We start from the raw sequence: 55423 nt of genomic DNA on the forward strand, positions 1-55423 counted from the left end.
CGTAATGGCGGTCATCGGGCCGTCCACGCCGCTGTTGCGCCATGTGTGAGCCAGTCGCAGACGGACTGCCCGCTCACGCCGAGTTGCCCGGCGGTGAGCTTGCGCTTGATCCTGTGTCCGCGCAACGACAGGGCCGCCGCTCGCGTGCGCGTGTCCCGATGCATGTGATTGATCGACAACTGCTGCAACGTCATTTCCTCGGCTTCGCTCAGTTCTACGACACACTTCATCCGCTACCCCGGCACGACGAAGGCGCCAGCAGGTTTGCGAAATCCAGTCGGATCTACCAGGAAACACTATCCTCCATGCCGTACATTTCGTAAAATCGATTGTTTTGATGGAACGCATCCACGCTATGAATAAGTTGGGGTCATGCGTTTCAAGGGCCTCGATCTAAATCTGCTCGTCGTGCTCGATGCTCTGATGACCGAGCGTAATCTCACCGCGGCGGCACGCAGCAAGGCCCAACTCAACGTCGTTCGCTACGCCGATGACTTTATTGTGACCGGTATGTCGAAAGAAGTGCTCGAATTCGAGATGCTTCCGGCGGTCAGGCAGTTTATGGCCGCTCAAGGTCTGGAGCGCTCGGAAGAGAAGTCCCGGATCACGAACATTGCAGACGGTTTCGATTTCCTTGGCCAGAACGTGCGCAAGTACGATGGCTACTGGCCCGGCGCCTGCCCGCTTTGCCCGCTCGAGGAACGATGTCACCCCGCGACTACCGACGCATTCGACGATGGGAACATGAGCATATAGTTGAGGCCATGCAGCGTCGGCTAGAGCGCAAGCCTGACGCAATGACCATCCGCAGAAGCACATGTCGAACATGTCTTCGGCACGCTGAAGCACTGGATTGGGGGTCACACACTTCCTGACCCGAACGCTCGGACGGGTCAGCACCGAAATGAGTCTACAGGTGTTGGCCTACAACCTGAAGCGCGTCGTGAAGATACTTGGGGTTGCCAAAACAATAGAGGTAGTGAGGATGGCTGGCACCTAGAGCCCGGAGGGGCTTTTTTTTTGCACTTGAAACGTTACGCTAACGCAGCCATGACTTACCAAACCAGATTAATCGGACCGATAGGCTCGGATGTGACGATCTGAAATCGGTTTCCATACGTCCTCGGCCAGTTCAGGACAGACATTTTGTCGCCCGACACGGAAGCGCTTCTTGTGCCAAATATCCCACTGCGCCGGGCGGGCACGCCCGAAGCGGTCGCAAAGATAGATCTTCGTCCTATGCTCGGATGCGGCGAGTTATCTCACGGGCACCGAGGCAGCAATCAATGATGGACGACACCTGTAATCGGCTGCACCTGGAGTAGACAAATCGCAGTTGATTTGAGCGACATCAATGGAACTCGCGTTCCTAACGGAATCCACGCAGCGAAATCGCAAAAGCAGAAAATAAGTACATCAAGGCACTACAGTTTCACCGTCCTTCCATGAAAGGGCATTATCTTTTGAGGTCAGCCCGTGAAATTGGGCGCTAGATCGAGGATGATATGCAACACAATGCCCGCAAATCCGAACAAGGTGACGGGGAGCACGGTCCCCACAACGAGGACGTCGTCATGCTGCATATCGCTTCCGTACGCGAAAGGCCTAGCTCAAAGTCCGAGACGGACCACGCGGTCCCTATTGTGCAGTGGTACGAGAGCGCGCTTACCGGCATCTTGGAGATATCGAAGGTACTTAGCGCCTCCTGCCGGCTCGAAGTCATGTTGGCCAACGTCGTCGATCTCCTGCAATCGTTTGTGCAGATGCGGCTCGGTATCGTCTCTCTCTTCGACGATGATGGCGTACCGGACATTACCGTTGGCGCCGGCTGGAGCGAAGGCAGCGATGAGCGCTACCGGATGCGCCTGCCGCAGAAGGCAATTGACCAGATCATGTCGACGGACAGGCCGCTCGTCGCCGAGAACGTAGTGGGGCATTCGGGCTTCAGTGCCGCCGACATGGGCGTGCTCGGTGCTTCCGACAACACGCGAGTGTCGTTCATCGGCGTTCCTATTCGCATCGACGCGAAGGTCGTGGGCACGCTGACCATCGACCGCATCCTGGACAATGGGTCTAACTTCCGGCTCGATTGCGACGTGCGGCTGCTTACTATGATCGCCAACCTGGTGGGGCAGACGGTGAAGCTGCATCGCTTATTCAAGAGCGACCGCGAGCGGCTGATGGCGGGGAGGGACGGGCTGCAAAATCAATTGTCCGAGCTCAAGTACCCTGCGCAGGAGCGTAAGAAGTTTCATGTCGAGGGGATCATTGGCGACAGTCCGGCGCTGCGCGGCCTGCTTGAGAAGATCGCGGTGGTAGCCAAATCGAACAGCACAGTTCTGTTGCGCGGCGAATCCGGTACCGGGAAGGAGCTGGTCGCCAAGGCCCTTCACGAGCTGTCGCCGCGAGCCAAGCGGGCCTTCATCAAGCTCAATTGCGCGGCGCTTCCTGAGACGGTGCTGGAATCCGAATTGTTCGGTCATGAGAAGGGTGCCTTTACCAGCGCCTTCAATTCGCGCAAGGGGCGCTTCGAGCTCGCCGACAAGGGGACGCTGTTTCTGGACGAGATCGGCGAGATTTCGGCCTCGTTCCAGGCAAAGCTGCTGCGCGTCCTGCAGGAGCAAGAATTCGAGCGCGTCGGCAGCAACCAGACCATCAAGGTCGATGTTCGCGTGGTTGCCGCCACGAATAAGAACCTAGAAGATGCGGTGGCAAGGAACGAGTTCCGCGCCGACCTTTATTATCGCCTCAGCGTGGTTCCCTTGCTGCTGCCGCCGTTGCGTGAAAGGCGCAGTGATATTCCGCTCCTCGCCGTTGAGTTTCTCAAGAATTTCAACAGCGAGAACAGCCGTACGCTGACCTTCGATGCGAACGCGATTGAAGTGTTGATGAACTGCGGTTTTCCCGGCAATGTCCGCGAGCTCGAGAATTGCGTGCAGCGGAGCGCGACCCTGGCGCCGGGACCAGCGATCGTGAGAAACGACTTTGCCTGCTGCCACGGCCAGTGCCTGTCCGCGATGCTGTGGAAGAGCAGATCGGACGAGATGGTGCTGCAGCCCGGGCCGATCGTACCAGTGCAAGTGAAGCCGGGTACGCCCCCGGCTGAGGCTGCTACGCCGGGCGCAGTTGCGGTCCCGCCTGTCGACAGCGAGCGGGCTCCGATAGTGCCTGGCCGTGCAGCTCTCGGAAGTGGTGCGAAGATGACCAACCGCGAGCGTCTCATCGCCGCCATGGAAAGATCCGGCTGGGTGCAGGCAAAAGCGGCGCGGCTGCTTGGACTGACGCCTCGCCAGATTGGCTACGCGCTGAGGAAATACGGTGTCGAGATCAAGCGTTTCTGAAAGCACTGTCGGACTTGCGGCGTGTCGGGGCCGCGACATCGCGACTGATGTGAATAGCTCAGACAAGTCAAGCCAGGGTTTGGCGCGGACCTTGGCATGATCACGATCGGAAGCGACCCAGTCGGCGCCAATTCGGTAATCGTCGAGAACAGCCCGGCCGACCTCAGGGGCGGTCGGTATCTCGAGTAAGGTGGTGCGAACGCGGCGCTGTCATCGCCGGTGCGTCGGCCATGTCGCGCTCGACCATCAGCCCACACCGGATGCGGTCAGCGACGCAAGCGGTGGTGTTCGATCCCGTTGAATTTCTGGAGGCGCGCCCGGGGTCATATCAGCGAGGCGACTCTGTCGCACGCCAACAAGATCGTGCGCCGTATGGGCGCTGTGGGCAGATGACCGGGAGTTCCGGGCAGAAGACACATCTGCCGCTGCGGTTGCGTAGTCAGCCCGGCTAATAGCAGGACAAAACGCTGACAACACGAGAAGAGTCGACCGATTGCTTAGGTAATCATGACGTGATGGCACGACAGGTTAGAGCGTGGTCGGCAAAGCCCGGGAATGTCCGAGCACCGTCGAGTGTGCGAAAGCGACGGGGAACCGATCAAGCGAAACCCGTCAGGCACAGCGGCACAGCCACATTGAAAGTCCGAATCTATGGTTGCAATCTACCTACCCATCATCGCCGATTGAAAACTTGGCAAACTGAGGGTGTCCATGGTGTGCTACGAATGCAAGCGCAGCGATTGCGTGAGCAATGCTTTATTGAAGATGAGGGCGGGCCCCTCGAAGTCGGCTTGCAGGAGCTGGCTTCAAATCACCTCAAGCTGCGCGGGTAAAGAGTCCGCGTGGTGAGCGTTGAGGAAAAGGCGGAGAGAAATTCTGTCAGATGAGTGCTGGTGAGACGAACGCAGAGCGTAGTGCCGGAAATCGGCCCGCTGCGTTCGACGTGGCGGGAGCTGGAAACGTGACCACGGTTGCCGGATTGCGGGCCATCGCGAAAGCGGTGGAATCACCACCGGCGCCTATCGGTGCGCGCGCCAGTTCTCGACCCTACCTGGGAGGGCCTGTGGGTTCGATTCCCACGGGCTACCCACCTACTGACATTCGTTGAGTCGAAGTTGGGATCGAGCGCGGCTGGCCGCAATGGCCAACATTAAGACATTCAGTAAAAGCGAGTAACAACCCAAGTTCGTTCCTCACGCATCAACACCCGTCTGCCTCGCCCGGCTTGATTCCGCCAAGGTATCGTGTGAGAGTTCGCGCAGAATTCCTCACTATCTCCGCCCAAGCGGAGTCCAGTCTCTCGCGGGGCATGGTCAGCGTAATGACACCGGCGAGTTGCCCGGACGGGCCGAACACCGGCGCGGCGATACCTGCCAATTGCGGATCGCGGTCTCCTGCTAGCGCGATGACCTGCTGGCGGCGGATCTGCTGACCGAGTGCCTTATCGCCCTCGTGGCAGTAGGCTCGCAACACCCGGCCTCCTGTGCCACGATCCAGCGGCAGTAGCTCGCCCGCGCGGATGTGATCTCGCACAGGCTGTGGCGAGTCGACGCGATACAGGCATAGCCGTTGCGCACCTTGACGTACGTGAAACGCGGCGCTTTCACCGGTCGCGGCCACCAGTTCCTGCAGCACGGGTATCACCAGCGACTCGCTGGAGGACGATTGCGCATAGATGGCATGCAGCCTTGCGACGCCGGACCCCAGCACGTAGCAGCCATCGGCGCGGCGCACCACGAGATGCGCATGTTCCAGCGACGCGAGCAGGCGCAGCACGGTGCTCTTGTACAGGCGCGTGCGTTCCGCGAGCGCGCTCAATGACAGCACGTGCGTGCCGTTGCCGAAGGCGGCCAGCAGGGTCAGCGCACGGTCGACTGCTGCCACGCCGCCGGCTGCCAGATTGTCGTCGGCCAACGATGCAATGGCGGGCTGTTTGGACATCGTGCTTCTCCTCAGACGGACCGTTGCAGCAACGCTTCCACTACGCCGAAGCCGAGGTGGCCAGCCGGATCGAGCTGTCGTAGTTGTGTGATCAACTGTGTGGCGGTTTCGCGTTCGCCGCGCCGCAGGCCGATGAAGGCGAGCGCCTTTAGCGTGAACAGCCAGAAGCGGGCGGGATCGGGCGCGTGGAAGTTCGCGTCTCCGGCTTGTACCATCTGCCAATCCTCATTCAACCCGGCGGCATGCGCAGCTGCTTTTAGTCCCAGATGGGCCGCGTGCTCTGCCTCATCGAGTTCGCGGCGTCCGGCATGGAATTTGTTGAGCAGATAGTAGGCGGCAAGGCTTCGCGGAGAGGTCAGCGTGACGCTCCACAGGACTGCGTCGATCTGCTCGGCCGGCGCGCCATGCAGGCCTTCGATGAGGCGCCGCACCGGTTCGCGGCCTTCGAGTTGACGCGTGAAGATTTTCTCCACGTCGGCCATCGTCACGCTGCTGTAGAGCACCACGTCGGGATAGATGAGCACGTTCGTGCGCTGATCGCACGGGCCGAGACAGCCCGAATACGTGATCGCGACGGTATCGGGCGCCTGGCGTTTCTGCTGTTCCGCCCAGAAGGCCTTCAGCAGCGCGGTCGAGCCCTTGCCCCCGGCGCCCCGCGGATGCGGCGGCGGCCGGTTCTCGGTGCAAGCAAACACATGTCGTTCTGGTCTGGCCATGACGATGTTCGTCAACCGAACTTGAACAGGATGCCGTGACCACCACGCGGGTAGTCCCACTCGATATTCTGGTGGTCGCTACAGAGGATGCGGCAACTGCCGCATTCGAGGCAGCCGTCGGTGATCAGCGTCACCGCGCCGTTGCCTTCGGCCTTGTAGCACGAGGCCGGGCAGACAAAGGTGCAACTCTTCTCGCTGCATTCGCTCCGGCAGACGTCGGCATCCTTGATGTGGACGTGCGGCCGTCCTGCATCGACGCGGTAACGGTTCTGGAACAGCTTTTCCTCTACGTTGACGGGTAGGGTGCTCATCGGAAGGCCCTCAGGAGTTTGTAGGCGTCACCCACGATGCCGGAAAGCGAACGGGCTTTGCGGAAGCTCGAAAAAATCTCGCGCTTCTTGCTTTTCTTGTCCTTACCGTCGACCGTGATCATCGTGCGCGCGGCGCGTGCCATGAGGTCGGGGTAGGTCGTGAAGAACTGCGGATTCTGGTGCAGCACGGCCGGCATGTCGCGGTACTTGTGCAGATCTTTCATCACGAAGCTCTGATCGAGCGCGGCCTTGTAGGCCTTGAGCGTGCCGGCGCGGTAGCCGTGGCCCGCGGCTTTCGCGTGGATCACCGTTTCGGCGGCGAGGCGTCCTGTGGTCATGGCAAGATTCGATCCTTCTCGGTGCGCGGCGTTCACGAAACCGCCTGAATCGCCAACGATCATCCAGCCGTGGCCGTAGACCTGCGGGATTGCGTGAAAACCGCCTTCGGGAATCAGATGCGCGCAATACTCCTTCATCTCGCCGCCCGCAATCAGCGGTGCGATCGACGGGTGCCGCTTCATCTTTTCGAGGAGCACATAGGGGCTCGTGCGGTTGGGGTTTTTCTTGAAGTCGCTCAGCATACAGCCCACGCCTATGGTGAGCGATTCCTTGTTGGTATAGAGGAAGCCAGTGCCCATCATGCCGTCGGTGATCCTGCCGACCATCTCGATCACGACGCCGTCGTCCTCGCCGACGTTGAAGCGCTGGCCGATCGTCTCCTCCGGCATGAAGAGAATCTCCTTGACGGCGAGCGCAACGTCGCCGGCCCCGATCTCTCCATGAAAGCCCGCCTTGCGCGCGAGCGTCGAATTCACGCCGTCGGCGAGCACTACCACGTCGGCATAGACATCGCCGTGCTCGCGGTCGCACTGCACGCCGACCACCCGGTCGCCGTCCATGATCAGTTCCTTCACCGTGGTCTCGCAGAGCAGCAGTGCGCCGGCTTCGCGCACTTTCGATGAAAACCACTTGTCGAACTGCGCGCGGATGATCGTGTAGCGGTTATAGGGCGGCTTGTTGTAATCCTCGCTGCGCACATGTGTACCGACAAACGACGTATCGTCGAGCATCCACATCCGCTGCTCGATGATGTGGCGCTCCAGCGGCGCATCGTCGCGGAAGTCCGGGATGATCTCTTCGAGCGCCTTCGCGTACAGGATCGCACCCTGAACGTTTTTGCTGCCCGGATATTCGCCGCGCTCGATCTGCAGCACTTCCAGACCTGCCTTGGCCATCGTGTAAGCGGCAGCGTTGCCGGACGGACCGGCGCCGACCACAATCACATCGAACTGTGAAGGTTTTCTCATCGTGATTCTCCTCAGGCAACCTGCTTGCGGCGCCGGGTCAAATGCTCAACAAAAGCCTGCTTCAGCGCGGGCAGTACTTGCAACGCATTGCCGACAATCCCGTAGTGTGCGAAATCGAAGATGGGTGCGTTCGGGTCGGTGTTGATCGCCACGATCACGTCTGCGCTTTCCATGCCCACGCGGTGCTGGATCGCCCCGGATATGCCCGCGGCGATGTAGAGTTTGGGCCGCACCGTCTTGCCGGTCTGTCCCACCTGGCGCTCCCCCTCGACCCAGCCGGCCTGCACGCATGGCCGGGTCGCACCCACTTCGCCGCCGAGCACGTTCGCCAGTTCGAACGCCAGCTGGAAGTTTTCCGGGCTCTTCAACCCCTTGCCGCCGCTCACGATCACATCGGCATAGGGCAGGTTGATCCGGTTGCTGCTCGCATCCGGGATAAAGTCGAGCAGCCTCGTGACGATGTCCGTCTCGACCATCCCCAGCGTTCCATGGACGATATTGCCGGTGCGTTCGGCGTCGCGCAGCGGCATCGGCATCACGCGCGGGCGCACCGTCGCCATCTGCGGACGGTACGCGAGCGTCATGATCGTGCACAACAGCGAGCCGCCGAAGGTGGGGCGCGTCGCCGCCAGCGCACGCGACGCGGGATCGATGTTGAGTTCGGTGCAATCGGCGGTCAGCCCGGTCAGCAGGGTCGTCGCTACGGAGCCGGCGAGGTCGCGGCCCATCGACGTCGCGCCCAGCAGCAGGATCTCGGGCTGATGCCGGTTGACGAGGTCGGTCAGCCCTTTCGTGAACGGCTCGTTGCGATAGCCTTGCAAGACCGGGTCGTGGACGATGTACGCATCGTCCGCGCCGTAAGTGAAGGCTTCTGCGGCGAACTGTTCGAGCGGTTCATTCGCGCCGCCGAGCACCGCGATGCCCACTCGGCTGCCGAGCGTGTCGGCCAATTTGCGCGCTTCACCGAGCAGTTCCCACGAGACGCTGTGCACGTGTCCACGATCGTGCTCGATAAAGACCCAGACGCCTTTGTAGGCCTTCAGGTGTTTCGGCAGTTCGAGGTTGCGTCCTGCGCGGCCGGCGGGTTTCTTCGCGGGGGCGGCGGGTGCGTTCATGAACCCTCCTTCATCAGCAGGTCAGCTTCCAGGGTAGGATGGCGCGTGAAGATCTTTTGCAGCAGGTTCACCGACACGTCGCAAAGACTCGATGCGTCGAGGTCGAGCATCTCCGCTTTCTCGCTGCGCGGCGTCGGTCCAAAGACTTTGCTGACCACTGTCGGCGAGCCCTTCAGGCCGATCTTGCTGAGATCTTCGATGCAGGCCTGTTCGCAGTTCCATTTGTGCACCGGATAGCCGGCCGCATGAATCATCGCGGGCAGCGTCGCAAAGCGCAGTTCGTTGGTGTTCTCCAGCATTGTGATCAGGCACGGCAGCGCCGTCCTGAGCACGTGCACGCCTCCCTCGGCGCGGCGCTCGACGGTGATCGTGCGCGCATCGAGAGCGGTCTCGACGATGCGCGACACGTAGGTCAGCAGTTGCAGCCCGAGGCGTTTGGCGATACCGGGGCCGACTTGCGCGGTGTCGCCGTCGATCGTCTGCTTGCCAGTGAACACGATGTCCACCGCCTGCTCCTTCGCGATCTGCTGGATACCCGCTGCCAGCGCGTACGACGTAGCGAGCGTATCCGCGCCAGCGAATGCACGGTCGGTGAGCAGCACGGCGTCGTCCGCGCCGAAGCTGATGCACTTGCGCAGCGCTTCCTCGGCCTGCGGCGGGCCCATGCAAAGCAACGTGACCTTGCCGCCGAAGCGGTCCTTCAGTCGCAGCGCCTCTTCGAGTGAAAACAGGTCATACGGGTTGACGATCGCCGGAACACCCTGGCGCATGATCGTGTTGGTGACCGGATGAACGCGGATCTGCGTCGAGTCCGGGACCTGCTTGATGCAGACGACAATGTGCATGGTCTTAACGATGTGCATGGTCTTGCTCCACCTGTCAGGCAAGGGTGCGCGCGGGCAGCGACGCGCGCAGACTGTCGAGTGAAACGTGCTGCCGCCCATTTGTGTTCCGGAACACCTTGAACACTTTTTCCTGCGCCGGCGTGGAGGTGACGAAGTCGCCGTAAGCCTTCAGCAGCAGCGCGTGATACGACGCGAACAGGGCGGGTTCGTCGCCTTCCGGCAGCGCGTCCTGTTGCTGGATGTACTGAAAGAAGCGCTTGAGGATGTGCAGTCGACTCACGTTGACGACCTTCTGGTCGAACGGGATGCCGAAGAACTGCAGGAAGTCCTCGGCTGAGGACAGCGCCTTGAGTTGCTGGACAAAGCTTTCCATCGCGTCTACTCCTTGCAAGCGGATGAGGATAGGTGTGGGCAGAACGTCGGCTCGGCGAAGTACTTGTCGCAGGCGCCGCTGGTGGCGCACGGTGTCGTCGTGCCCGACTGTCCGGGTTTCGCGACGCACTCCGTGAAGCCGACCACAGCGCCGCTCATGACAATTCTCCGACGGTGTAGCGCAACTCGATCAGGAAGCGATACAGGTCGGCGGCGCTGGGCGCTTGCTTGTGCTGGGTGGCATGGTGGCGGATACGGGTCAGCAGCAGCACGAGCAGCTTTTCACTGACGGGCAGGCCGAGCGCGTCATAAGCCTGGCGCACGCTTTGCGAACCCGAATGCTTGCCGAGCACGACCGAGCGTTCGCGACCGAGTTCGGCGGGATCGAAGCTCTCGTAGGTCGATGCATTCTTCGCGAGCCCGTCTGTGTGGATGCCGGACTCGTGCGTGAATACGCTGGCGCCGACAATGCTTTTGTTCAGCGCGACCTGGCGTCCTGAAGCCCGTTCGACAAGCCGAGAGATGCTCAATAGCGCGGTCGTGTCGATGCCGGTGTTGCGACCCATGATATGGCGCACGCCCATCACGATCTCCTCCAGCGCGGCATTTCCGGCGCGTTCGCCGAGACCATTGACGGTGGTGTTGGAGTGGGTTGCGCCGGCGCGCAGTGCGGCAAGGGTGTTCGCGGTCGCGAGCCCGAGGTCGTTGTGCGCGTGGATTTCGATTTCCAGATCGACCGCGTCGTGCAATCGCGCAATCGCTTCATAGGTCGAAAAAGGATCGAGGACGCCGAGCGTGTCCGCAAAGCGGATGCGTTGCGCACCGCACTGTTGCGCGTGCCGCGCCACGTCGTCGAGGAACGAGGGGTCCGCGCGCGAAGCATCCTCCGCGCCCAGCGAAACCTTGCGGCCGCTTTTGACGGCGGCGCTGATTACGCGATTCACCTGCGCGAGCACCCATGAGCGCGGCTGGCGCAACTTGTGTTGAAGGTGGATATCGGAGACGGGAATCGACAGGTGAATGATGTCGGGATTGCAGCACAAGGCCGACGCCAGGTCCGCGTCGGTGAGACGGCCCCAGACCATCAGATCGGCGTCGAGATTCAGCGCGACGATGGTCCGGATGCAATCGATTTCCTCGGCACCCATTGCGGGGATACCGATTTCCAGTTCGGGTACCCCGGCGCTTGACAGCGCCTCGGCAATCGCGCATTTTTCGGCAACCGTGAATGCGACGCCAGCGGTCTGTTCGCCGTCGCGCAGTGTGGTGTCGTTGATGATCGGATTCGACACGGGAAGTTGTCCTTTAGGCATTTGATCATACGGTTTGCAAGTACTGCGCCATGCACGGTTAGTGCGAATAGCCGCTTGCCGCAGGGCTTTCCGGTGTTCGCTGGCGCTGTGATGAAGCGGTTCCAACGAAGACCTGTCGCGAATGTCCTGTTTCGAACAGCCAGGTGTAGCGATGAACACGGCGCTGCAGAAAGCGATGCGCGATGCGATGGGCGTGGTCAGCCAGGACGTGCGGACGCGGTCGGCGCGATTATGCAAACGCTGTAGGGATTGGTTATCCATAGGAACGGAGATGCGGGAAGATAAACACATGCGGCGGCTATCAGCGCGGCTATGACCGCTATGGCGCTTGAAGAGGCCGCACGGCGCAAAGGACGCATGCCCTCAACGCTCACGCGCGAGCTCGCGCGTATGTGGCGGCAGTTCGATCGTCAGGTCGGCGTCGCGCAGCTTCACGCAGCACGCGAGACGCGATTGCACGTCAAGGCCCCACGCATTGTCGAACTGGTTGTTCTCCTCGTCGTCGGGAGGCGCCAGTCAGTGAGATCTTCATGATTGCCTCACACGGAAAACGAACTGCCGCAGCCACAGGTGCTCTGCGCATTGGGGTTGTGAATGACGAAGCGCGAACCTTCCAGGCTGTCCTCGTAGTCGACGCGCGCGCCGGGCAGGTATTGCTGGCTCATCGAATCGACCAGCAGCGTGACGCCGTCCGTGACGGTCTGCATGTCGTCGTCCGCCACCTGGTCGTCGAACGCGAAGCGGTACTGCAAGCCCGAACAGCCGCCGCCGGACACGTACAGCCGCAGCTTCAGGTTGGGATTGCCTTCTTCCTCGATCAGCGAGGCCACTTTCGCAGCGGCCTGAGGCGTGAATTCGAGTAGGCCGGGCATGACGCCGGGTGTGGCGGAAGCCGGTTGGGTGAGCGTCTCCATGGAGGTTCCTCTCAGGCTTGAATGGACTCACTTCGGGTTAGACGAGCAGGTCGGTTGCTCGGCGAGTAACAGGTCGTCGGCTGCTGCGCGTCGAATCGTCTGGCGCGAGCGAAAGTCAGACACTGCCGCCTTGATCGCGTCCTCGGCGCGAGAATCGAGCAGTGGATCTCGACCGGCGGCAATGGCAGTTCCTCGACGATCTGATGCGTGCACAACGTCCCGGAGCGCATGCCACGCGTCGTGGACGCCGCCGTGCATTTGGCACGCGATCCGCATGCGCGGCCCGAGCCCCACGAGGTCCAGACAATCTCGTGCGGGTCCCCGTTGACGAGCGCGCTGACCTGCTCGCGGGCGAGTTCCATCGCTTCTTCGCCGACCCAGCCGTAGGCATGCGAACGGCTGGCGGAATTGCCGTACATCTCGGTCAGGTAAGGCAGCATGCGTCTGATCACGCGCGGATTGACCGGCGTGGTGGCGGCATGATCCAGATGCACCGGGTTGGCGCCGCGCGGATGGAGGCTGGTACTGACGCGTTGGAAATCCGACATTGCAGGCTCCTGAAAGCGGGGGTAGTGCGACCTTCAGGGCAACTTCCATGCCAGTGGATTTTCACGCTCTAGTGGCCTCTTTCAGCTGGGCCGCTGTTGTTTCGCTGTTGTTTTTGTGTCGATGCGCCCGACGAGTGAGGATTGCCGCCGTTCTTTTTGTCGGATTTGTCGTTAACATCGAAAGCGCGCAGCGCACGAAGGGGAAGTCAACGGTGAACATTCAGGCAAGCGTTGGACTGCGTCTACGAGGTGAGCAAGACGCTGGTTTCGTCGCTCGATGTGGCGAAAGCCTTCCGCGAGTCCCCGAATTATCTTGTGCAGACGATGGAGTGGCGGCGCGCCTTTGTGGTGCTGGCCGAACCGGACGGGCAACTGCGCGGCCTGAGCGCTACGGGACTCTCGCGTGACGAGCAGCAGCGGACGACCACACGTTCGCGAAATCGCAAGCCGGGGAAGCCAGAGGGTGAACGCGAACGATTGATCTGGTTTGTGCGGGTCCCTCTCGCTGGTTCAGAACATGCTGTCCGGGTCGTGTGAGATTTGTCGCAACACCGACACGACGCAACGAAATTGTAGGGATACGTCGCGCGCCGGGATCAAACAGAACTGCGAAATATATCCTAACCCATTGATTCCTGGCGTTCTTGTCGAGTGGCATGGATCTGGCTCTATGGCTTGCGCGCGGCCGCCGTTGGTTGCGAGGAGATATCCATGCAAGCGAGTTCAAATGCGAGCGACTTGCCCGCAGCGGCCTATATCAGCATTGGGCAGATTAAACCGCTCGGTGTGAAGATCGAAGACCCGTCCACCGGTGGCGGCTGCGGCACGCACGGTGGCGAGGGTAAGGCCAGCTGCGGCGTGTCGGGTAGTCTCGACGACATGCCGCCGGACATCTGGGAGAAGGTCAAGAATCACCCATGCTACTCGGAAGAAGCCCATCATCACTATGCGCGCATGCATGTGGCGGTGGCGCCGGCTTGCAACGTCCAGTGCAACTACTGCAACCGCAAATACGACTGCTCGAACGAGTCGCGTCCCGGCGTGGTCTCTCAGAAGCTAACGCCGCAACAGGCAGTGAAGAAGGTCGTGGCGGTCGCAAGCGAGATTCCACAGATGACGGTGCTTGGCATTGCCGGTCCTGGTGATTCGCTGGCGAGCCCGAAGAAGACCTTCGAGACGCTCCGGATGCTGCAGGAACAGGCGCCGGACATCAAGCTGTGCCTGTCGACCAATGGCTTGGCGTTGCCCGACCTCGTGGACGAAATCTGCAAGTACAACATCGACCACGTGACAATCACCATCAACATGGTCGACCCGGCGGTGGGCGAGAAAATCTATCCGTGGATTTTCTGGAAGCACAAGCGCGTGACCGGTTACGAAGCAGCCCGAATCCTTCATGACCGGCAAATGAAGGGTCTCGAGATGCTCACCGCACGCGGCGTGCTGACCAAGATCAACTCGGTGCTGATTCCCGGCATCAACGAGGACCACCTGGTCGAGGTCAACCGCGACGTCAAGAAACGCGGCGCGTTCCTGCATAACATCATGCCGCTGATCTCGGAGCCCGAGCACGGCACTCACTTTGGCCTGAGCGGCCAGCGCGGACCGACTGCGCAGGAACTCAAGGCCGTGCAGGACGCCTGCATGGGCGGCGCCAACCTGATGCGTCATTGCCGCCAGTGCCGCGCGGATGCGGTTGGCCTGCTGGGCGAGGACCGCAGCGAGGATTTCACCCTTGACAAGATCGAGCAGATGGAAGTGGTCTACGACCTCGACCGCCGCCGTGAATACCAGCAGCGCGTCGAAGCCGAGCGTCAGGCGCAGCACGACGCGAAGCAGGAAGCGCTGGCTGTCTCTCGCGAGATCGACGTCGCCGACGACATGAAGGTGCTGGTCGCGGTCGCAACGAAGGGCGGCGGCCGGGTCAACGAGCACTTCGGCCACGTCACGGAGTTTCAGATCTTCGAGGTCTCGGCAGCCCAAGCGCTGTTCGTCGGCCATCGCCGGGTGGACCTGTATTGCCGGGGCGGTTACGGCGACGACGAGCAACTACCGTCGGTCGTGCGCGCGCTTCGCGACTGCCACGCGGTGCTGGTCGCGAAGATCGGCGCCTGCCCGAAAGACGAACTGGCGCAAGCGGGCATCGAGCCGGTCGATCAGTACGTCGGCGAATTTATCGAAAAAGCGGTGCTTGCTTGGTTCAACGACTACCGCAGTCGCATCGCCAGCGGCGCCATTGTGCACCTAAACCGCGGCGATGCTTCGATCCGCCAGGGCGCTTACACCTCGTCAGCCTCAGCGGCGTGACACACCCTTCCAGACAGGACAACAGGAGAGCCGCCATGCCTCTGAAGATTATTGCGTCCACCTGTACGGGATGCTCGGCCTGCGAACCGGAATGCCCCAATGTCGCGATCAGCGACAAAGGCGGCGTGTTCGCGATCGACCCCAAGAAATGCACCGAATGCGAAGGCCACTTCGACGACCCGCAGTGCGTCGCCGTGTGTCCCGTGGACGGCTGCATCGTTCAGGTTTGAGTCTGGCTCGTGGCCGGCCCGGCCATTCATCCATCAGGAGACTACGCATCATGCTGTCCAACGTAACTGTTACGAGCGCCGCCGAGAAGTTCATGCGTCGTATCGTGCGCTTTTCGGGCCTGCCGGCTGGGGCCGGCTTTCGTCTGGTGGCGAGCGCCGGCGGCTGTTCCGGCTATACCGCGAAATTCACCGCCGAGCCGGCGCTGCAACCAGGCGAACAGGAACTCGACATCAACGGCCTGCGCGTATTCCTGCCGGCTGAGAGCCGGCTGATGCTCGAAGGCATAACGATCGATTTCGCCGACACGCCAACCCAGTCCGGCCTGATCTTCTTCAATCCGAACCAGGCCGCTTGTGGTTGCAGCAGCAGTGCGGAATCGGCGCCGCCGGGCGTGGCGACCATCGATGTCAGCGCGATTGGCCGCGGGCGGCCGCCGCTGCCGCGTCAGATCTCTTGAAGAGGAGCGATGGCGATGGAGTCCGGCGACCGTGCCCTCGACGACGTAATGACCGCGTTTGCGCAGAGAGCGATTGGCGGCGGCTTGCCGTCGGGCGTCAATGCATTGATCGCCGAGGCGGGTCGGTTGCGCGAGCGCCCCGACGAGGCGCTCGCGCTGTTGCAACGCGCCCGCGCCGCCGCGCCGCGCCATCCGGTGCCGTTGATCGCGCTGTACCGCTTTTACTTCTACGGCCATCAATTGGCGCAGGCGCGTGCGATCGGCGAAGACGCGCTGGCGGTCGCCCGCACCGCGCTGGGCTCAGATCTCGGCGACGAACCGCTTGCGGCCGCGATCGTGACCACGCGTTATGACGCGGCCGCGCGTTTTTATCTGTTCACGCTGAAGGGCCTCGCGTACCTCAACATGCATCTCGGCGACTTTGAAGAAGCGCGCATGCGACTGCGCGAATTGCGCCGGCTCGATCCCGAAGACCGGGTGGGGGGCGCGCTGCTTTCGCAGGTCTTGGATCGTCATGAGACCGGCGTCGGGTCCGACGATGCAATGGATGCGCCGAGCGCTTATCCGACGCGCGGCTGGACGGGGACGCAACCATGAGCGTACAGAACGTGCGCGTACCAGGCGGCGACATTGCACCGCGCCACTGGCAGGGCGGCCCGCTCGACTGCGCCGGCTGCGGGTACGTGCGGTTGCGCGAGTTGCCGGCGGAGCACGGTTGCGGGCCAGCGAGTCACGCCGGTGTGTTTTGTCTGCCCGCATTGCTCGGCGACCCCGACGAGATGGGCCGGCTGCAGCTCGCATTGCGATTGCCGCAGGCGCAACTGGCGCGCCTGATCCACGATCCGCATCGCGAGGTGCGGATTCGCGTGGCGCAGCGCCTGTCGCCTGCTGCATTGATCGGCATGCGGGGCGATGCCGACGCCAGCGAGGTCGAGGTACGCCGCAGCGTTGCCGAGCGTCTGCCCGCCACGCTGCTATCGCGCCTCGCGTTCGATCCCGATTGGCGAGTGCGCTGGCAAGTCGCGCGGCGCGCCGCTGGCGAAATCGTGGCGTCGCTCATGGATGACGCGGACGAAGAGGTGCGCGCGCTCGCGCGGCGGCGCCGGCGGTCGGGCGAGGTCGCGAACCTGATGACCACCGGACAGACGCAACGATCAGCAGGAGTGAAGCATGGCTGACATCAACCGCGATGACGACCTGATCGAGGTCGCGTTTCCCCCGCGCTTCAACTACGGCGAGCGCGTGATCGCACGCGCGGTGATCCGCAACGACGGCACCTACAACGGCAAGGACATCGGCGAAGTGCTGGTGAACAAGGGCGAGATCGGCTACGTCACCAGCATCGACACCTTCCTTCAGCAGTTCTATATCTACGCGGTGTATTTCGTCGAGAGCGGCCACCGTGTCGGCATGCGCGCGAAAGAGCTATGCACGCTCGACAACCTGCCGGACGACGTGGTGCAAGGCTTGGGCGAGCGGGCCGAAGCGCTGCACAAGATCGGCACGCGGGTCCAGCCGGAAACGTCGCAACCGCAGGAGCCGTCAGCATGAGTATCGAACCGGTTCAGCCTGCTTATCAGTGGGGCATGCGCGTGATCGCGCTGGATGACCTGTGCAACGACGGCAGCTTTCCGGAGCGCGGCCAGGACGATTGTCTGGCCGAGGCGGGTACGGTCGGCGAAATCGTCAACGTCGGCCAGGTGATTGAGAGCGGCGAGCCGGTCTATCTGGTGGAGTTCGGCAACTGTGTCGTCGGATGCACGGAGAATGAAATTGCGCCCGCACCCGCCGGCCTGCTACCCGAAGAAGGAGCCATGTCATGACGGTTCAGGCGAGCGCGCCAGAAGCGGCGGCGCCGCGCGAGGGTTTTGCGCGCGGGCCGCCCGTTCGACCTGACCCAGCGCCAGATCGAGCAAGCGTTGCGCGAGCGTACCCGCTACCGCTATGTGGTGCCGCGCGTGCTGCGCGATGGGCCGGGGTTCCGTATCGAGAGCCCGTGCTGCTCCCGCAATGTCGACGCGAATGGCGGGCTGATCGACATAGCTTGGCTCACGCGCGATGAAGACGGTATGTGGCACCCGAGCGCGCGCGATCATGCGTCGCACCGATGGATGCCCCAGCATGAGAGCACCGATCTGGCCGAGCTGCTGGACACGCTGTGCATCGATCGCGAATGCGTGTTCTGGCCGTGAAGCAAACTAACGGAGCCGGGCGACGATCTATCCCGACCACAACGCGACCATGCAGCCAGCCTCTGCCGTGGCAGGCGATGCTGTCCATCCTGACGGATGTGTGGGGCAACGCGTCGTCGCAGCATGCCGTCGGGCAGCAGGCGAAGGGCACGCTCGCTGCGGCCCGTGCGACGCTCGCGCGAGCGCTCGGTTGCAAGCCCGCAGAGTTGATCTTCGCCAGCGGCGCCACCGAAGCCAATCACCTGGCCGTGTGCGGGCTGCACGCGGCGGCGCCGGAGGGCCGGCACCGTGGCGTATTCAGCGCGATCGAACATGCAGCGCACCTGAAGCTGGCGCGTTCGCTGGCTGCACGCTGCTGGAGGAAGCAGCGCATCCCGCTTGAACCTGGTTTGAACCTGTCATCAATCTCCGGAGTCCGCAACCATGAAAGTCATGATCCGCAAGGACAGTAAGGGCGCGCTGAGCGCCTATGTGCCAAAGAAGGACCTGGAGGAGCCCATTGTCGCGATGGCGCAGCCCGGGATGTGGGGCGGTCTCGTCACGCTCGCAAACGGCTGGCAACTCGAATTGCCCGCGATGGCCGACGATACGCCACTGCCCATCACGGTCGAAGCGCGACGCATTGCTGGCGTGGAGGAGTGAGATGAGCCTGAACGCCGAGCAATTGGACTTCGCGGCGGACCTGCTCCGCACGGCACAGACGCTACGCGACGCCGCCACGCAATGGCACGAACGTTATCCCGAGGTGCGCACAATGCATGTCAGCGCAACGGTGATGCGCGACGAGACAGCAGCGCTCCGGTTCGGTGCGCGCAGTGTCTATTTCGCGATGTCGGCCGGGCATTGCAGGTTCATCACGCAGCGGCCTGAAGAGGCCGATGCGTTGATCCTGACCGAGGACGAGGCGCATGGAAATCGATGAGATCGCGCTGAGCGAACCGGCTTGCGCGGCGCGCGAGATCGATCTCGTCAACGCGGTGCTGCAATCCTCGCGTTGGAGCGACGGGCCGATGCTTGATTCGTTCGAGCGCGCGTTTGCGGGCTGGGTTGGCCGGGAGCATGCGGTCGCGGTCGCGAGCGGCACGCTCGCCACCTGGATTGCGTTGCGCGCGACGGGGATCGGCCCGGGAGACGAGGTGGTCTGCGCGTCGCACACCTGGCATCAGGTGGCGCAGGCGATCACGCTGGCGGGAGCCATGCCGGTGTTCGCCGACATCGACTACTGGAGCGGTTGTCTGAGCGCCGAAAAAGCCGCGCAGAAGATCGGCCCTCGCACGCGCGCGATCCTCGCCGGCAATACCAACGGTCACCCGGCCGCGTGGGCGCTGCTGCGCGAACTGGCCGACGCGCAGCGCTTGCGGCTGATCGAAGACAGTACCGAGGCGTTGGGCTCGCGCTACCGGGGCCGCAACGTCGGCAGTTTCGGCGACGTATCAGTGTTCGACTTCTCCAGCCCGTCCGCGCTGTGCACAGGAGCGGGCGGCATGCTCGTCACCGACGATGACGAACTCGTCCATGAACTGCGCTATCTGCGCGAGCGGCGCGTCACGGACCGCGCGTCCGTCTCGGTCGGCTCGCGGGTGCCGCTGCAGGCGGGCATCAGTGATCTGACCGCCGCGCTCGGTCTCGCGCAACTGGCCGAACTCGACACGCGCCTCGCGCAGCGAAAGCAGGTCGAGACCTGGTATCACGAAGAGATGCAAAGCTTCGAAGGGATCAAGCCGGCCTACGTGGCCGAGGACGTCGAAGAAGTGCACTCGATGCTCTATGTTGTGCATTTGGGCAAGCGTTTTACGCAGAGAGCGCGCGCCCAGATGATCGACGACATGAAATCTTGCGGCATTGAGACGGTGGCCTACAGCCATCCGCTGCATCAGCAGTTCCACTACATGAACGCGGGCGATGCGATCGGCCGCAAGAGCGGCCTGTTGCCCGACACTGAGCGCATCGGCGATCGCGCGCTGGCGCTGCCGCTGCACACACTACTCGACACCGACCAGGTCAAGTACATCGTCAAGACGCTGAAAGACACCGCGACCAACGTGGGCGCCGGCGCTGCCATTTATCTGTGAGGCGCACTCCATGACCGTTTCAGTCCAGACGATCGCCGAACGCCTGTGTGCGGGCGGCGTCATTCCGTACCTGGGACCGGCGCTGCTCGCGCTGTGCCCCGATACGGCCGCCCCTGCCACGCCGCTCGCGCTCGCCGAAATCATCACGGCCAAGGTCAGCGTGCAGCACAAGATCCGCACCCGGCTGACCCGGGCGGCGCAGTTCATCGAAAACTTCAAGCATCGCAAGTCGCTGGTGAGCGTCATGAATGAGGCCTTCGCCATGACGTCGACGCCGTCAGCACTGCATTGCGCGCTGGCGGCGATCGGCGCCGGGCTGGTTGTCGACAACTGGTACGACGACACCTCGCCTGCGCGCTGGCAGGCGCGGCCGCAGGACGGCTGGGCGCAGTTGCAGGGGCTGTCGCAGGCCGAGCATTTCGGCCATTGGTTCGCGGCCTATAGCGCAGACGGCGCGTTGCTGGATGCCGTGCCGGCCTCGGGCGCGCTGCTCTACAAGCCGATTGGCGGCCGTGCGCCGGCCTCTAACTACCTGGTCTCTGACAGCGACTTCGTCGAAGTCATGACCGAGATCGATATCCAGACGCCTATTCCGCCCGCCGTGCAGGCGTGGCGCAGCGGTCGAAGTTTTTTGTTTCTGGGCTTTGAGCGACGAGATGACCGCGGTCGAATCGCTGGTGGTCGACGTGGCCATCGTCGGCGCGGGGCTACGCGGCCTCGCGCTGGCGCGCGTACTGCATGCGCAGGACGTTTCCGTCGTGGTCATCGAAGCGCGCGAGCGCGAGGGCGGCCGTGCTGACGCAATGTTGCGAAGCCACGCGTCGAGATCCGGGCAGATGCCCTTCGCGCGTTCCAGCAGGCTGTCGGCGGTGGCCTGATCCAGCGTGCCGGCCATGAAGACGGTGAGACTGAGTGCCATCCCGTAGGCGCCCTCGAGGTTCATCTACATCTATATCGACAGCGCGATTCCCCATTGGGCTCAGCGCAGCAGCTTGCGGCGCTCGGCCGGCGAATAGTTGCTGAGGTGCCCTTCGCGCGCCGCCTGACGCCGCGCGCGGGAGATGATCGCGCGGCTCTTGCCGGGCGAGGCCGGCGCGCTGACCTGCTTGTCCAGCGCGGTGCCGCCGCATTGCGGGCAGGCGGGCGTGTTGCCGGCGCGCACCAGCGTTTCGAATGCGTGGCCGCAGGCCGCGCAGCGGTAGTCGTACAGAGGCATAGTGACCAGATCTCCGTTTCAGGTGGATGGGGCGCAGCGGATCGCCCGTTGGTGCGAGCTGTGGTCTGTCATTGCGCGCTCGCTAGAACTTCATCCCGACGCCTATTCCCAGTACCAGTGGGTCGATGTCCAGCCGGCCCAACGAACTATCGCCGACCGAGGCGTCCGTGTGCATTCAGATCTTCTTGATATCCGCGTTGAGAAAGACGGTCTTCGTGATCTGCACGTCGACGCCAGCCTGCACCGCCGGACCGAAGCTGCTGCGTGACACCTGGATGCCTTCGGAGCCCGCGCTCAGGCCGTCGTTGTAGAAGTACGTGTAGTTGACTCCCGCGCCGACATACGGTCGGATCATGCCAGCATGGTTGAAGTGATATTGCAGTCGCAGCGTCGGTGGCAGCACGTTCACGCCACCAGATCGCCGAGGCGAGACGTCACGTGGTGCCGCGAGGTGGCGAGAATCAGCTCGATGCCGATCGCGTCGCGGATCATATAGGTCAGGTCCAACTCCGGCACGAGTGCGTTATTGACACCCACGCCGAGCGACGACAAGGTGCCGCTGGTGTGTACTTCGCGCTCGATCGAGATGGCACGCAGACGCACGAGCACGTCACCGGCGTGGATCCTATCCGCCGTCACCTGGCCTGCCATCGTGCTTCCGTTCGCGCTGACGTCATCCGCGTATGCCAGCACTTCGAATAAACCGGTAGAGCACAGGCTTGCCACGATCATGACGGCCTTGATCATGTGCTTCATCGCTTTCCCCTTGTTGATGTATGCGGGGAATTGTCGACGCGCAAATCAGGGCTGCCCTTGCGCAGGGTCAACCGGTCCCGATCCCGAAGTCAGGATGCGACACCGGGTCACGCGTAGGAATGTCGATAGCGGGAGCCTTGAGGCCGGACTATTGGCCTTCAACCGCATTGACTGGTACCCAAGATGTTTCTCGCACCCGGAGACACCGATTTCGCAGCCATTGCCGGACTGGCTGCAGCCGCCGAACGGCACGCAGATCATTCTGCTACTTCTGCGCATGCAACAAGGTCATTACGCACGACCATGGCTGCAGCGCCAGATATCTGAGCTACCTCGTTCGTGAGATGGATCTGGCCGCGTCACATCTAGGATCTGACCGGCGAACCGTGCAGCTGCATCTGGGAGGTGGAACGCCGACCTTCTTCCCTGTTGCCGAACTCGAAGAGCTTTCCAGCAACTGCAGAACCGCTTCGCGTTCTCGATCGACGCAGAACTTGCCATCGAAATTGATCCACGAACCGTCAGCGCCAGAACGCTTTCACCACTCGCGCGCCTCGGCTTCAACCGAGCGAGCTTCGACGTACAGGACTTTGCTACCGACGTTCAGCAAGCTGTCAATCGCATCCAGCCGCTCGATGTGGTGGAACGCGCACTCAGCGGCGCACGCGATGCGGGATTTCTCTCAATCAACGTCGACCTGATCTACGGTTTGCCGCAGCAGACTGTCGCCTGATTTAGCCCGCGCACTGCGTCAGTGCACCGCACCCCGCCGTTTTGCTCATCCTTGATCGACATCAATCACAAAGCTGGCCGGTTGTCGGACCATGACGCTGCGAGTGTGATGCCGCATGCGTCAAGCCAGCTTCAGGTCAAAAGTGCCACAATCCGGACTTAACCACTATGACAGACAGAAAAGCCTTAAGGAAACGGCCGATAGCCATCGTCACGACATTGAGCGCCTGTCTATCGGGATGTGATCTGACTGTGCTTGATCCAAAAGGGAGCGTCGGCGCGGCCGAGAAGTCGCTGATCGCCACTGCCACGTGGGCGATGCTGATCGTCGTGATCCCGGTGATCCTGCTGACGCTGTTCTTCGCGTGGCGCTACCGTGCGTCGAACCGTCACGCGGTCTATGCACCCAAATGGGCGCACTCGACGGCGATCGAGATCGTCGTCTGGACGATCCCCGCCCTGATCATCCTGTACCTCGGTATCCTGACCTGGCGGACCACATATGAGCTCGACCCGTACCGGCCGCTGCAGTCGAGCGTGAAGCCGATCGACGTCGAGGTGGTCGCGCTCGACTGGAAGTGGCTCTTCATCTACCCGGACCTCGGCATTGCGTCGGTGAACCAGCTCGCCGTGCCAGTCGATACGCCGGTGAATTTCCGGATCACGTCCGATTCGGTGATGAACTCATTCTTCATCCCGCAACTCGGCACCCAGGTGTATGCAATGGTCGGCATGCAGACCCGTCTGCACCTGGTCGCGGATGCACCGGGAAATTTCGAAGGCATGTCCGCCAACTTCAGCGGCAAGGGATTCGCCGACATGAAGTTCCGCACGCTCGCGACGAGCGCCACCGACTTCGACGCATGGGTGCGGAAGGTCAAGGCTTCGCCGGACCGCCTGAGCATGGACGAATACGCCGAAGTCGCGAAGCCGAGCGAGAAGCAGTCGGTACGCTACTTCTCATCGATCGACCAGTACCTGTTCCGCAACATCGTTGCCCGATACAACAACGGCAACGTCACGGCCTTCCGCGACGCCTCCTGTCGCACGCAGACCACGGAGTAAGCCATGTTTGGAAAACTCACGCCCGGCGCGATTCCATTCGATCAGCCGGTCATCATGGGCGCGGCCGCGTTCATGGCGCTCATCGTGCTGGCGGTCATCGTCACGCTCACGAAGCTCGGCCGCTGGAAGTGGCTCTGGACCGAGTGGCTGACAAGCGTCGATCACAAGAAGATCGGCATCATGTACATCATCGTCGCGGTGCTGATGCTCGTGCGCGGTTTTGTCGACGCCATAATGATGCGGCTTCAGCTCGCGATCGCGTTTCATGGCCCCGGTTACCTGCCGCCGCACCACTACGACCAGATATTCACCGCGCACGGTGTCATCATGATCTTCTTCATGGCGATGGCGCTGATGGTCGGCCTCTTCAATCTTGTCGTGCCGCTGCAGATCGGCGCGCGCGACGTCGCCTTCCCGTTCCTGAATTCGCTGAGCTTCTGGATGACAACGATCAGCGCGATCCTGATCAATCTGTCGCTTGTGATCGGCGAGTTCGCGCAGGTCGGCTGGCTCGCGTATCCACCGCTCTCGGAGCTGCAGTTCAGTCCCGGCGTCGGAGTCGACTACTACATCTGGAGTCTGCAGCTCTCCGGCGTCGGTACGCTGATTACCGCGATCAACTTCTTCGTGACGATCGTCAAGCTGCGCGCGCCCGGCATGACGCTGATGAAGATGCCGGTGTTCACGTGGACCGCGCTGTGCTCGAACGTGCTGATCATGGCAACGTTCCCGATCCTAACCGTGACGCTCGCACTGCTCGGCCTCGACCGCTACGCAGGCATGCACTTTTTCACAAACGAGCTCGGCGGCAACGCGATGGTGTACCTGAACCTGATCTGGGCGTGGGGCCACCCGGAGGTGTACATCCTCGTGCTGCCCGCGTTCGGCATCTACTCGGAAGTGATCGCGACCTTCGCGAAGAAACCGTTGTTTGGCTACAGAACGATGGTCTACGCGTCGTGCGCGATCACGGTGCTCGCATTCCTCGTGTGGGCGCACCACTTCTTCACGATGGGTTCCGGCGCGGACGTCAACGCGTTCTTCGGCATTATGACGATGGTCATCGCGATCCCCACGGGCGTGAAAATCTTCAACTGGCTGTTCACGATGTACCGCGGTCGCATCGAGTTCACCGCACCCGTGCTGTGGACGATCGGCTTCATGGTCACGTTCACGATCGGCGGCATGACGGGCGTGATGATGGCGATCCCGGGTGTGGACTTCGTGTTGCACAACAGCCTGTTCCTGATCGCGCACTTTCACAACGCGATCATAGGCGGCGTCGTGTTCGGCTATCTCGCAGGCTTCCATTACTGGTTCCCGAAGGCGTTCGGCTTCAAGCTTAACGAGAAGCTCGGCAAGCGGGCGTTCTGGTGCTGGTTCGTCGGCTTCTACGTGTCGTTCGTGCCGCTCTACGTGCTCGGCTTCATGGGCATGACCCGGCGCCTGAATCACTACGACAACCCGACCTGGCATCCCTGGCTGTTCGTCGCCGCATGCGGCGTGGTGCTGATCGCACTCGGTGTCGTGCACCAGATCGCCCAAGTCGTCGTGAGCGTGATCCATCGCAACGAGCCGGGATACGGCGACCTGACGGGCGACCCATGGAACGGCCGCACGCTCGAATGGGCCACCTCGTCACCGCCCGCTGTCTACAACTTCGCGCGCATACCGGTCGTCGACCAGCTCGACGCGTTCGCGCACATGAAGGAAAGCGGCGCAGCAAATGCCGCACTGGCGCATTACGAGGACATCCACCTACCGTCGAATACCGCGGACGGCTTCCTGATCGGCGCATTCAGCCTCGTGCTCGGCTTCGCCGGCGTCTGGCACATCACGTGGCTCGCCGTGCTGGCCTTCCTCGCGATCGTCGCCGCGCTGATCGCGCGTAGCTTCCGCGACGACCATGGCTACGTGATTCCGGCCTCGCGCGTGCGCGAAATCGAAGCACGACGCGGCAGCGCACCCACCCCGGCCGCCCTTGAACTACCCGAATCCGCGGAGACCTGATCCATGTCGCAATCTGCATCACTCGTCCATCACGGCAGGTCGAGCGCTGAGCACGGCCCAACGCCCACCGTGTTCGGCTTCTGGCTGTACCTGATGACCGACTGCATGCTGTTCGCGTCGCTGTTCGCCGTGTTCGCCGCAATGGCGCACGAGTTCGCGGGTGGCGCGTCAGGACGGGACCTGTTCGACATCCCGGGTGTCGCACTTCAAACCGGCGTGCTGCTGCTGAGCAGCACCACCTACGGCTTCGCGATGCTCGGCGCGCAGCGCCAGGGGCGTGGTGCCGTGATCGGCTGGCTCCTCGTGACGTTCGTGCTTGGCGCGCTGTTCCTCGCGTTAGAGCTGCGCGAGTTCTCGCACCTGGTCGCCGACGGTGCCGGGCCCAGTCGTAGCGCCTTCCTGTCGTCGTTCTTCACGCTGGTTGGCACCCACGGCCTGCACGTAACAGCCGGCCTCGTCTGGATGGCCGTGCTCGCCGTGCATGTCGTCCGCTCGCCTGAACTGTCCGGTCGCGACCTCACGAGTCTGACATGCCTGAGCCTCTTCTGGCACTTCCTCGACATCGTGTGGATCTGCGTGTTTTCGTTTGTCTATCTCGGGAGCATGCTCTAAATGGTCCATTCACACTCGACGTCCACGACCGCCTCGCGTGGTGACGTCGCCGGTTATATCACCGGTTTCGTGCTTGCCGTGGCGCTGACGGCTGGCTCATTCTCGATCGTCACGCAACGGTTGCTGCCGTCCGGCTCCGCGATTATGGCGCTCGCGTTGCTGGCGTTCGTGCAGATCATCGTGCATCTGGTGACGTTCCTGCATCTCGACCTGTCGCGCGGCCAGCGCTGGAACGGGCTGGCGTTATGCTACACCGCGCTCGCCGCGCTGTTCCTGATCTTCGGCACGATCTGGGTAATGCACAATGTCAGCATGAACATGATGTCGCGCTGACTCGCCACCATCGCGAAACGGTCTGGTCACATCATCGCGGACACGGCATGTAGCCGTTGGCCGCGTGCGTGGTGTTGTGCTGCACCGCTCTACCGGTCTTCTTCATGAACAGTCCGAATCACCCCGTTCCCGCCAATGACCATTGCCCCATCGCAAGGTCATCCGCTCGTGGCTGACACCGTTCGCCGAACGCCGCACCGCCTACGCGCTTCTGCTGCTCGTATTCGACTACGTTTTGCTATTGTGTGCGCTCGCCGCGAGCGTGTTCGCGCACGGGTTCGTGCTGAAGACCGTATTCGGATGCATGGCGGGCTTCGTCATCGGACGGCTCTTCGTCATCGGTCACGACGCATGTCATGAGAGCCTGACCCGGCACCGCACGCTCAACCGCTGGCTGGGCCGGATCGCCTTCCTGCCGTCGCTCACGCCGTACAGCCTGTGGCAAGTGGGTCACAACGTGGTGCATCACGGCTACACGAACCTGAAAGGCGTCGATTTTGTGTGGGCACCGCTGACGATCCAGGAATATCGCGCCTTGAGTGGGCCACGGCGCGCACTGGAACGTATCTATCGCAGCGGCTGGACGCCCGGTCTCCACTACATGATCGAAATTTGGTGGACGAAGATGTTTTTCCCGTCGCGGGCCGCAATGCCGACGCGGCGCCCCGTGTTTTTCCGTGACTGCACGCTGGTATCGGTGTTCGCACTGCTGTGGATCGGCGCGCTCGCGTGGATCGCTCGCGCGACGCAGCGGGGGGTGTTCCCGTCAATCGCATGCGGGTTCGGGGTGCCGTTCCTGTTCTGGTTCGCGATGGTGGGTTTCGTCGTGTACGCGCACCACACGCATCCGCAAATCCGCTGGTACGACGATCGCGTGAAATGGGGGCGTTCGGATCCGTTCGTATCCACGACGGTGCACTTGACCTTTCGCTGGCGTTTTGGCGCGCTGTTTCATCACATCATGGAGCACACCGCGCATCACGTCGACATGAGTCTGCCTCTATACGGGCTCGTCGGTGCTCAGCGAACCCTCGAAGCGATGCTTCCGGAACGGATCGTCGTGCAGCGATTTTCGTGGCATTGGTACTTCGACACCGCACGAGGCTGCAAACTATACGATTTTTCGACTGATCAGTGGACCGACTTCGCTGGTCGCGCGACGCACGTCCCTCTTAGTAATTGAATCGGTCGTAAGAAAAATGTCACACCGTACGGCAAAATTCGCCCTATTAGCCTTCTGGCTTTGCAGGGAATCAGTGCAAGCCGTAACGCATAAAAAAAAGCCTGCAGGCCAGCACTACCATAAGCCGGGAAGACGATTAATACGAACACTGCGGTTCGCTCGGGGGCCTTCATCTAATCCCGCAACTCGGGGTTCCGTGCTTTCGCTCGGCGTTCGTTACGTGCGGCCACTTCAGGTCGCGTTCAATGCAATTTGAATTCAATCACGAGGGTAAAAATGCCGGATATCAGCGGAAATGCGACAGCAATTGGCGAGGCAAACACTCAGCAAATGTGTGCTGCCCTGACCGTTCAAACCTATGTAAATAGCGTTCTCGAACAGCCCCAGGTGGATTTTTCTGGCATCGACGGTCTGTCGCAATACGAGACACAAATCAACGACGGGCTCACCACCGCGAAAGACCATGCGATCTATTATCTGGACACGCTGCAGCCCAGCCTGATCGAAAACATGGCAAACATCGACAACTACTACCAGCTCAACAAAGCACTACCGGCGACCCTGCCGGCAGGCTCGACTGTTGCTGAGTGGACAGTCGCCCTCACGGCGGTGCAGCAGGAGTCGGTGAAATACCAAGGCGCCGCGAACCAGATTGTCACCAACCTCCAGACGCTTGGCGCGAATCTAACGACGGACTCAGCGGACTTCACAACCACCGTTACCAATATGAATAGTGCGGTTGGCGGAGCAGACGGGATTCTCGCCATCATCATAGGGGAACTCAGCAAAGCTCAGGCAGAAATCGACGGCGCAATCGCCGGAATCGTTCTGAGCGGGCTGACTGTCGTAGGCGGCGTATTTGTCATCTGCGTAGGGGCGAGCGCTGAGTTTGTCACCGCTGGCGCGTCTACCGGTGCAGGCGTCGGCGGCGTTGGCATTGTCTTGGCGGGAGTCCTCGGTGAAGCCGGCGCGGCAGCCGGGCTCGTCGCAGCGAATAAGGCGAAGGCGTCGCTGCTCACCGAACAAGCGGACCTGAAGGAAGAGGTAAAGCTCGCTACGGCGATTAGTGGCGGCTACACATCACTTTCCACGCAGGTCAATGGTGCCATTACTGCAGCATCGGCGATGGCAAACGCGTGGGAAAGCATCACATCTGATCTGGGCGACATCATCGCCGATTTGAACAAGGGGATTTCGAGTGCGGACGAGATCCGCACCCTGTTCATAAACGCGGCAAACGGCGAAATCGGGACGCTCCTGGCGGACATCCAGACGGTCAAGGGCCAAATGGCTGGCGTAACCGTGCAATCGGCCGCCGCGCATCAGACCGTAAGCGATCTCATCGCGAAGGTCGCCAATCTGCCCGCCTCAGCAGGAGTGGCGTAACGCGATCCGCTAGCCCGTGCGGCCTCCGTCGGGATTGATTCCAACGGAGGCGGCCCCGTCATACCACAACGAAGGAAAGAGACAACATGGGTCCTTTTTCACAGACTTTGGCCGCCCTGAACAGTAGTGTCTCCAAATTGCGGTCCATCCAAGGATTGCCCGGCGACGGGGTGCCAATTCAGAACTCCGTCTGCAATTCTCTTATCGGCATTCTGAAGGACGCCGCTCCTTTTCAGACGGCCCTGCTCGGCTATACCGGTTCGGCAATCACCGCGCTGAATGGTGCGCTCGCTGACCTTAAAAAAGGTGCAAGTCCGGGCTCGATAGCCAAAACTGTCTCGGGCGTCGCTGCCACCATCAGTACGTACCAACGAAGCGCGACATCACTACTGACCCAATCGAACGCTGCCGCGGCTCTCATGTCGTCGTCGTTTACGCAGCTAGCCCACGTCGAAGGCTCTATCCAGAGTCAGATGACGACTTTGCAGGCACAGGAAGGCGCGGCACGGGGCCAATTGGCTGCCGCACAAAAGCGTTACTACTATCTCCTTGCACTGGGGCCATTCGGTCTACCGGGCCTTACGGCTGCGCTTGGTCTTTATCTCAAATGGAAAAGCGATGCTGCGGCGATTCAGAATCGCATCAACTCGCTATCGAGTCAGATCGGCGTGCTGCAGGGTTTGGTCACGGCGTGCAAGACATTGGCCACCGCCGAGGCCTCCAGCCTTAGCGACCTGACAAATCTGAAGACCGCGATCGATGACACTGCCGCAGACTTCACCGTGATTATTAACGATCTCAATCAGGACCCGTCTCCCTCCGTCGTTGAGCTTCGTTTAACCACTTGTATCGCTATGCTCGGCGTTCTACAGGCCGACGCTTCCTGATAGTTCGAAGCTTTCGCGCTGCTCAATCGGTGGCGGAAGCCACCGATGAGTGGTAACCAGCGTGCCATACTGAACGCATCTCAAGACGTGCCACCGGGGCTTGGGGTGAACATACCGTGTTTACGCCGACCGAAAATTCGGCCACGTGTAGGGATCGCGCCGACTGAAAATTGAGCCGGGCAATCAACCTATCCTGCTAGTTTTTCTGGCAGGGTGTTTGGGGATGATCCCGATGACGATGATTGGCAAGGTGCGGCGGATGTTCCGCCGCCAGAACAAGTCGGTACGCGAGATAGCACGTCTCACAAGCCTGTCGCGCAACACGATTAGTAAATATCTGAACATGGATGTTCAGGAGGAGCCGAAGTATCAGCGGCGCTCCCAGCCGACCCGGTTGACGCCGTTTCATGAGGCGCTGGTGCAGGCGCTCAGTGTCGACGCGCGGCGGTCGAAGAAGGAGCGGCGCACCGCCTGGATGCTGTTTCAGGAGATCAAGGCGGGCGGCTACGACGGCTGTTACTCGCGGGTGACCGATTTCATCCGGGGCTGGCAGCAAGGCGAAGGCAAGGCGGTTTCGAAGTCGGCGTTTGTGCCGTTGCGATTCGAGCTGGGCGAGGCATTCCAGTTTGACTGGTCCGAGGAAGGACTGGTTGTCGGCGGCATTTACCGCAAGCTGCCGGTGTCGCACATGAAGCTATGTGCGTCGCGGGCGTTCTGGCTGGTTGCCTATCCGAGCCAGGGGCACGAGATCGAGATGCTGTTCGATGCCCATACGCGCTCGTTCGCGGCCTTCGGCGGGGTGGACCGCTGGGGCATCTACGACACTATGGAAACGGCCGTAGACAAGGTTCACAAAGGCAAGGGTCGCACAGCAAATCCGCGTTTCGCAGTGATGTGCTCGCACTACCTGTTCGATCCGGACTTCTGCAACGTCGCCAGTGGCTGGGAGAAAGGCGTCGTCGAGAAGAACGTGCAGGACAGCCGTCTGCGCATCTGGATTGAGGCGCGTGCGCAACGCTTCGGCAGTTTCGCTGATCTGAATGCATGGCTGGCGAACCGGTGCCGGTCGTTGTGGGATCAGGTGCAGCATCCGGACTATCGTACCTGAGCGTCGCCGACGTGTTCGAGCAGGAGCGCGTCCATCTGATGCCGATGCCGACACTGTTTGACGGTTACTGTAAGACTCGCTAACAAAGCCTGTCATCCGAAAGCAAGCAGCAGTTGCAGCCCGAGGTCGGCTGCCATGTCGAGTGCGCTGCGGCCATCCGGTGCGCACAGTTCTGCGTTCGCCCCATGCGCAAGCAGCATCTGCAGGACGTCGAGGCGAGCGCTCGCGGCTGCCTGCATCAGGCATGTGATGTCGTCGTCGTTCACATGGTCGATTGGCGCGCCGGCGTCGATCAGTTGCAGGATGGTCGCGGGGCCGCCGTGCAGGCACGCGAACCAGAGCGCATGGTTGCCGTCGTCATCGAGCGCGTCGACGCGTGTGCCGAGTGCGAGCAACGCTTCGACCACCGCGTCCTCGCCATGCTGCGCGGCGCGCATCAACGGCGTTTCGCCGTTCACGCAGCGCGAATGCGGAGCAGGGAAGCCGTGGTACGTCAGCCAGGTGGAAAGTGCGGCGGGCACGATCGTTTCGAGTTGTGCATCGGCGTTCTGGACAACGCGCGAGGCTAGGCGTTCGCGGACGACGAAAGCAGTGTCGGTATGCATGATTATGGTCGCCTTCGGGTGCAAGGGAACATCGGTTGGCGCAGCCGCACGGGCGGCAGCCGTTGGGATCCGCGCTTCAGACGGGCCGGTTCTCGTTGGGGTTGCGCACCGGCCCCATCAATTCAAGTCCTTCGCTGTAGGTGATCGTGTCGAAGGTCACCTCGAATTTGATGGCCGCGTCCGCTACCGCATCCACTTTGCCGCCTGAGTCCTTCTTCTTCAATTCATTCTTTTCGAGGTACAGCAGTTCGAGCATCTCGTTGTAGACGGTGGACTCGAGAATCGGCAGCACATAGAACATCGCGCCCTTGTATGGCACCTGATATCGCTTGCTCAGGTCGATGTTGTCGCAAAAAAGAAAGTACTTGCCACTCGCCGAGAGCGTGTCGCTGAGCACCTCGGCCACGTCCTTCAGATGCTCGAAGCTCAGCAGATACCCGGCGAAGAAAGGCAAGTGCTTATGGCCGATCGTCGCGCATGCCATCACCTGATCGCAGGTCAGCTCCGGCGGCCGCGCTTCGTCGGCGAGCTTCGGGGCAAAGCGCAGCGCGAGTTCGCCGCGGAAGCCGACCCGGCCGAACTTGTTCGTCAGCCCCTTGAGTACCGGGTTGAGCAGACGGCCTTCATGTTCGAGACGGGCGAACGCGGTGTCGTCGATCTCCTTGTGGGCGAGCGTTTCGGTCATCACAGATCCTTGGGTTGAACAGTTGAAGAGGGATTCACGTCTGCGTGTTGCGCATCCGGTCGGCGATTTTGAAAAAAGCCTGCATCAGTTCGTCGCGCAGCGCCGGATCGACACCTGTCTCGTCGAACGCGGCGCGCATGCAAGCTAGCCACGCATCCCGTTCGGCGGTGCCGATCGCGAATGCGGCATGACGCGTGCGCAGCCGTGGTTGGCCATGCTGTGCCGAGTATCGCTTGTCGGCACCGAGCCATTCGCACAGATACAGCACCAGCACGGCCTTCGTCGAAGACAGGTCCGGGTGATGCATCGCGCGAATGCGCTGCGCGTCGGCCCGCGTATCCATGTGCCGATAGAACGCGTCGACCAGGCGGTTGACGTCGGTCTCGCCGCCTAGACGGTCGAAGTGCGTCTCGCGCGGCACGGGTCGCGAAGGTTGGGTGGCTGGTGTGTCCATGGTGCCATCAACGCAATAACCGAACCAGGCGGCAACCCGGCGATTGTCCGGCTGCACGCAGGCCAATGCGACAGAAATCGCACGACAAACGCGCCGAATGGTTTCATTGGCGACGAAGTTCGCGTGGTTTGTCGCGAAATCGACAAGACACAGGAGGAGTCCGCAAAAGTCCCGAACCAACCGCCGCAGCGCGGCGGGGCGGACGCGACGCAGTACCGCTGGTGACGTGGCACAGAAGCTGCATTTGGAGTCCAGCGCGGACACAGGTCCGGCCGATGCGTGACTCGATATAAGAAGACCCATACAGGCACGACAGGCTGACATGGTCGCGGTTACGCAACCCTGGTTTCAACCCTTCTTCCTGAATGGAGAAATGCAATGTCTAAACTTCGGCAAATCGCGTTCTATGGCAAAGGCGGCATCGGCAAGTCGACCACCTCGCAGAACACCTTGGCAGCCCTGACTGAACTCGGGCAGAAGATCCTGATCGTCGGCTGCGATCCCAAGGCGGACTCTACCCGCCTGATCCTGCATGCAAAGGCGCAGGACACCATCCTGTCGCTAGCGGCCGAAGCCGGCTCGGTGGAGGACCTCGAACTCGAGGACGTGATGAAGATCGGTTACCGCAACATCCGTTGCGTGGAGTCCGGCGGCCCGGAACCGGGCGTCGGCTGCGCGGGCCGTGGCGTCATCACGTCGATCAACTTCCTCGAAGAAAACGGCGCCTATGACGGCGTGGACTACGTGTCGTACGACGTGCTCGGCGACGTGGTGTGCGGCGGTTTCGCAATGCCGATTCGTGAGAACAAGGCGCAGGAAATCTACATTGTGATGTCCGGCGAAATGATGGCCATGTATGCGGCCAACAACATTTCAAAGGGCATTCTGAAGTACGCGAACAGCGGCGGTGTGCGGATCGGCGGGCTCGTGTGTAACGAGCGTCAGACCGACAAGGAACTCGAACTCGCCGAAGCGCTGGCGAAGATGCTCGGCTCGAAGCTGATCCACTTCGTGCCGCGCGATAACATCGTGCAGCACGCCGAGCTGCGCCGCATGACGGTGATCGAGTTCGCGCCCGAATCCAAACAGGCGGAAGAGTATCGGCAGCTCGCCACCAAGGTGCACAACAACGCGGGCAACGGCACGATCCCGACGCCGATCACGATGGATCAACTGGAAGACCTGTTAATGGAGCACGGAATCATGACGTCCATCGATGAATCGCAAGTAGGCAAGCCTGCAGCGGAACTGACCGCCTAAGCGAGCGCCGCTGCGCGCGGCACGGTGTTCTTCTTCACGCGATGAACCGGGCCGTGCCGGCTACCCGCTGCCAGGCTTGATACCCACCCTATGGAGCATTCCCATGAGCGTCACAGTTGAAGAGCGCAAGGCCGCGAACAAGGCCTTGATCGATGAAGTGCTGACGGCCTATCCGGAGAAAATGGCCAAACGGCGCGCCAAGCATCTGGGCACCTTCGAGGACGGCAAGCCCGACTGTGGCGTGAAATCAAACATCAAGTCATTGCCGGGCGTGATGACGATTCGCGGTTGCGCGTACGCCGGCTCGAAGGGCGTGGTCTGGGGGCCCATCAAGGACATGATCCACATCAGTCATGGTCCGGTCGGTTGCGGCCAGTACTCGTGGGGCGCGCGTCGCAACTACTACATCGGCACTACCGGTATCGACACCTTCGTGACGATGCAGTTCACGTCGGACTTCCAGGAAAAGGACATCGTCTTCGGCGGCGACAAGAAGCTCGACAAGGTCATAGACGAGATTCAGGAACTGTTTCCGCTGAACAAGGGCATCTCGATCCAGAGTGAATGCCCGATCGGCCTGATCGGCGACGACATCGAGGCCGTCTCGAAGAAGAAGAGTGCCCAGTATGAAGGGCACACCATTTTGCCGGTGCGCTGCGAAGGCTTTCGCGGCGTCAGCCAGTCGTTGGGCCACCATCTGGCTAACGATGCGATTCGAGACTGGATATTCGACAAGGCCGATCCGGACAAGCGGCCCGAATTTGTTTCGACGCCTTATGATGTTGCGATCATCGGCGATTACAACATCGGCGGCGATGCCTGGTCGAGCCGGATTCTGCTCGAAGAGATCGGCCTGCGCGTGATCGCGCAATGGTCGGGCGACGGCTCGATCGCCGAGCTCGAGAATACGCCCAAGGCCAAGCTCAATTTGCTGCATTGCTACCGCTCGATGAACTATATCAGCCGGCACATGGAAGAGAAGTACTTCATTCCGTGGACGGAATACAACTTCTTCGGCCCGTCGATGATCGAGAAGAGCCTGCGCGAGATCGCCAGCCACTTCGACGACACCATCAAAGCCAACGCGGAGACGGTGATCGCCAAGTATCGTCCACTGGTCGATGCGGTGAACGCGAAGTTCAGAGCGCGCCTGCAGGATAAGACCGTGATGCTGTTCGTTGGCGGCCTGCGTCCGCGCCACGTGATCGGCGCCTACGAAGACCTCGGCATGAACGTGGTCGGCACCGGCTACGAATTCGGCCACAACGACGACTATCAGCGCACCACGCACTACGTGAAGGACGGCACACTGATTTACGACGACGTGACCGGCTACGAGTTTGAGAGGTTCGTCGAACAGGTCCAGCCCGATCTGGTCGGTTCCGGCATCAAGGAAAAGTACGTGTTCCAGAAGATGGGCGTGCCGTTTCGCCAGATGCACAGCTGGGACTATTCCGGTCCATATCACGGCTACGACGGCTACGCCATTTTCGCGCGCGACATGGACATGGCCATTTCCAGCCCGGTGTGGGGGCTCGCCAAGGCGCCCTGGAAGAAAAACCCCTAAGCGCCGGCCACCGTACCGGCCACCGTACCGGTCACCGGACTGATCACCGGCCAGCAGGCCATTGAATTGAATGTCAGGAGCATCCCGTGCCCCAATCCGCAGACCACATTCTCGATCAGGAACTCCTGTTCCGTGAGCCCGAATACCAGAAAATCTTCCGCGCGAAAAAGGAAAACTTCGAGTTCAACCATTCAGACGGGCAGGTCAAGCAGATCGTCGAGTGGACCAAGAGCGAAGACTACCGGCAAAAGAACTTTGCACGCGACTCGCTCACCATCAACCCGGCCAAGGCCTGCCAGCCGCTCGGCGCTGTGTACGTGGCCATCGGCTTTCACAGGACGCTCAGTTTTGTGCATGGCTCGCAGGGCTGTGTAGCGTTTTACCGCTCGCACTTCTCGCGTCACTTCAAGGAGCCGACCTCGTGTGTCAGCTCGTCGATGACCGAGGACGCGGCGGTGTTCGGCGGCATGAACAACATGATCGACGGCCTTGCAAATGCGTACAACCTGTACAAGCCCGACATGATCGCGGTCTCCACGACCTGCATGGCGGAAGTGATCGGCGACGACCTCGACGCGCTCATCAAGAACAGCAAGCAGAAGGGCAGCGTGCCGGAAGACTACGACGTGCCGTTCGCGCACACGCCGGCCTTCGTCGGCAGCCACGTGACCGGCTACGACAACGCGCTCCTCGGCATCCTCAGGCACTTCTGGGACGGGAAGGCCGGCACAGCGACGCCGCTTGAGCGTGTGCCCGACGACAGCGTCAACTTCATCGGCGGCTTCGACGGCTATGTGGTCGGCAACATGAAGGAAATTCGCCGCATCTTCGATCTGTTCGGCGTGACGGTGAACATCATCTGCGACCCATCCGAAACGTGGAATACGCCGACCGACGGCGAGTTCCGGATGTACGAAGGCGGCACGACCAAGGAGGTAGTCGAGCGCGCGTTGAACGCGAAGGCGACCTTCGTGTTCCAGGAATACTGCTGCGAAAAGACCAGCAAGTTCATTGGCGAGCATGGCCAGGAAGTGGTGGTGCTGAACTCGCCGGTTGGCGTCGCGGGCACCGATCAGTTCCTGATGGAAATCTCGCGCGTGACCGGCAAGCCGATTCCGGCGCAACTGGAGAAGGAGCGAGGCCAGCTCGTCGATGCGATGGCCGACAGCCAGGCTCACCTGCACGGCAAGCGCTTTGCACTCTACGGCGACCCGGACCAGATGCTGGGCTACACGCAGTTCCTGCTGGAACTCGGCGCCGAGCCGGCTCACGTGCTGGCGACCAACGGCAACGAAACCTGGGCTGCGAAGGTGCAGGCGCTGTTCGACGCGTCGCCCTACGGCGCCGGCTGCAAGATGTATCCGAAACGCGATCTGTGGCACATGCGTTCACTGCTGTTTACCGAGCCGGTGGATTTCCTGATCGGCAACACCTACGGCAAATATCTCGAGCGGGATACCAAAACGCCGCTGATACGCATGGTGTTCCCGATCTTCGATCGCCACCATTACCATCGCTTCCCGACCTGGGGCTATGAAGGTGCGTTGCGGGTGCTGGTCACGCTGCTGGACGAGTTCTTCGAAGCGCTCGACGCCAACACGATCGACGTGGCGAAGACCGACTACAGCTACGACATCATTCGCTGACGAGGAGAGCGCGGCCATGGCAGACACAGCAGATGCATCGGGCGCGGCAGATGCAGTTCTGGTCAAGATGACGCAGGGCGGCCGTAACGTCGAGGTCATCAACGGCTAGGTTTGCCTGGCCGGTGTGGGCGAGGCCGACCACCTCGTCCCGCTGCTCGAACACCCGAACCGGCAGGTGATCGCCCAGGTGCTGCCGGGAGGCTGCGCATGTGGGCGCCGGTTGCCGTTGACGCACGAGGAGATTGCGATTGCACAGGGTGCGATGTCGGCGGCTCGACGCGAGCCCGGCGGGCATCGCGCCGCGGTTACCTCGTGCGGTGTGGGCGAAGATTGCGGCGGAGGGTGTCGAGTAGCGGGGCACCGCTGAAAACGAAATTGCTGCGCTGTGTGTAGCTAGCTGTAGCGACTCGTTGTTGCGCGTTCGCACCGGTACTTGGCGCCGCCATCTAATCAAAGAGTCCGTTCATGAACCAGTTCACCGATATTGATCACAAGAACCTTGACCCGGTAAGGCAGCAATTTGCATGGGAAGCGCTAGCTGCGCATTTTGATGATCGGTCCCCGGAAGATCTCACCTCCTCGCAGCGGCAGTTTCCCCATCACACGCGCCCCGAGCTTCAACAGACGCTGTCCCGCCTGCTGACGCCGTTCGCTCCGCGCCTTCTCGGCCTCAATCAGGTTCATGAGCGGTTTCCGTTGACAATTTCCTCGCTGTTTGTGCAGAGTACCGGCCCGATGTCTACCACGGTGTCCCTTGCTCCTGTGAAATACCGGAATGTCGATGTCGGAGAAGAAACACCGGTCGCGGTACTTGACAACGGCTTGTGGCTGATCACCGATGGCGAGCTGAGAGCCGCTGTGCTGTTCGAGCAGCACATGGAAGGAATGAACACGTCTATCGCGAGCGTGGAGATTGTCAGTCTGCCCAACGCGCGCGGGCTGGCCTTCGGCAGCGAGGTGTATGCGGGGCTGGAGCAGGCAATTCGCGAGTCCCGTCTGTACCGAGGCAAGGTTCTTTCCCTCGAGGTAACCGAGGATTATTCAGGCCAGCCCCGCAGCATCGTCGTGCACCGTCTGCCTGCCGTGGAGCGTCAGGACGTCATCCTGTCACCGCAAACGATGGAGCTGCTGGATCGCAATATTTTTGAATTCGCACGCACCAGAGAGGGATTAAAGATATTACGCCAGTCGTTGCAAAAGGGTGTCCTGCTGTACGGGCCGCCCGGAACGGGCAAAACCCATACGATCAAGTACCTCGCCAGCAATCTGCCAGCGCATACCACCCTTCTGATCAGCGCCAATCAAGTGGGGCAACTCGACAACTATATGCTGCTGGCCCGGTTGCTACAGCCAAGCATGGTGGTCATCGAGGACGTCGATCTCATCGGGAGACATCGCACCGAGATGCGCAGCCCCAAGGAAGAGAGTCTGCTCAACCGCTTGCTCAACGAAATGGACGGACTTCACCAGGACGCCGAGATCCTGTTCGCGCTTACCACCAACCGGCCGGAGGAAATCGAGGAGGCGCTCGCGGCCCGTCCAGGCCGGGTTGATCAGGCCATTGAAATACCGGCACCTGATGCGGATTGCCGGGCGCGCCTGCTCCGGCTCTACGGTTCGAGGATGAGCATCCCGACAGGCGTCGCAGCGCTTGCAGTGGAGCGGACTGAAGGCGTCGGCGCTGCATTCATCAAGGAACTGGTGCGCCGGTTGGCCCAGCAAAGTATTGCGCGTAAGGCCCAGGGCGAAGTGAGCATGGAGGATGCTGAAAACGCGTTGCAGGACATGCTGGTGCGCAGCGGATACCTGAGTCAGGCGCTCCTTGGCGGCGCACCCGCACGGGAAAAACCGCAAGTACGAATCGTGGGTGACCAGTGCTTCTGAGCGTTGCAGGGAGCGAGGGGTCCGGTCCGGAAGAATGATCGGAAGGGGCCGGCGGCCCATATGCCGCCTCTGACTCACCATTTCATCTGCTGGCTACCTGAGTGCCCGTCGAGCATTCTCACTGATTGTGGATCCTGGCCGATGTTATCGAGCCGTTCTCAATTAACGTGACCCCGTTCTCACTTAATGTGGACCTGGACGCGCCGATATTCTCAGCCAATGTAATCCCGAAAAGGCGCTGTTATCGGGCCTTGGAGATTTATGTTATCGAGCCGCTACAGCTCGCCTGCGTGACGAACCTCAGCGAGGGAGCGGGGCATGATTTATGTAGTCGAGCAGTCTGACTCAGTGCCGCTGCGTGCGTGGTTCGCCTACGACGACTTTGAGCGCGAGGTGGCGGCGTCCGACCCGTTGAGCCTCGCGGAGATCAATGACGAGGTAACGCCGCGCGAACTGCTCGCGCTGGTCGACGACGACTGAGCCGCCCAGCGGGGCAGGCGGCGCGAATGGCGCATACACACTGGAAGATCGTTCGGGATATGGGCGCAGGCGCGCTCGGTGCATTGCTCGAACGCGTACCGGCCGAGATCAGGCCTGAGCGCTTCGAGCGCTTGCTGGAAGTCTGTCTCTGCGACTTTGCGGCGTATCCCGGTCATGGTAGACGGACTACGCGAAAGCTCCACGGATGCGCCGCGCGCTGACTGCTTACCTGGCGGTTCGCGAACCCTTGAGGCCGGATGCGTTGCTGGAGGCGCGCGCGAATGCGATCGCACGGGTCCTGCTCAATAGGGAACGGCAAGGCAGGCAGTGAACGTGTGTTGTCATTTTCTGTGTCGCGAACCGTCTGTCGCAAACCGTTCAAACTCGCCATGACGATGCGCGCGAGCGACTGCTTCAGCGCCAATTGGCACGTTTTCAAGGCGTTTCCCGGTGGTATGGAACTTGCCACTAGAGAAACGTCCATCCATCAGGAGCACGTCATGTCTGCTTCGCTCAATGCCCAAATCGCCGAAGTTTTCGACGAGCCGGGTTGCGACAAGAACCAAGGTAAGAGCGAGAAGGAACGCAAAAGGGGCTGCACGAAGCAGCTTTCGCCGGGTTCGGCCGCAGGCGGGTGCGCGTTCGACGGCGCGAAGATCGCTTTGCAGCCGGTGGTGGACGTCGCACACCTCGTGCACGGGCCGATTGCCTGCGAAGGTAACTCCTGGGACAACCGGCACGCCGCTTCGTCCGGTTCGCAACTCTATCGCACCGGCTTCACCACCGATATCAACGAACTCGACGTGGTGTACGGCGGCGAGAAGCGCCTGTTCAGGAGCGTGCGCGAAATCATCGAGAAATACGATCCGCCCGCAGTGTTCGTCTACCAGACCTGCGTCACTGCGCTGATCGGCGACGACATCGAGGCAGTCTGCAAGCGCGCCACCGAACAATTTGGCAAGCCGGTGATTCCGGTCATTTCCCCCGGTTTCGCCGGGCCGAAGAATCTGGGCAACAAGCTTGGCGGCGAGGCGATCCTCAACCATGTGATCGGCACGCGCGAGCCCGAGTACACGACGCCGTACGACATCAACGTGATTGGCGAATACAACCTGTCGGGCGAACTCTGGCAGACCAAGCCGCTGCTCGACGCGCTAGGCATCCGTATCCTCTCGTGCATCTCCGGCGACGGGCGCTACAACGAGATAGCAAGTTCGCATCGCGCCAAGGTCAACATGATGGTCTGCTCGAAGTCGATGATCAACATCGCGACAAAGATGCAGCGGCGCTACGGCATCCCTTACTTCGAGGGCTCGTTCTATGGGATCGGCGATATGAGCGACACGCTGCGCCATATCGCCAGCCTGCTCGTGCAGCAGGGCGCGCCGGACGATCTGCTCGAGCGGACCGAGCGCCTGATCGCCGCCGAGGAAGCGCGCGCGTGGGAGCGCATCGCGCACTACAAGGCGCGCCTTACCGGCAAGCGGGTGTTGCTCATCACCGGTGGCGTGAAGTCTTGGTCGGTGGTTTCCGCGCTGCAGGAAGCAGGGCTTGAAATCGTCGGGACCAGCGTCAAGAAGAGCACTAAGGAAGACAAGGACAAGATCAGGGAGATCATGCGCGACGACGCCCACATGATCGACGGCATGACTCCGCGGGAGATGTACGCGATGCTCAGGGACGCGCGGGCCGACATCATGCTGTCGGGTGGCCGCTCACAGTTCGTCGCACTGAAGGCCCGCATACCGTGGCTCGACATCAATCAGGAACGCCACCACCCTTATGGCGGCTACGAGGGGATCGTCGAGCTGGTGCATGAGATCGACCGCGCGATCTACAACCCGGTGTGGCAACAGGTGCGGATCCCTGCTCCGTGGGGCGACGACGGGGGAGCGCTCGGTGTGATCCAGGCGCAAGCCGCACGCCCGCTGTCGAGCGCCGCGGGGTGGGGGCGATGAGCCTCGAACCCGGTGTACCGAACTGACGCCCCCGAACTCGAGAACATGCCATGGCCGATGTCGTCGAATCTATGAAAGCCTGTGCGGTCAATCCGCTCAAGATGAGCCAGCCGCTGGGCGCGAGCCTCGCGTTCCTTGGGCTCGATGCCTGCATGCCCGTGATGCACGGCTCGCAGGGCTGCACGTCGTTCGGCCTCGTGCTGCTGGTGCGCCATTTCAGGGAGGCGATCCCGCTGCAGACGACAGCCATGGACGAAGTCACCGCGGTGCTCGGCGGCTACGAGAACATCGAGGCCGCGCTGCTCAACATCCGCAAGCGCGCTGCGCCGAAGGTCATCGCGATCTGTTCAACAGGTCTCACCGAGACCGAGGGCGACGACGTGGACGGCTATCTCGTTACCGTGCGCAAGCGCAAGCCCGAACTCAACGACACTGAGATCGTCTATGTGTCGACCCCCGACTATGTCGGCGCATTCGAAGACGGCTACCGGCATGCGATTACCGGCATCGTCAACGCGCTGGTCAAGGCGTTGCCAACGGTGGCCAATCAGGTGACGTTGCTGCCCGGCAGCCATCTGTCGCCTGGCGATATCGACGAACTGCGCGAGGTCATCGAAGCGTTCGGCTTCGATGTCATCGTGCTGCCCGACATTTCCGGCTCGCTCGACGGCCATATCGCGCCGGACTGGCGCGGCACCACACTGGGCGGTACCACGCTCGCGGAGATCCGGGCCGCGGGTGCATCGGCATTTACGATCGGCGTGGGCGAGCAGACGCGCGACGGCGCCGAGGCATTGCATGCTATCGCCGGCACACCGTTCGAAGTGTTCGGGCGGCTCACCGGACTGGAACCCAACGATCGTCTGCTGCAATTGCTCGCGCAGCGCTCCGGACGACCCGTTCCCGCGAAATACCGGCGTCAGCGCAGCCAATTGCTCGATGCAATGCTAGACGGCCATTTCTACACCGGAGGCATCAAGGTCGCGATCGGCGCAGAGCCCGATCTGCTGTTCGCGGTCGGCAGCATGCTGCACGAGATGGGCGCGCAGTTGCGCTGCTGCATCAGCACGACGCGATCGCCCGCGCACGCGTTGCTGCCCGCTGATCAGGTCGTGATCGGCGATCTCGAAGACATGGAGCGCGCTGCGGCGGACTGCGACCTGCTGATCACCCATTCGCACGGCAGGCAGATGGCCGAGCACCTGCAAAAGCCGCTCTTCCGGATCGGTTTTCCGGTCTTCGACCGGGTTGGAAACGCACATCGACGCTACGTCGGCTACCGCGGCACGATGAACCTGATCTTTGAGATCGCCAACCTGATGATCGAGCAGATTCCGCATCACGATCCGGGCGACTGGCCGCTGCCGCAGGCCGCTATCGATCTGGCCGCGCGCGATCCGGCGCGCGAAGCGAACATTCCTGTCGTCGCGGCCGGTGCTTGACCCACCTAAAGGAGCACACAGCATGAAGATCGCGTTCGCCACCCAGGACAGGCAGTTCGTCGATGCGCATTTTGGCTGGGCGAGGAGCATCGTCACCTACAACGTCACACCGGACGGCTACCAGTTTGTCGAGGCGTTCGACTTTGGTGACAAGCTCGAAGAGGACGGCGACGAGGACAAGCTCGCGCCGAAGCTCGAAGCCGTCAAGGATTGCGCGATCCTGTACGTCGCCGCAATCGGCGGCTCGGCCGCGGCTCGAGTGGTTGCGCTGAAGATTCACCCGATCAAGGTGCCGCGGCCCGAGTCCATCGGGGAGATTCTCGGCAAGTTGCAACAGGTGCTGAAGGGCACGCCGCCGCCGTGGCTGCGCAAGGCGCTGGCGAAGGATGGCGAACGTGTATACGACTTTGAAGACGATGAGGTATCCCATGGCTGAATCATCCGCAATTCCGTCCAAGGCCAGCGACGAAATGCTGCTGGTCGCACCGTTCGTGCAGCAGCTCGTTAGGCAGTTGCGCGCGCAGGACACCCACGGCGTGTGGGACGGAAAGACCGACCTGCAACTGCTCAAGCCGTACATCCACACGCCGGAGGAACGCCGCGCGATTCCGATCATGGGCGACCCCGACCCCGAAACGCTGTGGCGGCTCGATCTTTTCTATAGCGCGATTGCGGTGGCGATCGAGCGTGAGACCGGCCACATGGTTTCGCCGATGATGAAGATGAGCCACGAGGGCTTCGGCCGCATGGTTTTGCTCGCGGGGCGGCTCGTTGTCGTCAACAAGCAGTTGCGCGACGTACACCGGTTCGGCTTCGCTTCGCTGGAGAAGCTCGCCGAGGCGGGCGCAAAGCTTCTCGACGAAGCGGTCGAGGTGATCCGGACGTACCCCGCCGTCGCACAGTACGGCGCCTGAAGGAATCGTGAGGGACCGAGACGATGAGCACCGATGCCGATGAACTCAAGGCGCACCTGAAGAAACTCAACGCGCAAGCGACCCAGGCGAAGTTGGACCTGCACGACCTCTCAGAGGAACTCCCGACCAACTGGGAGAACATTCTCGCTGTCGCCCAGCGCTGCCATGACGCCCACGCCGCGCTGATGACAGCCCGCACGGCTGCCGCTGCGGCAGCGGCCTGAACCAGCGAAGCCACGGAGCCACGTCATGAGCGATACCTTCAGCGTTACGCTGCCGAGCGGCGCCACCTGGACGCCGACCTTCGTCAACAGGCTCGACGAAGAAAAATGCATCGGTTGCGGACGCTGTTTCCGTGTCTGTCCGCGTGGCGTGCTGCAACTGGTCGGGCTTGACGAGGACGGCGCGCACATCGCGCTGGACGGCGACGGCGACGGCGACGGTGAAGACGACGAGTACGAGAAGAAGGTGATGACTATCGTGCATCGGGAACTGTGCGTCGGCTGCACCGCGTGCGCGAAGATCTGCCCGAAAAAGTGCTACACGCACGCGGCGGCCGTTCTCTGAGCGATGCCACGATGAACGCCTATGCAACCCTGATGGCGTGCGCGGTGGATGCGGGTGATCCCACCGTGCTGGCGCTGGCCGGCGTGCTGTCGAGCGGGTTCGAGCACCACGGCGTTGATGTGCTGCCGATGCCCGGACTGGACGCCGACCAGACGCGCCGGATGCTCGCGCGCTGGTTCCCGGGTGCCGGGCCGGCGCTCGGTCTTACGTACGTCTTGTCGCCCGCCACGATGCCGCGTGACGACGAACTCGAAGATCTGGTGGCGTTGCTCAATCACCATGCCGATCCGCGCGCCGGCCCGGCAGACGAGGCGAACTGCGTGGCCCATGCCTTGGCCTGCGCGAGCCTCGGGCAAAACCACCTTTGGCAAGACCTGCTTCTGCCGTCGCGGCGCGAGCTGTCCGCGTTGATTAGCCGTTGGTTTCCGCGGCTGGCCGCGAAGAATACGCATGACATGAAGTGGAAGAAGTTCTTCTACAAGCAACTGTGCGAGCGCGAGGGCCTGTTCATCTGCAAGGCGCCGAGTTGTGGCGTCTGTTCGGATCATGCGCTTTGCTTTGGAGCGGAGTAGGCAAAAATGCCCGGCTCGCGCCCCCCGTTGAGCAGGTGCGTCGCCGGTCCGCTTTGCCAGGCTTCTTCGGTAGATTCACAGTGAGAGGGCGCAGGACTTGCTTAAGCATGCTCATCGTTATCTATTCAGGCATTCAACCGAGAAATCGAACCACAAACCTTACACATCTATGGATTCGTTCCGACCTGCTGCGTCCCCGGGGCCCCGCCCTCGCTGTACGCCCTGCACCCGGGTCTGCTGCCTGACGCTGCAATGGCCCGTTGCGCAGTCGCAGCAGCAAGGGCAGCGCGCCCGAGCATTGCCGCCCGCCTGCGTGCCCGCGCTGCCGCAATCGCTGCACCGGTTACTCGCGATCTGCGACGAAGCGGGGTTGCGCGATCTGGCGCTGTACCACTTGCAGCGGCTCAGGCTTATGCCGCTGTTTGCACGCCTCGATCACCGCTTCGATTGTGTCGCGTCGCGGGTGGCCGACTTCGTGGGCTGGGCGGAGCCGCTGTCCGAGCATCGGCTGGCGCCGCACGCTCGTCATGCCGGCCGGACGCGCTACACGTACGACACGGTGCGTAGCTGGTTTCTCACCCCGGCAGCGGGCGAACGGCTTGCGGGCCATGCCACGAGGCGCTCGCCATGAGACCCATGCCGCCTGCCGTTGCCGTAACGGTGCAATCCGAAGCGCAGCCCGTCATGAATCAGAACCGCGGCGCATGCCTTCCCGAAAGCAGTGCGAGCCTGTCGCTGGAGCGCGCGCGGGCACATGTCGCGACCCTGCAGCGCGAGTTGTTCGCGGTTGAGCAGGCGCTGCTCGACGGCCGCGCATTGACGCGCGCATTGAGCGGGCGTCGATGGGTTTATGTAGGCGGGCGGCCAAGCATCAACGCCGTGCTGCGTGCGCTGGTGGAAGCGGCCGGAGGCGAGTTCGTTCATCACACCGGGACCATCGACGACGATGGCCGTGCCGAAGGCTTCGCGGCTTTGCTGTCAGGCGCCTACCGGGTGCTGTGCCCATTGGATCTGATCGACCCGGACTCGCTGGTCGCGCTGCGGCGGTTGTGCGCGCGTCACCGCGCGCCGTGGTCCGCTTTGCGTTCGTCGAGCGTGACGAGCTTCATTGCGGGCGTGTTGCGGGCTCGGCCTGCCCAGCCGCACGGCGTGGTCGCAGCGTCGCGCTTCTGCCTGAGGCATGGCTGACGTCGTCATGACTTTACATAGCGCGAGATGTGGGCGCAAAACTGCCTTTGACGTGGTCTTTCCACGAGAGGGCCGGCCATGTCGGACTCCGCACAACGCTACGGCCTTTTCCTCAACGTCGAGAACCCCGACGGCGACGCGCGATGCGCCTGACGCAAACCGTTCGTAATGCGCCTGCCGCCCAGACGTTCGGCTACCACGAGGTGTGGCTCGCCGAGCATAACTACAGGTCGTACGCGAACAGCAGCGCGCTGGCGCTGCTGTTCGGCCACATCGCGACTCGCTTCCGTTGCATATCGGGCTGCGGGGATATTGTCGGCGCATAAGGCGCGTGCGCGGATGCACGAAGCGTTCGCGTTGATATGACATGGTGATTTCCCACTCATTCGTACTGGCCATCGCAGCATTAAGACATGAGGCGTCGACGTAACAGCGCGACTGACAGGAAGAACGGCAACACCGTGCAAATGCAGAGAGCGCCAATATGCAGGGCAGCATAGCTCACCGGGCGTCCGAGCATCGGGGGACGGATAAGGTCGACGGAATGTGCCAGCGGTAAGAAGCGCGCTACGTCGCAAAAAACGGCAGGTAGCTTACTGATCGGGAAGATCACGCCGCTCAGGAGCACCATGGGCGTGAGGACGAGCGTTTGATAGAACACGAAGTAATCGTGACTGGGTGCAAGCGCCGCGAGGATCATCGCCAGACTCGCGAAGGCGAGGCCGGTCAGGGCGATGGCAGGCGATGCGTAGAGAATGGATGACCACGCGGCATAACCCAGCACGGTGGCTACCACCATGACGGCAATGCCGGCAAAAAAGGCCCTGGTGGCGGCCCATGCCAGTTCACCGAGAACGATATCGCCGAGCGTGAGCTGTGTACAGAGGATCGCTTCCCACATGCGCTGAACATGCATGCGAGAGAAAGCTGCGTAAATCGTTTCGAAGGTCGCGGAGGTCATTGCGCTCGTCGCGACCATACCCGCCGCGAGAAACGCGATATAAGATGCGCCATCGACGCGACCTACCATTATCCCGAAACCAAAGCCGAGGCCGAACAGATAAATCATAGGATCGGCAAGGTTACCGAGAATCGAGGCAAACGCGACTTTTTTCCATGCCAGATAGTTGTGACGCCACACTGCAACCCAGTTCCACACGTTCGCGGGCAGGGTTGCTGCATAAAAGTCTCTCATCGTTCACTCCTTTATCCCGCGCTTGGTTAACTGCAAAAAGGCATCCTCGAGGTTTGCTGGACGCTGTAAAAGGCGCAGCGCCGTGCGCCCGCGCAACTGTATGCACACCCGTTCCGGATCGGACACATAGCAGAAAAGGGCCTCCCCACTAACCTCGATACGCTGCGCGTGCGGCGCGATCAACGTGCGCAGCTCATGCGGATTGCCGCCGTGGATCTCGACCACGTGGCTCCCGATCTGTTCTGCGATCAGCGCGCGAGGCCCGCCTTCGGCGATCTTTCGCCCCTCCTCCAGCACACACAGTCGGTCGCACAGCCGCTCGGCCTCTTCCATGAAATGGGTGGTCAAGAGGATCGTCTTGCCGCGCGCCAACAGTGAACGCAGGCTTTCCCAGATCAGGTGGCGCGCATGAGGGTCGAGACCTGTTGTAGGCTCGTCCATGACCAACAACTGTGGATCGTTGATCAGCGCGCGTGCCAGCATTAGCCGCCGCTTCATGCCGCCGGATAGTTCGGTGACGCGCGCATCGACCTTGCTTTCGAGGCGGGCGAATTCGAGCAGCGACGGCACGATCGCTTCAATTTCACGTGTGCTCATGCCGAAGTAGCGGCCAAACACCAGAAGGTTCTCGCGCACGGTGAACCCGGGCTCGAGGTTGTCGAATTGTGGCACCACGCCAATGCGCATACGTGCCGAGCGAGCGCGCGCCGGCACTGGCTCCCCGAGCACGATGATCTTGCCTGCGTCGGGCGGCACCATGCCGAGCACCATACGCACCGTCGTGCTCTTGCCCGCGCCATTTGGCCCTAGCAGACCGAAACACTCTCCAGGCGCGACGCTGAACGACAATCCGTCGACTACGATCTTGTCGCCATATGACTTCCTTACGCTGGCGAAGCTGATTGCTGCTTTGGACATGGGGATAAGAAGGAAAATTACGCGCTCGTCTTAGAGAAAAAGAAGCCGTTCTGCTGCCGCGGCCCGATTGAAAACGCCCTGGCCGATAGAAGATCGTCGCTTGCCATGCGGAAGAGTTACTGACAATGGAGTACTAGGATTCCGGTGAATGCACTCGCGTTGGGAAGACGGCAATTGAGCCATTGCGTGAGACGATCGCACTCAAGCGGACGACTGCCGACGGTGAGCGATTCTGGGGTGGCGCAATATTCGAGATCCTATATGTCCGGTTAACTAATTGCCATCGGATGCTTCGTCAAAAGTTGCTAATGTTGAAGACTCACACGCGTGATCCGGTCGACGGTGCGGAGTCGCAGCGCTTGACGCTGAAGTCACGTTCGGCTTTGTAACCGGATCCGGAGTCTCGAGCTGTTTTTCTCGAACGTTCGATACGTTGCCTGCAGAGCCACGGGACAGCCAATCGCTATTGCTCAATGTGCACAGCGCATAGGCTTTCAGCGGGAGCAAGAGAAAGAGGTTAATAGGTGTGTGAAGAGAAAAGCCAAGAAATCGAATCTGGCGAGCGCGAACCGATGCCACGCTACAGCGGATCATGGTCAATGATGCGATTATCAGGGCAGTCCACCACGGCACTGTCGCTGTCAATGCGAGCTGCGCGAGCCCCGCTAGGACCGAAAAGGCGAGAAATAGCGAGCCCAGATTCAGTCCGATCACGTCCAGCGTAAGGTAGCGATCGAGACAGGGCAGCAGGCGCAGCGAAAGCAACGTGTCCCGATAAGTACTGCGCGCCCAGCGCAGTTGTTGGCGCAGATACGCCCCCAGTCTGTCCGGAACGACTGTCGCCGCAATGGCGTCCGGAACGTACTCGGTCCGATAACCTGCGGTCAGCATGAGAATTGTGAGATGGCGGTCCTCGCCGAAGTCGCTCCGCTTCCCGCGAAAAAATTGTGTCTCGTACTGGTCTAATAGCAAAAGAAGCACGGACCGTCGGTATATGGTACATGGACCGCAGCAACACATAACGGCGCCGAAGCGAGCCTGGGCCGCGCGTTCTTCGTTGCAAGCCAACCAGTACTCCATATCGATCAGGCGGGTCAGCCAGGTGTCGCTCCGGTTGCTGGCCGTCAACTGCCCCATGGCGGCGCCTATCGTCCTATCTCGCATTGTCAATACAAGCTTCTTGACGACATCGGGTGCCAGCGTCGTGTCCGAGTCGACGTTGAGTACCAGTTCCCCGGATGAAGAGCGTATCGCGGCGATCTGTGCCTTGCGCTTTCCCATATTTTGGGGAAGCGCAATGAAGTTGAATCTCGGGTCGCGCGTGTACGCATCGTATACCGGCCTCACGGCGTCGAGATTGCCAGAGCCGTCGTCGACCACATAGACCCGCAGTTTTCCGGCGTAGTCCTGGTTTGCAATGGACTCCAGGCACGCCGAGAGCGTGCTCGGTCGCTCGTTAAAGCACGGCACGATGACGTCCACGTCCGGCAGAAAGTTGGAGTCGGCGGCATTGGGCGACTTCGCCGGACCACTCGTCGGTAGGCCATGGAGGGCCTGTGCGCTTTTGTAAACAGTCGAGAGTAGTGTATACAACAAAACTGCGGCAGTGTTGATTGTGGCAATGGCATTCATAGATGTCGGTTTGGCCAGTGTGGTTGGGGTAGCGAGCTGATTACAAATCCGCAGTCATGCAGTTCTGGAATCAGGCGGGAAAGCGCCATGAGGGTCTGGTCGCGCAGCCCAGCATGACAGCACCGTCCTGACTCGCCGGGAGGACATCCGTCGTGCAAGAGCACAATTGCGCCAGGCCGGACAGAGGCCAGCACTGCGCTGACAATCGCATCGACGCCGGGGCGAGACCAGTCACGCGGGTCGACCGACCAGTCAAGAGCCGCCAGCCCCGCCTTTGCCGTTTCAACGACCACTTCGTCCGTCCATATTCCGTAAGGGGCACGCATATGCCGAACTGTGGCCTGGGGACACGCCATCCGGATGATCCTGTTCGCGTCCAATATTTCGCGTCGTACTTCATCAGGTTCGCATCCAGACAAATCCGGATGAGTCATCGTGTGATTGGCAATCTCGTGTCCGTCCGCGATCATTCGCTGGATCAGCTTCGGGTGGTCCTCTACGTACGCACCGATGACGCAGAACGTTGCTGGCACCCGGTGTTCTGCCAGCACATCGAGGACGTCCGGTGTGCAAAGTGGATTAGGGCCGTCGTCAAACGTCAAGTAGACGTCGCGACGTCCGGCGCGATCGTGGCACTCGTCGCGCGCCTCGGATACGCAATCGAGGACCTTCACAGATCTGGCCCGTTTCGTTCAATTATCGAGCCAGTAGGCGGCTCCACGGTCGATCGTCCCATCCGGAAGGCCGCGACGGGCACGGTTTCGGTAAGCTTAGGTGGCGTGTCGAGAGATACATCCGAAAGTGTGGGCATCATGGAGACATACCTAAATCTGTCGTACTACTTAGGTTTATAAATATGAAGTATTCGATCAATCAACTTCGATTTCCATTTCCGCGACGACGGGTTTCACTGTGCAACACACCAATTGATTTGTAAAATCGATTGTGTTTATACCTTTCATCTATAACGTGGATACGTTGAGAAATGCGTTTTACAGTAAGTGGATGAAATGGATGTTAGATCTTGCCCAACCCAAATGATCGTTGGGCGTGTGTGCAGTTCGCGATGACCGTCCCGACGGTGTCGGACAGAATCGCGCAGATGGTAGCCAAACGATATCTGAAACCCGTCGAGAAGCCGGTGTTTCAGTAGGATGGCTAAGGATATCGTCCTGGCCGGTCGGCGCATTAAGCACTTTCGGCTGCACGGCAGCGATGCTGGCGTTACGCTTGGGTGCTCGATCTCGACATCGAGGGGTTCTTGACCATGTTGATCACGAACTCATGATGGAAGCGGTGCGGCAGCATGCTCGTTGCACATGGGTGGAGCTGTACGTGGAACGCTGGTTTAAGGCGCCAGTGATGAGGGGGCAGGAAATGGTGTCGCGGACGCAGGGCACGCCGCAAGGTGGTGTCGTCACGCCATGGACGCAAAAGATAACTTTGAGTTTGAGCGGCAGATTCCGCTGTGCCGGTCCGATTCAGTCCTTGATTTGCGTCACAAGAAGTAATATAAAAATGTCATATGTCGCGCTCAACTCTCTCCGAAAGGGCTCAGCGTTTGAATGCCGCCTTTCATCTGCTTGCCGATGGTCGCAGCCTCAACGAGGCCGCCGAAGCCATGGCCGAGCAGCATATGATTTCGCGGCGCCAGGCCTACCGTTACCTGCAGGAGGCGCAGCACCTGTCGTCTCCAGTGGCCGTGGCCGTGGCCGAGCCCACCATTCCCATCACGCTCAAGGTTCCTGCGGCCGTTGCTGTCACATTGCGGGCATATGCGCAGGCCAATGATTTAACGATGGGCGAAACGCTCACGCGTGCTGTCTGTGCTTTGCTAACGACGGCAGGCGGGCGTGGCTGATCGACGTCCACGCAGTCGGCACGTTGACCTGGAATATACGTTTGACCGCCTGCTGGCAAGGAAGCTCGAGCAGGCCTATGACATCCTGGTGCCGGATCGTGTGCGCCGCACTGGCGAGCAAACTGGACTGAGTGGAGAAACTGATGAAGGTTGCCGCGATCTACGCCCGGGTGTCGTCCGATCAACAGAAGGAGGAGAAGACCATCGCCAGTCAGACGGCGGCGCTGGTGGAGTTTGCCCGAAGCGAAGGCTACAGCGTTCCGGATGAGTGGGTCTTCCAGGACGAAGGCTACAGCGGTGCAAGCCTGGTGAGGCCCGGACTGGAGCGGGTACGCGACCTGGCGGCGGCGGGCGAGATTCAGGCGGTACTGGCGCTCGCCCCGATCGCCTGAGCCGCAAATATGCCTACCAGGTGTTGCTCATTGAGGAATTGGCCCGTCACGGGGTGGCAGTGATATTCATCAAGGCGCCGCACTCGGGTACGCCGGAAGATCAGTTGCTGTTGCAGTTCCAGGGCATGATCGCCGAGTACGAACGGGCCCAGATCCTCGAACGCTCGCGGCGAGGCAAGCGACACCGTGCGAAGCAAGGTGAGGTCAGCGTGTTGAGTGGCGCGCCCTACGGTTACCGCTACGAACGCAAGAGCGACGAGCAGGCCGCGGACTATACGGTGATCGCCGCCGAAGCGCAGGTGGTCCGCCAGATCTACGAGCTATATACCGTGGCGGGGCTGAGCATCGGTGCTGTCACACGCCGGTTGAACGAACTGGGGGTACCTACCAGAAAGGGCGCAGCACGCTGGGAGCGCTCCACTGTTTGGGCCATCCTTCGCAATCCTGCCTATCGTGGAATGGCCTGCTTCGGCAAGACCCAACAGGCCGCGCGAGAACGCACCAACAATCGGACGTTGCGCCAGCGCGGCGGCCTGCCGGCTCGCAACAGTGCCAATCACGAACTGCCGCGTGATCAATGGATCGAAATTCCGGTTCCTGCCTTGATCGACCCGGATACGTTCGCCTTGGCGCAGGAGCGCCTGGAAAGCAACAGGAAGCACGCTTCGCGTCGAACGCTCGAACCCAGCATTCTCCAGGGCCTTGTGCACTGCCGCCAGTGCGGCTACGCCTTGTACCGGACCTCGACACGCAGTAGCGCGCGCAAGATCTCCTACTACCGCTGCCTGGGCGCTGACGCCTGGCGCTATGACGGCCACGCCAGGTGTGAGCAGCGCCCCATCCGGCTGGATCTGCTGGAGCACATCGTGTGGTCCGAAATTGTGCGCCTGCTGGAGGATCCCGCGCTCATCCAGACCGAATTGAATCGGCGCCTTGAGACGGCGCGCAATTCAAGTCCGGCCAAGCGGCAGCAGGACCGCGTCACGCAGGATCTGGCGCAAGCGCAGAAACGTATGGACCGGTTGCTCACCGCGTACCAGGAGGACCTGCTTTCGCTGAACGAGTTGCGGCGGCGCATGCCTGCGCTGCGGCAACGCGAGCAGAGTCTTCAGGAGGAACTACGCGGGCTCAGTGCCCAGTTGGTCGACCAGGCGGCTTACCTACGCCTGGCGGAAACGCTAACGGCGTTCCTGGGGCGTTTGCGTAGCAGTGCCGCCACCCTTGATGTTCAGGACCGTCAGCGCATCACAAGACTGCTCGTCAAGGAGGTGGTGGTTGCCGATGACAGCATCACCATTCGCCATTCGATTCCCACCGCCACGCGACCCGCCGGCGGAAATGGAGGCGCCTCTCGCCTGCCTGGATCTCCGCACGCCGCTCACGCCGACCAAAGTTACCTTTTGCGTCCATGGCGTGGTCAGCCCGGTACTGTTTAATCTCTATATGCATTATGCCTTTGATACCTCGATGGCGAGGCACTTTCCGGATACGTCCTTCGTGCGGTAGGCCGACGATGGATTGGTCCACTGTAAAAGCGAAGCCGAAGCCAGACGGTTGCATGCGGCAATCGGTGCGCGTCTAAAGGCCTGTGGCCCGGAATTGCGTCCTGAGAAGTCGAGGATCGTGTACTGCCGGAATGGGTATCGCAAGAAGGACTATCCCAACACGAGCCTTGACTTTCTCGGATACACCTTCCGCGGTCGGCTGGCCAAAAGCAAGCGCGGCATTTACTTCGACAGCTTCAGTCCTGCGCTCAGTAGCAAGGCCGCGAAACGCATCCGCGAGCAAATGCGGGTGTGGAGTATCGGCCGCTGGACGGATGCTGCGTTCGAAGATATTGCACAGTGGGTCAATTCCACCTTGCGAGGATGGTGGAATTACTACGCGGCGTTCTATATGAGCGTGTTCAAGCGTGTGATAGGCCACCTCAACGACATTCTGGCGAAATGGGCGGTGCGGAAGTACCGCCGTTTCAAGCGAAGTCGCGCTAGGGCCCGGATATGGCTCAGGCGATTGGTGGAACGTGCCCCGGGCGTCCTGTACCACTGGAAGCTGGGGGTATTGCCATCGGCTGGATGACAAGAGCCGCATGAACCGAGAGGTTCACGTACGTGATCTGTGAGGGCTCGGCGGGGAAGTTCCGCCGGGCTACTCGACACTTCGCCAAGGAGTCGATGTGAAGTACGCGTTCATCGAGCGCTATCGACGCCACTGGCCGGTCTCGGTGCTATGCGAAGTGCTGGGAGTCAGTCCAAGCGGATATCAGCAGCGCCGGCAACGCACTGCACAGAGGCCAAGCCGCCCCGGGGCCGCGTGAGTAACGACGCACTGCTCGCAAACCTCAAGGCGATTCACACGCAGACCAAGGGAGAGTACGGCTGGCCTCGCATGTGGAAGGAACTGCTCACGCAAGGCGTGCGCGTGGGCAAAGAGCTGGTTCGCAAGCTGACGGCGCAGCATGGCATTCGAGCCCGCCACAAGCGCAAGTAAATTGCGACGACGAACTCGAACCATCAATGGCGTGGTTCCGGCGCCGTGCTGACGCCGGCGTAATTATGCATAGAGACCGGGGCAGCTATTACGTGATCATCGCCGCAGCAGGACATGATACGGTTTCGTCGTCCATATCGGTCGCGATGTGGGCGTTGAACCGCTTCCCTGAGCTATTGCCGCGACTACAGGCGGATCGTTCGCTGATTCCGCAGTTTATCGATGAAACCCTTCGCTACGCATCGCCGGTGCGTCATTTCATGCGCACAGCGACTGCCGACACCAACGTCCGGGGTCGGACAATCCGCAAGGGCGATTGGCTGATGCTCCGCTATGGCTCGGCAAATCGTGACGAGCAAGTCTCCCCTGAGCTGTTCGCATTCAATTTCGACCGCAAACCGAACCGGCATCTCGCTTTCAGCGTCGGCGCCCACGTGTGCCTG

General features: G+C 61.4%; 59 protein-coding genes and 10 pseudogenes (1 of these 69 cut by a window edge). 47 read left to right on the plus strand and 22 right to left on the minus strand.

The features are described 5' to 3' along the window. Positions 1 to 11 precede the first annotated feature (11 nt). On the minus strand, positions 12 to 230 hold the full coding sequence (locus tag B0G75_RS36755; RefSeq protein ID WP_106285665.1) for a hypothetical protein: 219 nt from the start codon (positions 228 to 230) through the stop codon (positions 12 to 14). A 238-nt stretch (positions 231 to 468) separates the two neighbouring features. Between B0G75_RS36755 and B0G75_RS41695 the strand changes: the two are divergent. Next, positions 469 to 1000: pseudogene (locus B0G75_RS41695) on the plus strand (transposase); the annotation flags it as partial. Between the two features lie 505 nt (positions 1001 to 1505). After that, positions 1506 to 3341, plus strand: coding sequence for a nif-specific transcriptional activator NifA (nifA, locus tag B0G75_RS36770; RefSeq protein ID WP_106285666.1), 1836 nt, complete (start codon positions 1506 to 1508; stop codon positions 3339 to 3341). A gap of 1200 nt (positions 3342 to 4541) precedes the next feature. Here the strand turns inward: nifA and B0G75_RS36775 are convergent. The 11 genes and pseudogenes from B0G75_RS36775 to B0G75_RS42125 all read right to left on the minus strand — a co-directional run. Next, positions 4542 to 5282, minus strand: coding sequence for an IclR family transcriptional regulator (locus tag B0G75_RS36775; RefSeq protein ID WP_106285667.1), 741 nt, complete (start codon positions 5280 to 5282; stop codon positions 4542 to 4544). An 11-nt stretch (positions 5283 to 5293) separates the two neighbouring features. Further along, positions 5294 to 5998: a ferredoxin gene (locus B0G75_RS36780; protein WP_308705950.1), complete on the minus strand. Its 705-nt coding sequence runs from the start codon at positions 5996 to 5998 to the stop codon at positions 5294 to 5296. 11 nt (positions 5999 to 6009) lie between these two features. Beyond that, complete coding sequence (locus tag B0G75_RS36785; RefSeq protein WP_106285668.1) at positions 6010 to 6309, minus strand: ferredoxin family protein; 300 nt, start codon at positions 6307 to 6309, stop codon at positions 6010 to 6012. Continuing rightward, on the minus strand, positions 6306 to 7616 hold the full coding sequence (locus B0G75_RS36790) for an FAD-dependent oxidoreductase (protein ID WP_106285669.1): 1311 nt from the start codon (positions 7614 to 7616) through the stop codon (positions 6306 to 6308). Before B0G75_RS36790 ends, B0G75_RS36785 begins: the two co-directional genes overlap by 4 nt. A gap of 11 nt (positions 7617 to 7627) precedes the next feature. Further along, a complete protein-coding gene (locus B0G75_RS36795) occupies positions 7628 to 8731 on the minus strand; it encodes an electron transfer flavoprotein subunit alpha/FixB family protein (protein ID WP_106285670.1) in 1104 nt (367 codons plus the stop codon). Continuing rightward, positions 8728 to 9576: an electron transfer flavoprotein subunit beta/FixA family protein gene (locus B0G75_RS36800; RefSeq protein ID WP_106314631.1), complete on the minus strand. Its 849-nt coding sequence runs from the start codon at positions 9574 to 9576 to the stop codon at positions 8728 to 8730. Before B0G75_RS36800 ends, B0G75_RS36795 begins: the two co-directional genes overlap by 4 nt. Before the next feature lie 34 nt (positions 9577 to 9610). Further along, positions 9611 to 9949, minus strand: a complete 339-nt coding sequence (nifW, locus tag B0G75_RS36805; protein WP_106285671.1) for a nitrogenase stabilizing/protective protein NifW — start codon at positions 9947 to 9949, stop codon at positions 9611 to 9613. Positions 9950 to 10103: 154 nt separating this feature from the next. Continuing rightward, a complete protein-coding gene (gene nifV, locus B0G75_RS36810) occupies positions 10104 to 11240 on the minus strand; it encodes a homocitrate synthase (protein ID WP_106285722.1) in 1137 nt (378 codons plus the stop codon). A 384-nt stretch (positions 11241 to 11624) separates the two neighbouring features. Beyond that, a pseudogene (locus tag B0G75_RS36815) lies at positions 11625 to 11777 on the minus strand (2Fe-2S ferredoxin); the annotation flags it as partial. 23 nt (positions 11778 to 11800) lie between these two features. Continuing rightward, positions 11801 to 12175 carry an iron-sulfur cluster insertion protein ErpA gene (gene erpA, locus B0G75_RS36820; protein WP_106285672.1) on the minus strand — a complete coding sequence of 125 codons (375 nt, stop codon included), beginning with the start codon at positions 12173 to 12175 and terminating at the stop codon, positions 11801 to 11803. A gap of 293 nt (positions 12176 to 12468) precedes the next feature. Then, a pseudogene (locus B0G75_RS42125) lies at positions 12469 to 12723 on the minus strand (aminotransferase class V-fold PLP-dependent enzyme); the annotation flags it as partial. Between the two features lie 249 nt (positions 12724 to 12972). On the opposite strand from B0G75_RS42125, the gene B0G75_RS42130 reads away from it, so the two are divergent. From B0G75_RS42130 to B0G75_RS41075, 15 genes and pseudogenes are all read left to right on the plus strand, one after another. Beyond that, complete coding sequence (locus B0G75_RS42130) at positions 12973 to 13260, plus strand: hypothetical protein (protein WP_374956949.1); 288 nt, start codon at positions 12973 to 12975, stop codon at positions 13258 to 13260. Positions 13261 to 13434: 174 nt separating this feature from the next. Next, complete coding sequence (gene nifB, locus B0G75_RS36840) at positions 13435 to 15030, plus strand: nitrogenase cofactor biosynthesis protein NifB (protein ID WP_106285673.1); 1596 nt, start codon at positions 13435 to 13437, stop codon at positions 15028 to 15030. 35 nt (positions 15031 to 15065) lie between these two features. Then, the gene (locus B0G75_RS36845) at positions 15066 to 15260 is read left to right on the plus strand and encodes a 4Fe-4S binding protein (protein WP_090811334.1); all 195 of its coding nucleotides are present in this window, start codon (positions 15066 to 15068) and stop codon (positions 15258 to 15260) included. Positions 15261 to 15310: 50 nt separating this feature from the next. Next, a complete protein-coding gene (locus B0G75_RS36850) occupies positions 15311 to 15718 on the plus strand; it encodes an iron-sulfur cluster assembly accessory protein (RefSeq protein ID WP_106285674.1) in 408 nt (135 codons plus the stop codon). A 15-nt stretch (positions 15719 to 15733) separates the two neighbouring features. Continuing rightward, on the plus strand, positions 15734 to 16315 hold the full coding sequence (locus B0G75_RS36855) for a hypothetical protein (protein ID WP_106285723.1): 582 nt from the start codon (positions 15734 to 15736) through the stop codon (positions 16313 to 16315). After that, positions 16312 to 16896, plus strand: coding sequence for a 4Fe4S-binding leucine-rich repeat protein (locus B0G75_RS36860; RefSeq protein ID WP_106285675.1), 585 nt, complete (start codon positions 16312 to 16314; stop codon positions 16894 to 16896). The genes B0G75_RS36855 and B0G75_RS36860 overlap by 4 nt, the downstream gene beginning before the upstream one ends. Further along, on the plus strand, positions 16889 to 17269 hold the full coding sequence (locus B0G75_RS36865; protein ID WP_106285676.1) for a nitrogen fixation protein NifZ: 381 nt from the start codon (positions 16889 to 16891) through the stop codon (positions 17267 to 17269). The genes B0G75_RS36860 and B0G75_RS36865 overlap by 8 nt, the downstream gene beginning before the upstream one ends. Further along, the gene (locus tag B0G75_RS36870; RefSeq protein ID WP_071336673.1) at positions 17266 to 17541 is read left to right on the plus strand and encodes a nitrogen fixation protein NifZ; all 276 of its coding nucleotides are present in this window, start codon (positions 17266 to 17268) and stop codon (positions 17539 to 17541) included. Before B0G75_RS36865 ends, B0G75_RS36870 begins: the two co-directional genes overlap by 4 nt. Before the next feature lie 45 nt (positions 17542 to 17586). After that, positions 17587 to 17910 (plus strand): hypothetical protein, encoded by a 324-nt coding sequence (locus B0G75_RS36875; RefSeq protein ID WP_258194115.1) that lies wholly within the window; start codon positions 17587 to 17589, stop codon positions 17908 to 17910. 77 nt (positions 17911 to 17987) lie between these two features. Then, on the plus strand, positions 17988 to 18362 hold the full coding sequence (locus B0G75_RS36880) for an aminotransferase class V-fold PLP-dependent enzyme (protein ID WP_243856883.1): 375 nt from the start codon (positions 17988 to 17990) through the stop codon (positions 18360 to 18362). Beyond that, positions 18334 to 18552, plus strand: coding sequence for a putative nitrogen fixation protein NifT (gene nifT / locus B0G75_RS36885; protein ID WP_007177241.1), 219 nt, complete (start codon positions 18334 to 18336; stop codon positions 18550 to 18552). Before B0G75_RS36880 ends, nifT begins: the two co-directional genes overlap by 29 nt. Position 18553: 1 nt before the next feature. After that, entirely contained in the window at positions 18554 to 18832 is a 279-nt protein-coding gene (locus tag B0G75_RS36890) for a hypothetical protein (RefSeq protein ID WP_106285677.1), read from the plus strand. Further along, positions 18819 to 19982 (plus strand): DegT/DnrJ/EryC1/StrS aminotransferase family protein, encoded by a 1164-nt coding sequence (locus B0G75_RS36895; protein WP_106285678.1) that lies wholly within the window; start codon positions 18819 to 18821, stop codon positions 19980 to 19982. Before B0G75_RS36890 ends, B0G75_RS36895 begins: the two co-directional genes overlap by 14 nt. A gap of 10 nt (positions 19983 to 19992) precedes the next feature. Continuing rightward, complete coding sequence (locus tag B0G75_RS36900; protein ID WP_106314627.1) at positions 19993 to 20781, plus strand: SIR2 family protein; 789 nt, start codon at positions 19993 to 19995, stop codon at positions 20779 to 20781. Further along, positions 20711 to 20860: pseudogene (locus B0G75_RS41075) on the plus strand (hypothetical protein); the annotation flags it as partial. The gene B0G75_RS36900 and the pseudogene B0G75_RS41075, both read left to right, overlap by 71 nt. Positions 20861 to 20961: 101 nt before the next feature. Here B0G75_RS41075 and B0G75_RS36905 read toward each other — a convergent pair. Beyond that, complete coding sequence (locus B0G75_RS36905) at positions 20962 to 21198, minus strand: zinc ribbon domain-containing protein (protein WP_106285680.1); 237 nt, start codon at positions 21196 to 21198, stop codon at positions 20962 to 20964. Positions 21199 to 21280: 82 nt separating this feature from the next. Further along, positions 21281 to 21849, minus strand: a pseudogene (locus B0G75_RS36910) (OmpW family protein). A 362-nt stretch (positions 21850 to 22211) separates the two neighbouring features. Here B0G75_RS36910 and B0G75_RS41905 point away from each other — a divergent pair. The 9 genes and pseudogenes from B0G75_RS41905 to istA form a co-directional block, all read left to right on the plus strand. Continuing rightward, positions 22212 to 22684, plus strand: a pseudogene (locus B0G75_RS41905) (radical SAM protein); the annotation flags it as partial. 170 nt (positions 22685 to 22854) lie between these two features. Then, positions 22855 to 23751: a ubiquinol oxidase subunit II gene (gene cyoA / locus B0G75_RS36915; protein ID WP_166679197.1), complete on the plus strand. Its 897-nt coding sequence runs from the start codon at positions 22855 to 22857 to the stop codon at positions 23749 to 23751. 3 nt (positions 23752 to 23754) lie between these two features. Beyond that, positions 23755 to 25761: a cytochrome o ubiquinol oxidase subunit I gene (cyoB, locus tag B0G75_RS36920; RefSeq protein ID WP_106285681.1), complete on the plus strand. Its 2007-nt coding sequence runs from the start codon at positions 23755 to 23757 to the stop codon at positions 25759 to 25761. 3 nt (positions 25762 to 25764) lie between these two features. Then, the gene (cyoC, locus tag B0G75_RS36925; protein WP_106285682.1) at positions 25765 to 26373 is read left to right on the plus strand and encodes a cytochrome o ubiquinol oxidase subunit III; all 609 of its coding nucleotides are present in this window, start codon (positions 25765 to 25767) and stop codon (positions 26371 to 26373) included. Then, entirely contained in the window at positions 26374 to 26706 is a 333-nt protein-coding gene (cyoD, locus tag B0G75_RS36930; RefSeq protein WP_106285683.1) for a cytochrome o ubiquinol oxidase subunit IV, read from the plus strand. It begins immediately after the preceding gene. A gap of 104 nt (positions 26707 to 26810) precedes the next feature. Further along, positions 26811 to 27868: pseudogene (locus B0G75_RS36935) on the plus strand (fatty acid desaturase); the annotation flags it as partial. Positions 27869 to 28165: 297 nt separating this feature from the next. Beyond that, a complete protein-coding gene (locus tag B0G75_RS36940) occupies positions 28166 to 29275 on the plus strand; it encodes an HBL/NHE enterotoxin family protein (protein ID WP_106285685.1) in 1110 nt (369 codons plus the stop codon). An 86-nt stretch (positions 29276 to 29361) separates the two neighbouring features. Then, positions 29362 to 30162 (plus strand): hypothetical protein, encoded by an 801-nt coding sequence (locus tag B0G75_RS36945; protein ID WP_106285686.1) that lies wholly within the window; start codon positions 29362 to 29364, stop codon positions 30160 to 30162. A 232-nt stretch (positions 30163 to 30394) separates the two neighbouring features. Next, positions 30395 to 31338, plus strand: a pseudogene (gene istA / locus B0G75_RS36950) (IS21 family transposase); the annotation flags it as partial. A 24-nt stretch (positions 31339 to 31362) separates the two neighbouring features. Here the strand turns inward: istA and B0G75_RS36955 are convergent. The 3 genes from B0G75_RS36955 to B0G75_RS36965 all read right to left on the minus strand — a co-directional run bounded on the left by B0G75_RS36955 (position 31363) and on the right by B0G75_RS36965 (position 33014). After that, complete coding sequence (locus B0G75_RS36955; protein ID WP_106285687.1) at positions 31363 to 31875, minus strand: ankyrin repeat domain-containing protein; 513 nt, start codon at positions 31873 to 31875, stop codon at positions 31363 to 31365. A 76-nt stretch (positions 31876 to 31951) separates the two neighbouring features. After that, positions 31952 to 32560, minus strand: coding sequence for a hypothetical protein (locus B0G75_RS36960; RefSeq protein ID WP_106285688.1), 609 nt, complete (start codon positions 32558 to 32560; stop codon positions 31952 to 31954). Positions 32561 to 32594: 34 nt separating this feature from the next. Further along, on the minus strand, positions 32595 to 33014 hold the full coding sequence (locus B0G75_RS36965) for a group II truncated hemoglobin (protein WP_106285689.1): 420 nt from the start codon (positions 33012 to 33014) through the stop codon (positions 32595 to 32597). Positions 33015 to 33392: 378 nt separating this feature from the next. On the opposite strand from B0G75_RS36965, the gene nifH reads away from it, so the two are divergent. The 15 genes from nifH to B0G75_RS41705 all read left to right on the plus strand — a co-directional run bounded on the left by nifH (position 33393) and on the right by B0G75_RS41705 (position 46818). After that, positions 33393 to 34274 carry a nitrogenase iron protein gene (gene nifH, locus B0G75_RS36970; RefSeq protein ID WP_018423167.1) on the plus strand — a complete coding sequence of 294 codons (882 nt, stop codon included), beginning with the start codon at positions 33393 to 33395 and terminating at the stop codon, positions 34272 to 34274. Between the two features lie 103 nt (positions 34275 to 34377). After that, positions 34378 to 35841 carry a nitrogenase molybdenum-iron protein alpha chain gene (gene nifD, locus B0G75_RS36975; protein WP_106285690.1) on the plus strand — a complete coding sequence of 488 codons (1464 nt, stop codon included), beginning with the start codon at positions 34378 to 34380 and terminating at the stop codon, positions 35839 to 35841. Between the two features lie 86 nt (positions 35842 to 35927). Further along, positions 35928 to 37487: a nitrogenase molybdenum-iron protein subunit beta gene (gene nifK / locus B0G75_RS36980; protein WP_106285691.1), complete on the plus strand. Its 1560-nt coding sequence runs from the start codon at positions 35928 to 35930 to the stop codon at positions 37485 to 37487. A 465-nt stretch (positions 37488 to 37952) separates the two neighbouring features. After that, positions 37953 to 39371 (plus strand): AAA family ATPase, encoded by a 1419-nt coding sequence (locus B0G75_RS36990; RefSeq protein WP_106285692.1) that lies wholly within the window; start codon positions 37953 to 37955, stop codon positions 39369 to 39371. 318 nt (positions 39372 to 39689) lie between these two features. Further along, positions 39690 to 39851: a hypothetical protein gene (locus B0G75_RS40935; protein WP_018423161.1), complete on the plus strand. Its 162-nt coding sequence runs from the start codon at positions 39690 to 39692 to the stop codon at positions 39849 to 39851. 500 nt (positions 39852 to 40351) lie between these two features. Next, on the plus strand, positions 40352 to 41809 hold the full coding sequence (gene nifE, locus B0G75_RS36995) for a nitrogenase iron-molybdenum cofactor biosynthesis protein NifE (RefSeq protein ID WP_106285725.1): 1458 nt from the start codon (positions 40352 to 40354) through the stop codon (positions 41807 to 41809). Positions 41810 to 41859: 50 nt separating this feature from the next. After that, the gene (gene nifN, locus B0G75_RS37000; protein ID WP_106314628.1) at positions 41860 to 43251 is read left to right on the plus strand and encodes a nitrogenase iron-molybdenum cofactor biosynthesis protein NifN; all 1392 of its coding nucleotides are present in this window, start codon (positions 41860 to 41862) and stop codon (positions 43249 to 43251) included. A gap of 22 nt (positions 43252 to 43273) precedes the next feature. Continuing rightward, positions 43274 to 43687: a nitrogen fixation protein NifX gene (nifX, locus tag B0G75_RS37005; RefSeq protein ID WP_106285694.1), complete on the plus strand. Its 414-nt coding sequence runs from the start codon at positions 43274 to 43276 to the stop codon at positions 43685 to 43687. Beyond that, positions 43680 to 44165, plus strand: a complete 486-nt coding sequence (locus B0G75_RS37010; protein WP_106285695.1) for a NifX-associated nitrogen fixation protein — start codon at positions 43680 to 43682, stop codon at positions 44163 to 44165. Before nifX ends, B0G75_RS37010 begins: the two co-directional genes overlap by 8 nt. A gap of 23 nt (positions 44166 to 44188) precedes the next feature. Then, positions 44189 to 44389 (plus strand): CCE_0567 family metalloprotein, encoded by a 201-nt coding sequence (locus B0G75_RS37015; RefSeq protein ID WP_106285696.1) that lies wholly within the window; start codon positions 44189 to 44191, stop codon positions 44387 to 44389. A 25-nt stretch (positions 44390 to 44414) separates the two neighbouring features. Further along, positions 44415 to 44732 (plus strand): ferredoxin III, nif-specific, encoded by a 318-nt coding sequence (gene fdxB, locus B0G75_RS37020; protein WP_106285697.1) that lies wholly within the window; start codon positions 44415 to 44417, stop codon positions 44730 to 44732. A gap of 11 nt (positions 44733 to 44743) precedes the next feature. After that, positions 44744 to 45304 carry a nitrogen fixation protein NifQ gene (locus tag B0G75_RS37025; protein ID WP_106285698.1) on the plus strand — a complete coding sequence of 187 codons (561 nt, stop codon included), beginning with the start codon at positions 44744 to 44746 and terminating at the stop codon, positions 45302 to 45304. A gap of 298 nt (positions 45305 to 45602) precedes the next feature. Beyond that, on the plus strand, positions 45603 to 45935 hold the full coding sequence (locus B0G75_RS40940; protein ID WP_243856886.1) for a hypothetical protein: 333 nt from the start codon (positions 45603 to 45605) through the stop codon (positions 45933 to 45935). Between the two features lie 53 nt (positions 45936 to 45988). Beyond that, the gene (locus B0G75_RS37035) at positions 45989 to 46492 is read left to right on the plus strand and encodes a DUF2325 domain-containing protein (RefSeq protein WP_243856887.1); all 504 of its coding nucleotides are present in this window, start codon (positions 45989 to 45991) and stop codon (positions 46490 to 46492) included. A 143-nt stretch (positions 46493 to 46635) separates the two neighbouring features. Further along, positions 46636 to 46818 carry a hypothetical protein gene (locus B0G75_RS41705; RefSeq protein ID WP_258194116.1) on the plus strand — a complete coding sequence of 61 codons (183 nt, stop codon included), beginning with the start codon at positions 46636 to 46638 and terminating at the stop codon, positions 46816 to 46818. 80 nt (positions 46819 to 46898) lie between these two features. Here B0G75_RS41705 and B0G75_RS37045 read toward each other — a convergent pair whose 3' ends face one another. From B0G75_RS37045 to B0G75_RS42135, 5 genes are all read right to left on the minus strand, one after another. Continuing rightward, the gene (locus tag B0G75_RS37045; RefSeq protein ID WP_106314629.1) at positions 46899 to 47687 is read right to left on the minus strand and encodes an ABC transporter permease; all 789 of its coding nucleotides are present in this window, start codon (positions 47685 to 47687) and stop codon (positions 46899 to 46901) included. A gap of 3 nt (positions 47688 to 47690) precedes the next feature. Continuing rightward, the gene (gene nodI / locus B0G75_RS37050; protein WP_106314630.1) at positions 47691 to 48605 is read right to left on the minus strand and encodes a nodulation factor ABC transporter ATP-binding protein NodI; all 915 of its coding nucleotides are present in this window, start codon (positions 48603 to 48605) and stop codon (positions 47691 to 47693) included. A 273-nt stretch (positions 48606 to 48878) separates the two neighbouring features. Further along, positions 48879 to 50237, minus strand: coding sequence for a chitooligosaccharide synthase NodC (gene nodC, locus B0G75_RS37055; protein ID WP_106285702.1), 1359 nt, complete (start codon positions 50235 to 50237; stop codon positions 48879 to 48881). Continuing rightward, positions 50234 to 50911 carry a chitooligosaccharide deacetylase NodB gene (gene nodB / locus B0G75_RS37060; protein ID WP_106285703.1) on the minus strand — a complete coding sequence of 226 codons (678 nt, stop codon included), beginning with the start codon at positions 50909 to 50911 and terminating at the stop codon, positions 50234 to 50236. The genes nodC and nodB overlap by 4 nt, the downstream gene beginning before the upstream one ends. Further along, positions 50908 to 51051 (minus strand): hypothetical protein, encoded by a 144-nt coding sequence (locus B0G75_RS42135; protein ID WP_121325239.1) that lies wholly within the window; start codon positions 51049 to 51051, stop codon positions 50908 to 50910. The genes nodB and B0G75_RS42135 overlap by 4 nt, the downstream gene beginning before the upstream one ends. Positions 51052 to 51798: 747 nt before the next feature. Here B0G75_RS42135 and B0G75_RS37065 point away from each other — a divergent pair. The 6 genes and pseudogenes from B0G75_RS37065 to B0G75_RS42145 all read left to right on the plus strand — a co-directional run. Then, positions 51799 to 52098 carry a hypothetical protein gene (locus tag B0G75_RS37065; RefSeq protein WP_146142584.1) on the plus strand — a complete coding sequence of 100 codons (300 nt, stop codon included), beginning with the start codon at positions 51799 to 51801 and terminating at the stop codon, positions 52096 to 52098. A gap of 143 nt (positions 52099 to 52241) precedes the next feature. Continuing rightward, a complete protein-coding gene (locus B0G75_RS41080) occupies positions 52242 to 52490 on the plus strand; it encodes a recombinase family protein (RefSeq protein ID WP_219907312.1) in 249 nt (82 codons plus the stop codon). A 20-nt stretch (positions 52491 to 52510) separates the two neighbouring features. Continuing rightward, positions 52511 to 53926, plus strand: a complete 1416-nt coding sequence (locus tag B0G75_RS37070; protein WP_219907314.1) for a recombinase family protein — start codon at positions 52511 to 52513, stop codon at positions 53924 to 53926. Between the two features lie 118 nt (positions 53927 to 54044). Next, positions 54045 to 54569 (plus strand): group II intron maturase-specific domain-containing protein, encoded by a 525-nt coding sequence (locus B0G75_RS37075; protein WP_134143849.1) that lies wholly within the window; start codon positions 54045 to 54047, stop codon positions 54567 to 54569. Positions 54570 to 54648: 79 nt separating this feature from the next. Further along, a pseudogene (locus B0G75_RS42140) lies at positions 54649 to 54977 on the plus strand (IS3 family transposase); the annotation flags it as partial. An 80-nt stretch (positions 54978 to 55057) separates the two neighbouring features. Continuing rightward, positions 55058 to 55423 (plus strand): annotated as a pseudogene (locus tag B0G75_RS42145) (cytochrome P450); its annotated part runs 12 nt beyond the window's last position; the annotation flags it as partial.

It is taken from the genome of Paraburkholderia sp. BL18I3N2 (genome assembly GCF_003001875.1).
Classification (GTDB): domain Bacteria; phylum Pseudomonadota; class Gammaproteobacteria; order Burkholderiales; family Burkholderiaceae; genus Paraburkholderia; species Paraburkholderia phytofirmans.

Excerpts from the sequence above, each read along its gene's own strand:
- fdxB (WP_106285697.1), top strand. The coding sequence starts at position 44,415 with ATGAGCGATACCTTCAGCGTTACGCTGCCGAGCGGCGCCACCTGGACG.
- B0G75_RS37025 (WP_106285698.1), top strand. The coding sequence starts at position 44,744 with ATGAACGCCTATGCAACCCTGATGGCGTGCGCGGTGGATGCGGGTGAT.
- B0G75_RS37010 (WP_106285695.1), top strand. The coding sequence starts at position 43,680 with ATGGCTGAATCATCCGCAATTCCGTCCAAGGCCAGCGACGAAATGCTG.
- B0G75_RS36780 (WP_308705950.1), bottom strand. The coding sequence starts at position 5,998 with ATGGCCAGACCAGAACGACATGTGTTTGCTTGCACCGAGAACCGGCCG.
- B0G75_RS41705 (WP_258194116.1), top strand. The coding sequence starts at position 46,636 with ATGCGCCTGACGCAAACCGTTCGTAATGCGCCTGCCGCCCAGACGTTC.
- cyoC (WP_106285682.1), top strand. The coding sequence starts at position 25,765 with ATGTCGCAATCTGCATCACTCGTCCATCACGGCAGGTCGAGCGCTGAG.
- B0G75_RS37015 (WP_106285696.1), top strand. The coding sequence starts at position 44,189 with ATGAGCACCGATGCCGATGAACTCAAGGCGCACCTGAAGAAACTCAAC.
- cyoB (WP_106285681.1), top strand. The coding sequence starts at position 23,755 with ATGTTTGGAAAACTCACGCCCGGCGCGATTCCATTCGATCAGCCGGTC.
- nifN (WP_106314628.1), top strand. The coding sequence starts at position 41,860 with ATGGCCGATGTCGTCGAATCTATGAAAGCCTGTGCGGTCAATCCGCTC.
- B0G75_RS36890 (WP_106285677.1), top strand. The coding sequence starts at position 18,554 with ATGAGCCTGAACGCCGAGCAATTGGACTTCGCGGCGGACCTGCTCCGC.
- B0G75_RS36895 (WP_106285678.1), top strand. The coding sequence starts at position 18,819 with ATGGAAATCGATGAGATCGCGCTGAGCGAACCGGCTTGCGCGGCGCGC.
- B0G75_RS36860 (WP_106285675.1), top strand. The coding sequence starts at position 16,312 with ATGAGCGTACAGAACGTGCGCGTACCAGGCGGCGACATTGCACCGCGC.
- nodC (WP_106285702.1), bottom strand. The coding sequence starts at position 50,237 with ATGAATGCCATTGCCACAATCAACACTGCCGCAGTTTTGTTGTATACA.
- nifA (WP_106285666.1), top strand. The coding sequence starts at position 1,506 with ATGCAACACAATGCCCGCAAATCCGAACAAGGTGACGGGGAGCACGGT.
- B0G75_RS36855 (WP_106285723.1), top strand. The coding sequence starts at position 15,734 with ATGGAGTCCGGCGACCGTGCCCTCGACGACGTAATGACCGCGTTTGCG.
- B0G75_RS36775 (WP_106285667.1), bottom strand. The coding sequence starts at position 5,282 with ATGTCCAAACAGCCCGCCATTGCATCGTTGGCCGACGACAATCTGGCA.
- erpA (WP_106285672.1), bottom strand. The coding sequence starts at position 12,175 with ATGGAGACGCTCACCCAACCGGCTTCCGCCACACCCGGCGTCATGCCC.
- B0G75_RS36880 (WP_243856883.1), top strand. The coding sequence starts at position 17,988 with ATGCTGTCCATCCTGACGGATGTGTGGGGCAACGCGTCGTCGCAGCAT.
- B0G75_RS36940 (WP_106285685.1), top strand. The coding sequence starts at position 28,166 with ATGCCGGATATCAGCGGAAATGCGACAGCAATTGGCGAGGCAAACACT.
- nifD (WP_106285690.1), top strand. The coding sequence starts at position 34,378 with ATGAGCGTCACAGTTGAAGAGCGCAAGGCCGCGAACAAGGCCTTGATC.
- nifT (WP_007177241.1), top strand. The coding sequence starts at position 18,334 with ATGAAAGTCATGATCCGCAAGGACAGTAAGGGCGCGCTGAGCGCCTAT.
- B0G75_RS36900 (WP_106314627.1), top strand. The coding sequence starts at position 19,993 with ATGACCGTTTCAGTCCAGACGATCGCCGAACGCCTGTGTGCGGGCGGC.
- B0G75_RS36845 (WP_090811334.1), top strand. The coding sequence starts at position 15,066 with ATGCCTCTGAAGATTATTGCGTCCACCTGTACGGGATGCTCGGCCTGC.
- B0G75_RS36795 (WP_106285670.1), bottom strand. The coding sequence starts at position 8,731 with ATGAACGCACCCGCCGCCCCCGCGAAGAAACCCGCCGGCCGCGCAGGA.
- B0G75_RS36790 (WP_106285669.1), bottom strand. The coding sequence starts at position 7,616 with ATGAGAAAACCTTCACAGTTCGATGTGATTGTGGTCGGCGCCGGTCCG.
- cyoD (WP_106285683.1), top strand. The coding sequence starts at position 26,374 with ATGGTCCATTCACACTCGACGTCCACGACCGCCTCGCGTGGTGACGTC.
- B0G75_RS36755 (WP_106285665.1), bottom strand. The coding sequence starts at position 230 with ATGAAGTGTGTCGTAGAACTGAGCGAAGCCGAGGAAATGACGTTGCAG.
- nifB (WP_106285673.1), top strand. The coding sequence starts at position 13,435 with ATGCAAGCGAGTTCAAATGCGAGCGACTTGCCCGCAGCGGCCTATATC.
- B0G75_RS36850 (WP_106285674.1), top strand. The coding sequence starts at position 15,311 with ATGCTGTCCAACGTAACTGTTACGAGCGCCGCCGAGAAGTTCATGCGT.
- B0G75_RS41080 (WP_219907312.1), top strand. The coding sequence starts at position 52,242 with ATGAAGGTTGCCGCGATCTACGCCCGGGTGTCGTCCGATCAACAGAAG.
- nifX (WP_106285694.1), top strand. The coding sequence starts at position 43,274 with ATGAAGATCGCGTTCGCCACCCAGGACAGGCAGTTCGTCGATGCGCAT.
- B0G75_RS36990 (WP_106285692.1), top strand. The coding sequence starts at position 37,953 with ATGAACCAGTTCACCGATATTGATCACAAGAACCTTGACCCGGTAAGG.
- B0G75_RS36870 (WP_071336673.1), top strand. The coding sequence starts at position 17,266 with ATGAGTATCGAACCGGTTCAGCCTGCTTATCAGTGGGGCATGCGCGTG.
- nifE (WP_106285725.1), top strand. The coding sequence starts at position 40,352 with ATGTCTGCTTCGCTCAATGCCCAAATCGCCGAAGTTTTCGACGAGCCG.
- B0G75_RS36785 (WP_106285668.1), bottom strand. The coding sequence starts at position 6,309 with ATGAGCACCCTACCCGTCAACGTAGAGGAAAAGCTGTTCCAGAACCGT.
- nifH (WP_018423167.1), top strand. The coding sequence starts at position 33,393 with ATGTCTAAACTTCGGCAAATCGCGTTCTATGGCAAAGGCGGCATCGGC.
- B0G75_RS36945 (WP_106285686.1), top strand. The coding sequence starts at position 29,362 with ATGGGTCCTTTTTCACAGACTTTGGCCGCCCTGAACAGTAGTGTCTCC.
- B0G75_RS36800 (WP_106314631.1), bottom strand. The coding sequence starts at position 9,576 with ATGCACATTGTCGTCTGCATCAAGCAGGTCCCGGACTCGACGCAGATC.
- B0G75_RS37035 (WP_243856887.1), top strand. The coding sequence starts at position 45,989 with ATGAATCAGAACCGCGGCGCATGCCTTCCCGAAAGCAGTGCGAGCCTG.
- cyoA (WP_166679197.1), top strand. The coding sequence starts at position 22,855 with ATGACAGACAGAAAAGCCTTAAGGAAACGGCCGATAGCCATCGTCACG.
- B0G75_RS36955 (WP_106285687.1), bottom strand. The coding sequence starts at position 31,875 with ATGCATACCGACACTGCTTTCGTCGTCCGCGAACGCCTAGCCTCGCGC.
- B0G75_RS36965 (WP_106285689.1), bottom strand. The coding sequence starts at position 33,014 with ATGGACACACCAGCCACCCAACCTTCGCGACCCGTGCCGCGCGAGACG.
- B0G75_RS36960 (WP_106285688.1), bottom strand. The coding sequence starts at position 32,560 with ATGACCGAAACGCTCGCCCACAAGGAGATCGACGACACCGCGTTCGCC.
- B0G75_RS42135 (WP_121325239.1), bottom strand. The coding sequence starts at position 51,051 with ATGATGCCCACACTTTCGGATGTATCTCTCGACACGCCACCTAAGCTT.
- nodI (WP_106314630.1), bottom strand. The coding sequence starts at position 48,605 with ATGTCCAAAGCAGCAATCAGCTTCGCCAGCGTAAGGAAGTCATATGGC.
- B0G75_RS40935 (WP_018423161.1), top strand. The coding sequence starts at position 39,690 with ATGATTTATGTAGTCGAGCAGTCTGACTCAGTGCCGCTGCGTGCGTGG.
- B0G75_RS36905 (WP_106285680.1), bottom strand. The coding sequence starts at position 21,198 with ATGCCTCTGTACGACTACCGCTGCGCGGCCTGCGGCCACGCATTCGAA.
- B0G75_RS37045 (WP_106314629.1), bottom strand. The coding sequence starts at position 47,687 with ATGAGAGACTTTTATGCAGCAACCCTGCCCGCGAACGTGTGGAACTGG.
- nifW (WP_106285671.1), bottom strand. The coding sequence starts at position 9,949 with ATGGAAAGCTTTGTCCAGCAACTCAAGGCGCTGTCCTCAGCCGAGGAC.
- B0G75_RS36865 (WP_106285676.1), top strand. The coding sequence starts at position 16,889 with ATGGCTGACATCAACCGCGATGACGACCTGATCGAGGTCGCGTTTCCC.